At 64.8% G+C, this 49,255-nt stretch carries 52 protein-coding genes and 1 pseudogene (1 of these 53 cut by a window edge); 36 read left to right on the top strand and 17 right to left on the bottom strand.

Annotated features, from left to right (window positions below):
- The 6 genes from MMB92_RS18080 to flhD form a co-directional block, all read right to left on the bottom strand.
- On the bottom strand, window positions 1-842 hold an 842-nt coding region (locus MMB92_RS18080; RefSeq protein ID WP_212197764.1), incomplete at its 3' end, for an Hpt domain-containing protein.
- Window positions 843-875: 33 nt separating this feature from the next.
- On the bottom strand, window positions 876-1,253 hold the full coding sequence (locus tag MMB92_RS18075) for a response regulator (RefSeq protein WP_006482646.1): 378 nt from the start codon (window positions 1,251-1,253) through the stop codon (window positions 876-878).
- A 24-nt stretch (window positions 1,254-1,277) separates the two neighbouring features.
- The gene (motB, locus tag MMB92_RS18070) at window positions 1,278-2,297 is read right to left on the bottom strand and encodes a flagellar motor protein MotB (RefSeq protein ID WP_006482647.1); all 1,020 of its coding nucleotides are present in this window, start codon (window positions 2,295-2,297) and stop codon (window positions 1,278-1,280) included.
- Between the two features lie 13 nt (window positions 2,298-2,310).
- Window positions 2,311-3,171, bottom strand: a complete 861-nt coding sequence (gene motA, locus MMB92_RS18065; protein ID WP_006482649.1) for a flagellar motor stator protein MotA — start codon at window positions 3,169-3,171, stop codon at window positions 2,311-2,313.
- Between the two features lie 180 nt (window positions 3,172-3,351).
- Complete coding sequence (flhC, locus tag MMB92_RS18060; RefSeq protein ID WP_006493184.1) at window positions 3,352-3,906, bottom strand: flagellar transcriptional regulator FlhC; 555 nt, start codon at window positions 3,904-3,906, stop codon at window positions 3,352-3,354.
- Window positions 3,907-3,998: 92 nt separating this feature from the next.
- Window positions 3,999-4,319 carry a flagellar transcriptional regulator FlhD gene (flhD, locus tag MMB92_RS18055; RefSeq protein WP_011350590.1) on the bottom strand — a complete coding sequence of 107 codons (321 nt, stop codon included), beginning with the start codon at window positions 4,317-4,319 and terminating at the stop codon, window positions 3,999-4,001.
- Between the two features lie 699 nt (window positions 4,320-5,018).
- On the opposite strand from flhD, the gene MMB92_RS18050 reads away from it, so the two are divergent.
- Complete coding sequence (locus MMB92_RS18050; RefSeq protein ID WP_006489318.1) at window positions 5,019-6,083, top strand: glycosyltransferase family 4 protein; 1,065 nt, start codon at window positions 5,019-5,021, stop codon at window positions 6,081-6,083.
- Between the two features lie 103 nt (window positions 6,084-6,186).
- On the opposite strand, the gene MMB92_RS18045 is transcribed toward MMB92_RS18050, so the two are convergent.
- Entirely contained in the window at window positions 6,187-6,483 is a 297-nt protein-coding gene (locus tag MMB92_RS18045) for an H-NS histone family protein (RefSeq protein ID WP_006489320.1), read from the bottom strand.
- A gap of 299 nt (window positions 6,484-6,782) precedes the next feature.
- Here MMB92_RS18045 and aqpZ point away from each other — a divergent pair, with 299 nt between their 5' ends.
- Window positions 6,783-7,526: an aquaporin Z gene (aqpZ, locus tag MMB92_RS18040; RefSeq protein ID WP_006489324.1), complete on the top strand. Its 744-nt coding sequence runs from the start codon at window positions 6,783-6,785 to the stop codon at window positions 7,524-7,526.
- 139 nt (window positions 7,527-7,665) lie between these two features.
- On the opposite strand, the gene MMB92_RS18035 is transcribed toward aqpZ, so the two are convergent.
- Both MMB92_RS18035 and MMB92_RS18030 read right to left on the bottom strand, forming a co-directional pair.
- Window positions 7,666-8,490: a Cof-type HAD-IIB family hydrolase gene (locus MMB92_RS18035; RefSeq protein ID WP_006489316.1), complete on the bottom strand. Its 825-nt coding sequence runs from the start codon at window positions 8,488-8,490 to the stop codon at window positions 7,666-7,668.
- Between the two features lie 161 nt (window positions 8,491-8,651).
- A complete protein-coding gene (locus tag MMB92_RS18030) occupies window positions 8,652-9,533 on the bottom strand; it encodes a BadF/BadG/BcrA/BcrD ATPase family protein (protein WP_034201115.1) in 882 nt (293 codons plus the stop codon).
- 141 nt (window positions 9,534-9,674) lie between these two features.
- On the opposite strand from MMB92_RS18030, the gene MMB92_RS18025 reads away from it, so the two are divergent.
- Complete coding sequence (locus tag MMB92_RS18025) at window positions 9,675-10,277, top strand: DNA-3-methyladenine glycosylase I (protein ID WP_034201116.1); 603 nt, start codon at window positions 9,675-9,677, stop codon at window positions 10,275-10,277.
- 84 nt (window positions 10,278-10,361) lie between these two features.
- Here MMB92_RS18025 and MMB92_RS18020 read toward each other — a convergent pair whose 3' ends face one another.
- Complete coding sequence (locus MMB92_RS18020) at window positions 10,362-11,597, bottom strand: PepSY-associated TM helix domain-containing protein (protein WP_034201876.1); 1,236 nt, start codon at window positions 11,595-11,597, stop codon at window positions 10,362-10,364.
- Window positions 11,598-11,826: 229 nt separating this feature from the next.
- Here MMB92_RS18020 and MMB92_RS18015 point away from each other — a divergent pair, with 229 nt between their 5' ends.
- Window positions 11,827-13,950: a TonB-dependent receptor gene (locus MMB92_RS18015; RefSeq protein ID WP_060213053.1), complete on the top strand. Its 2,124-nt coding sequence runs from the start codon at window positions 11,827-11,829 to the stop codon at window positions 13,948-13,950.
- Between the two features lie 166 nt (window positions 13,951-14,116).
- On the opposite strand, the gene rpsU is transcribed toward MMB92_RS18015, so the two are convergent.
- Window positions 14,117-14,329: a 30S ribosomal protein S21 gene (rpsU, locus tag MMB92_RS18010; protein ID WP_006401410.1), complete on the bottom strand. Its 213-nt coding sequence runs from the start codon at window positions 14,327-14,329 to the stop codon at window positions 14,117-14,119.
- A 530-nt stretch (window positions 14,330-14,859) separates the two neighbouring features.
- On the opposite strand from rpsU, the gene MMB92_RS18005 reads away from it, so the two are divergent.
- The 8 genes from MMB92_RS18005 (at window position 14,860) to MMB92_RS17970 (ending at window position 24,047) form a co-directional block, all read left to right on the top strand.
- Window positions 14,860-16,014: a flagellin gene (locus tag MMB92_RS18005; RefSeq protein WP_059721093.1), complete on the top strand. Its 1,155-nt coding sequence runs from the start codon at window positions 14,860-14,862 to the stop codon at window positions 16,012-16,014.
- A gap of 132 nt (window positions 16,015-16,146) precedes the next feature.
- The gene (gene fliD / locus MMB92_RS18000; RefSeq protein ID WP_006484094.1) at window positions 16,147-17,655 is read left to right on the top strand and encodes a flagellar filament capping protein FliD; all 1,509 of its coding nucleotides are present in this window, start codon (window positions 16,147-16,149) and stop codon (window positions 17,653-17,655) included.
- Between the two features lie 25 nt (window positions 17,656-17,680).
- A complete protein-coding gene (locus tag MMB92_RS17995) occupies window positions 17,681-17,980 on the top strand; it encodes a flagellar protein FliT (RefSeq protein WP_059721094.1) in 300 nt (99 codons plus the stop codon).
- Window positions 17,981-18,237: 257 nt separating this feature from the next.
- Window positions 18,238-20,580 (top strand): tetratricopeptide repeat protein, encoded by a 2,343-nt coding sequence (locus MMB92_RS17990; protein WP_277562839.1) that lies wholly within the window; start codon window positions 18,238-18,240, stop codon window positions 20,578-20,580.
- A 24-nt stretch (window positions 20,581-20,604) separates the two neighbouring features.
- Window positions 20,605-21,753, top strand: a complete 1,149-nt coding sequence (locus MMB92_RS17985; RefSeq protein WP_077021585.1) for a DegT/DnrJ/EryC1/StrS family aminotransferase — start codon at window positions 20,605-20,607, stop codon at window positions 21,751-21,753.
- Window positions 21,750-22,214 carry a GNAT family N-acetyltransferase gene (locus tag MMB92_RS17980; protein ID WP_077056040.1) on the top strand — a complete coding sequence of 155 codons (465 nt, stop codon included), beginning with the start codon at window positions 21,750-21,752 and terminating at the stop codon, window positions 22,212-22,214. Before MMB92_RS17985 ends, MMB92_RS17980 begins: the two co-directional genes overlap by 4 nt.
- 103 nt (window positions 22,215-22,317) lie before the next feature.
- On the top strand, window positions 22,318-23,139 hold the full coding sequence (locus tag MMB92_RS17975; protein ID WP_077056039.1) for a methyltransferase domain-containing protein: 822 nt from the start codon (window positions 22,318-22,320) through the stop codon (window positions 23,137-23,139).
- 494 nt (window positions 23,140-23,633) lie between these two features.
- Window positions 23,634-24,047 (top strand): hypothetical protein, encoded by a 414-nt coding sequence (locus MMB92_RS17970; protein ID WP_058901992.1) that lies wholly within the window; start codon window positions 23,634-23,636, stop codon window positions 24,045-24,047.
- Window positions 24,048-24,154: 107 nt separating this feature from the next.
- Here the strand turns inward: MMB92_RS17970 and MMB92_RS17965 are convergent, their stop codons facing one another.
- From MMB92_RS17965 to MMB92_RS17955, 3 genes are all read right to left on the bottom strand, one after another.
- Window positions 24,155-24,907 (bottom strand): WbqC family protein, encoded by a 753-nt coding sequence (locus MMB92_RS17965; RefSeq protein WP_058901993.1) that lies wholly within the window; start codon window positions 24,905-24,907, stop codon window positions 24,155-24,157.
- Between the two features lie 66 nt (window positions 24,908-24,973).
- On the bottom strand, window positions 24,974-26,893 hold the full coding sequence (locus MMB92_RS17960; protein ID WP_277562838.1) for a tetratricopeptide repeat-containing glycosyltransferase family protein: 1,920 nt from the start codon (window positions 26,891-26,893) through the stop codon (window positions 24,974-24,976).
- A gap of 239 nt (window positions 26,894-27,132) precedes the next feature.
- On the bottom strand, window positions 27,133-28,752 hold the full coding sequence (locus MMB92_RS17955) for a TIGR04222 domain-containing membrane protein (protein ID WP_277562837.1): 1,620 nt from the start codon (window positions 28,750-28,752) through the stop codon (window positions 27,133-27,135).
- Between the two features lie 503 nt (window positions 28,753-29,255).
- Between MMB92_RS17955 and MMB92_RS17950 the strand changes: the two are divergent.
- From MMB92_RS17950 to MMB92_RS17935, 4 genes and pseudogenes are all read left to right on the top strand, one after another.
- Window positions 29,256-29,395 (top strand): annotated as a pseudogene (locus MMB92_RS17950) (PAAR domain-containing protein); the annotation flags it as partial.
- Between the two features lie 349 nt (window positions 29,396-29,744).
- Window positions 29,745-30,491: a TIGR04255 family protein gene (locus MMB92_RS17945; RefSeq protein ID WP_277562836.1), complete on the top strand. Its 747-nt coding sequence runs from the start codon at window positions 29,745-29,747 to the stop codon at window positions 30,489-30,491.
- Window positions 30,466-30,993, top strand: a complete 528-nt coding sequence (locus MMB92_RS17940; RefSeq protein ID WP_277562835.1) for a hypothetical protein — start codon at window positions 30,466-30,468, stop codon at window positions 30,991-30,993. Before MMB92_RS17945 ends, MMB92_RS17940 begins: the two co-directional genes overlap by 26 nt.
- Before the next feature lie 5 nt (window positions 30,994-30,998).
- Window positions 30,999-31,709 (top strand): hypothetical protein, encoded by a 711-nt coding sequence (locus MMB92_RS17935; RefSeq protein ID WP_277562834.1) that lies wholly within the window; start codon window positions 30,999-31,001, stop codon window positions 31,707-31,709.
- A 460-nt stretch (window positions 31,710-32,169) separates the two neighbouring features.
- On the opposite strand, the gene MMB92_RS17930 is transcribed toward MMB92_RS17935, so the two are convergent.
- Window positions 32,170-32,301, bottom strand: a complete 132-nt coding sequence (locus MMB92_RS17930; RefSeq protein ID WP_006496008.1) for a hypothetical protein — start codon at window positions 32,299-32,301, stop codon at window positions 32,170-32,172.
- 244 nt (window positions 32,302-32,545) lie between these two features.
- On the opposite strand from MMB92_RS17930, the gene MMB92_RS17925 reads away from it, so the two are divergent.
- Entirely contained in the window at window positions 32,546-33,262 is a 717-nt protein-coding gene (locus MMB92_RS17925; RefSeq protein WP_124637148.1) for an SOS response-associated peptidase family protein, read from the top strand.
- Window positions 33,263-33,289: 27 nt separating this feature from the next.
- Here MMB92_RS17925 and MMB92_RS17920 read toward each other — a convergent pair whose 3' ends face one another.
- Together MMB92_RS17920 and MMB92_RS17915 are read right to left on the bottom strand one after the other, a co-directional pair.
- Entirely contained in the window at window positions 33,290-34,345 is a 1,056-nt protein-coding gene (locus MMB92_RS17920) for a phage portal protein (RefSeq protein WP_085539725.1), read from the bottom strand.
- On the bottom strand, window positions 34,332-36,095 hold the full coding sequence (locus MMB92_RS17915) for a terminase ATPase subunit family protein (RefSeq protein WP_277562833.1): 1,764 nt from the start codon (window positions 36,093-36,095) through the stop codon (window positions 34,332-34,334). Before MMB92_RS17915 ends, MMB92_RS17920 begins: the two co-directional genes overlap by 14 nt.
- A 144-nt stretch (window positions 36,096-36,239) precedes the next feature.
- Between MMB92_RS17915 and MMB92_RS17910 the strand changes: the two genes are divergently transcribed.
- The 19 genes from MMB92_RS17910 to MMB92_RS35285 form a co-directional block, all read left to right on the top strand.
- Entirely contained in the window at window positions 36,240-37,058 is an 819-nt protein-coding gene (locus MMB92_RS17910) for a GPO family capsid scaffolding protein (protein WP_124637154.1), read from the top strand.
- A gap of 36 nt (window positions 37,059-37,094) precedes the next feature.
- A complete protein-coding gene (locus MMB92_RS17905) occupies window positions 37,095-38,114 on the top strand; it encodes a phage major capsid protein, P2 family (RefSeq protein ID WP_105866103.1) in 1,020 nt (339 codons plus the stop codon).
- Window positions 38,111-38,797 carry a terminase endonuclease subunit gene (locus MMB92_RS17900; protein WP_124637157.1) on the top strand — a complete coding sequence of 229 codons (687 nt, stop codon included), beginning with the start codon at window positions 38,111-38,113 and terminating at the stop codon, window positions 38,795-38,797. The genes MMB92_RS17905 and MMB92_RS17900 overlap by 4 nt, the downstream gene beginning before the upstream one ends.
- Window positions 38,798-38,902: 105 nt before the next feature.
- Window positions 38,903-39,385 carry a head completion/stabilization protein gene (locus MMB92_RS17895; RefSeq protein ID WP_124637159.1) on the top strand — a complete coding sequence of 161 codons (483 nt, stop codon included), beginning with the start codon at window positions 38,903-38,905 and terminating at the stop codon, window positions 39,383-39,385.
- Window positions 39,385-39,597 carry a tail protein X gene (locus MMB92_RS17890; protein WP_012327677.1) on the top strand — a complete coding sequence of 71 codons (213 nt, stop codon included), beginning with the start codon at window positions 39,385-39,387 and terminating at the stop codon, window positions 39,595-39,597. Before MMB92_RS17895 ends, MMB92_RS17890 begins: the two co-directional genes overlap by 1 nt.
- A 2-nt stretch (window positions 39,598-39,599) precedes the next feature.
- Window positions 39,600-39,974, top strand: coding sequence for a putative holin (locus MMB92_RS17885; protein WP_012327676.1), 375 nt, complete (start codon window positions 39,600-39,602; stop codon window positions 39,972-39,974).
- The gene (locus tag MMB92_RS17880) at window positions 39,974-40,294 is read left to right on the top strand and encodes a phage holin family protein (protein WP_277562832.1); all 321 of its coding nucleotides are present in this window, start codon (window positions 39,974-39,976) and stop codon (window positions 40,292-40,294) included. The genes MMB92_RS17885 and MMB92_RS17880 overlap by 1 nt, the downstream gene beginning before the upstream one ends.
- Entirely contained in the window at window positions 40,287-41,087 is an 801-nt protein-coding gene (locus MMB92_RS17875; protein ID WP_124637161.1) for an N-acetylmuramidase domain-containing protein, read from the top strand. Before MMB92_RS17880 ends, MMB92_RS17875 begins: the two co-directional genes overlap by 8 nt.
- Window positions 41,084-41,575 (top strand): hypothetical protein, encoded by a 492-nt coding sequence (locus tag MMB92_RS17870; protein WP_124637163.1) that lies wholly within the window; start codon window positions 41,084-41,086, stop codon window positions 41,573-41,575. Before MMB92_RS17875 ends, MMB92_RS17870 begins: the two co-directional genes overlap by 4 nt.
- The gene (locus tag MMB92_RS17865) at window positions 41,572-41,982 is read left to right on the top strand and encodes a phage tail protein (protein WP_124637165.1); all 411 of its coding nucleotides are present in this window, start codon (window positions 41,572-41,574) and stop codon (window positions 41,980-41,982) included. Before MMB92_RS17870 ends, MMB92_RS17865 begins: the two co-directional genes overlap by 4 nt.
- Window positions 41,982-42,431: a phage virion morphogenesis protein gene (locus tag MMB92_RS17860; protein ID WP_277562831.1), complete on the top strand. Its 450-nt coding sequence runs from the start codon at window positions 41,982-41,984 to the stop codon at window positions 42,429-42,431. Before MMB92_RS17865 ends, MMB92_RS17860 begins: the two co-directional genes overlap by 1 nt.
- A 99-nt stretch (window positions 42,432-42,530) precedes the next feature.
- Window positions 42,531-43,235, top strand: coding sequence for a phage baseplate assembly protein V (locus tag MMB92_RS17855; RefSeq protein ID WP_277562840.1), 705 nt, complete (start codon window positions 42,531-42,533; stop codon window positions 43,233-43,235).
- Window positions 43,232-43,597, top strand: coding sequence for a GPW/gp25 family protein (locus tag MMB92_RS17850; protein WP_124637169.1), 366 nt, complete (start codon window positions 43,232-43,234; stop codon window positions 43,595-43,597). The genes MMB92_RS17855 and MMB92_RS17850 overlap by 4 nt, the downstream gene beginning before the upstream one ends.
- Window positions 43,594-44,499 (top strand): baseplate J/gp47 family protein, encoded by a 906-nt coding sequence (locus MMB92_RS17845; protein WP_124637171.1) that lies wholly within the window; start codon window positions 43,594-43,596, stop codon window positions 44,497-44,499. Before MMB92_RS17850 ends, MMB92_RS17845 begins: the two co-directional genes overlap by 4 nt.
- Complete coding sequence (locus tag MMB92_RS17840; RefSeq protein WP_124637173.1) at window positions 44,492-45,043, top strand: phage tail protein I; 552 nt, start codon at window positions 44,492-44,494, stop codon at window positions 45,041-45,043. Before MMB92_RS17845 ends, MMB92_RS17840 begins: the two co-directional genes overlap by 8 nt.
- A gap of 5 nt (window positions 45,044-45,048) precedes the next feature.
- The gene (locus MMB92_RS17835) at window positions 45,049-48,414 is read left to right on the top strand and encodes a phage tail protein (protein ID WP_277562830.1); all 3,366 of its coding nucleotides are present in this window, start codon (window positions 45,049-45,051) and stop codon (window positions 48,412-48,414) included.
- A gap of 8 nt (window positions 48,415-48,422) precedes the next feature.
- Entirely contained in the window at window positions 48,423-48,833 is a 411-nt protein-coding gene (locus tag MMB92_RS17830; protein ID WP_221623829.1) for a tail fiber assembly protein, read from the top strand.
- A gap of 22 nt (window positions 48,834-48,855) precedes the next feature.
- Window positions 48,856-49,194 carry a hypothetical protein gene (locus MMB92_RS17825; RefSeq protein WP_124637175.1) on the top strand — a complete coding sequence of 113 codons (339 nt, stop codon included), beginning with the start codon at window positions 48,856-48,858 and terminating at the stop codon, window positions 49,192-49,194.
- A gap of 60 nt (window positions 49,195-49,254) precedes the next feature.
- Window position 49,255 carries a 1-nt sliver of a Com family DNA-binding transcriptional regulator gene (locus MMB92_RS35285; RefSeq protein WP_346828520.1) on the top strand. It continues 281 nt past the right edge of the window, so only 1 of the gene's 282 nt is visible here; its start codon straddles the right edge of the window (only 1 of its three bases is visible, at window position 49,255); its stop codon lies off the right edge, out of view.

The following is a 49,255-nucleotide window of genomic DNA, read 5'->3' as shown; positions in this document are numbered from 1 at the left end:
GCGGCGGCCGGTTCGGCGGCCACCGCGGCGGCCGCGTCCTGCGCGGCGGCCGGTGCCGCCTGCGCGGCCGGCGCCGTGCCGTGCGCGACGCGGATCTGGCTTTCGTCGATCACGAAGCAGCACACGGCGACGATGTCGTCCGACGGGACGTCCGATTCGACCCACAGCGACAGGTCCGCGCCCGCTTCCTCGCGACCGACGATCCGGCCGAGGTTGCCGAGTTCTTCGGTGAGCAGCGCCTGGTCCTTCGCATCGACGCCGACCAGCGTGATCTTCAGGTGCGGGCCGCCGGCGCCGGCGTCGGCCGCCGGATGCGCGGCCGCGACGGCCTGTTCGACCACGTGATCGGGCGCACGGTCGCCGGCAGCGGCGGGTTCGGCAGCCGGCGCGACGGCCGCGGCGGCGACCGGCGCAACCGGCACGGCCTCGGCGGCGGCAGGCGCACCCGCGCCGCTTTCGGCCTTCAGCCGTTCGAGCTTCGCGCAGATCGCCGCGGCGGCGGCCGCGTCCGGTTCGGCGCTCGCGCGGTAGTCGACGAGCTGGTCGGACAGCACGTCCTTGGTTTCCAGGAACGCGTCGACCATGTCCTTGGTCAGCGTCAGCTCATGGTTGCGCGCGCGGTCGAGCAGCGATTCGAGGATGTGCGTCGTATCGGTCAGCGCGGAAAAGCCGAACGTCGCCGCGCCGCCCTTGATCGAGTGCGCGGCGCGGAAGATCGCCGCCAGATCCTCGGGATCGGGCGCATCGACGTCGAGGTTCAGCAGCAGCTGCTCCATCTGCGCGAGCAGCTCGTCGGCTTCGTCGAAAAAGGTCTGGTAGAACTGAGTGATGTCGAGAGTCATGCCCGGTCACCGGTTGAATTCGTCGCGTTCATGTCAGGAGGCAGCCGGTTCGGACAGCGTCGCGACCAGCTCGACCAGCACGCCCGGATCGATCGGCTTTTCGATCCAGCCGGTCGCGCCGGCGTCGCGTGCGGCGTCCTTGAAGGCATCGCTGCCCTCGGTCGTCAGCACGAGGATCGGCGTGTCCGCGTACGCGGTCAGCTTGCGCAGCGCCGCGATCACCTCGAGCCCGTTCTTGCGCGGCATGTTCTGGTCGGTCAGCACCAGGTCGTACGGCGCCGTCGCGGCCATGTCGAAGCCGGCTTCGCCGTCCGGCGCCACCGTCACGTCGTAGCCGGCCTGCGCAAGCGTGGCCTGCAGCAGCGCACGCATGGTCGCGGAGTCGTCGATGGCGAGAATGGTTCGGATCATGTCTGTCTCGGAATCTTGGAAACGTCAGGGTTTCGGCGCCACGGCGACGGCGCTCGCCACGACCGGACGCACCGCCGGCGTCGGGCCGCCGAGCTGCTGCGCGAGCAGCTTCGAACCGGCCGCGTCGGCGGACAACGTCGTCGTCGTCGCATCGTCGCGCATCAGCGCTTCTTCGGATTTGCGATTCAGCACGATCACGCTGATCCGGCGGTTTTCCGGATCGAGCGGATCGGCCTTGTTCAGGTTCTGCGTCGACGCGAGGCCCAGCACGCGCAGCACTTTCGCCTCGTCCATGCCGCCGGAGATCAGCTCGCGGCGCGACGCGTTCGCGCGGTCGGCCGACAGCTCCCAGTTGCTGTAGCCGCCCTCGCCGCCCGCGTACGGCACGGCGTCGGTGTGGCCCTGGACGATGATCCGGTTCGGCACGTCGTTCAGCGTCTTGCCGATCTCGCGCAGGATGTCGCGCATGTACGGCTCGACGCGATCGCTCGACATCGCGAACATCGGCCGCTTCTGCGTATCGACGATCTCGATGCGCAGCCCCATCAGCGTCGAATCGATGCGGATCTGCTGCTTGAACTGGCGCAGCGTCGGATTGGCCTCGATCGCGGCCATCAGTTTGATCTGCAGATCGTGCAGGCGCGTCTGCTCGAGCCGGTCCTGCGCGCCCTGGGCCTGCGACCGGGAATTTTCGTCGCCCGCCTTCGCGAGGCGCTCGGCGAGCGAGGTCGTGCCGTCGGTGCGGCGCAGCGTGCCGGCGTCGACGCTCGACAGGTCGCGGCCGCCGCCGTTGATGATGCTCGAATCCTGCGAGCTGCGATCGCCGCTGCCGAGAATCGCGGCCTTCAGCGGCATGTTGAAGTATTCGGCGATCCCCTTCAGTTGCACCGGCGTGACCGAACTCAGCAGCCACATCAGCAGGAAGAACGCCATCATCGCGGTCATGAAGTCCGCGTACGCGAGCTTCCATGCGCCGCCGTGGTGGCCCTTCTTCGCCGGGGCCACCCGCTTGACGACGATCGCGCGATCCTTGCTCTTGCTCATCGGTCGCTCCGCGTCACTTCGCCTTCACGCGGCGCACGTGCTCTTCGAGCTCGGAGAACGACGGGCGCTCGGTCGAGAACAGCACCTTGCGGCCGAACTCGACCGCGATCGCCGGCGCATAGCCGTTCAGCGTCGCGAGGATCGTCACCTTGATGCACTGGAACATCTTGGTCGACTCGGCGACGCGTTGCTCCGCGAGGCTCGCGAGCGGCCCGATCAGCCCGTACGACAGCAGGATGCCGAGGAACGTGCCGACCAGCGCCTGCGCGATCATCGCGCCGAGCACCGCCGGCGGCTTGTCGGCCGAGGCCATCGTGTGCACGACGCCCATCACGGCCGCGACGATCCCGAACGCCGGCATCGCGTCGCCGACGCGCATCAGCGCGTGCGCCGGGCCTTCGCCTTCCGCGTGGTGCGTCTCGATCTCCTCGTCCATCAGGCTTTCGATCTCGAACGCGTTCATGTTGCCGCCCACCATCAGGCGCAGGTAGTCGGTCAGGAATTCGACGATGTGGTGATCGGCGAGGATCTTCGGGTATTGCGTGAAGATCGGGCTCTTTTGCGGATCGTCGATGTCGGCCTCGAGCGTCAGCGTGCCTTCCTTGCGTGCCTTCGCGAGCAGCACGTAAAGAAGCGCCATCAGCTCCATATAGACATCCTTCGTGTATTTCGAGCCCTTGAAGAGCGTCGGCAGCACGCGCAGCGTGGCCTTGATGGTCTTGCCGCCGTTGCCGAGGATGAACGCGCCGACGCCGGCGCCCGCGATCATCAGGATCTCGACGGGCTGGATCAAGGCGCCCAGATGCCCGCCTGCCAGCGCATAACCGCCGAAGACGGACAACAGCGTCACGAGTGTTCCCACGATAATCAGCACTGCCTGTCCCTCACGAAAGACCGGCGGGGAGACCGCCGTTAAACAGGTTTACGGCAGTCGGCAGGAAAACTTTCGCGGCCGCCCGGCGGCGGCCCGACGGTGTTTACCAGCAATGCGCAGACGATTCGTGCGGCCCCGGGGGCGCCGCTCGCGCCCCGTCCGGCCCTGCCCGGCGGGCGCTCAGGCCACGGCGGCAGCCAGTTCGGCGCGCGCGGCGGCGGCCTTGCGGGTCTTGCCGGCGCGCGACGGCGGCTGGCACAGGCCGCACACGAAACCTTGATGCGGATCATGCGCATGCGCGACGAAATGGCCGCCGCAGCGCGTGCACGGGGTCATCTGCAGCATCCCCGAATCGAAGAAGCGCACCAGCGTCCATGCCCGCGTGAGGCTCAGCGCAGCCTCGTCGCCGGACAGGTTCACGTGCTCCAGATAGAGCCGGTACGCCTTCACGATCGACTGGATCGGCTCGCAGCGGCCGTGGTCCTGCATGAACCGGTAGATGTTGTAGAACAGCGACGAGTGGATGTTCGGCTGCCACGTCATGAACCAGTCGGTCGAGAACGGCAGCATCCCCTTCGGCGGCGACACGCCCTTCAGTTCCTTGTACAGCTTGATCAGACGGTCCCGCGACAGGCTCGTCTCCGCCTCCAGCAGCTGCAGCCGGGCGCCCAGTTCGATCAGTTCGATGGCGAGGGTGATTTCCTTCACCTCGATCACGACGCTTTTGCTTGCCATGGTGATAACCGTCCGCTTGACGTTATTCGAATGAATGGCCAATACGCTGCCGGCCGGCGCGACACGCCGGGACAGACGCAAGGCGGGATGGATCAGCGGACGCCTTCGACCTGCTGCCCGGCCATCAGGATGGCCGAGTGGGCGTGCGCGACGACGTCGCTGCGGCCCTTGTCGGCGAGCGACGACAGCAGCGCGTGATCATCGAAGCGGAAGCGGCACAGCATCTGGTTGGACGCGGCCAGCTTCACGGTCTGAGCGAGCGTGAGGTTGGCGAGCACGTCGGCGAGTTCCTGGGAAATGCCCATGCGGAACATACCCATCGCCTTGTCTTCCCGCAGCAGTCGTTGCGCGAGGAGGAGGTACGACAGGTTGACCTCTTTGATCTCACTGAGCATTTCGCTGGTAGCGCTCATGATTCCCCCGTTAAAGAGCTTTGCTTTGGCCATTCATGTTATGAAAACGTTTGCTCGGTCAGTGCGCACTGGACGCTCAGCCGGCTCGTTTATAGTCTTACAGGGCGAATTTTGGCCAAACGGCATTTATGCCGGTATCAGCGAAGTGGCGTATGCCGTGCAGGATTTGTCTGTAAACCGTGTAGGAATTTTTCCGACAAGGCGGATTGAAAGGGGATTCGAAAAAACGGGTTGCAACGCGGATTCGGTTGCGAGACGCCCGACGGCCGTCGCACCAGGCGTGGAAGGCTTGCCGGCAAGGCTGCCGGCAAGGCTGCCGGCAAGGCTGCCGGCAAGGCTGCCGGCAATCGGATCGGTAAAAATTATAGTGCTTTTTCACGATAGCGCAACAATAGTTGTTGCCATCTCGATTCACGATTCCGCGCCCTTTTTCTCGGGGTTTTTGCGTATTTCATCGTGTAACAAGCCTTAAGTGTTTGAAAAAACACTCGAACCCCTCAGGGCGATATCGATAATGGACTCCAATGGGCTGCGGCGCGAGCCGTGCCGGCCCGCCCCGCAGCTTGCCGTCCGGCGCTCCGCGCATCCGCCCAGGGCCCGGCCACGTACCGCCAACCGCGTGTGTCGGCAAGTTCCGCAACCTTGTACGGGATCCGCATCGGCGCCGTCGCGCCCATGGATCGACACAGGAGAACACCCATGCGAATTGCCCAGATCGCGCCGCTTTACGAAGCCGTCCCGCCGAAACTCTACGGCGGCACCGAGCGTGTCGTGTCCTACCTCACCGAGGCGCTCGTCGAACTCGGCCATGACGTGACGCTGTTCGCCAGCGGCGACTCCGTCACGTCGGCCCGTCTCGAGGCGGCCTGGCCGCGCGCACTGCGGCTTGACCCGTCGGTCCGCGATTCGATGGCGCCCCATATGCGGCTCCTCGAACAGGTCGCGCGGGTCGCGCACGAATTCGACGTGCTGCACTTCCACCTCGACTACCTGCCGTTCCCGCTGATGTCGCGCCTCGACACGCCGTACGTGACGACGCTGCACGGCCGCCTCGACCTGCCGGAACTGCAGCCCGTGTTCGACGCGTTCCCCGATTCGCCGGTCGTGTCGATCTCGAACAACCAGCGCAAGCCGCTGCCGCAGGCCGCGTGGGCCGGCACCGTGTACCACGGCCTGCCCGACACGCTGCTCACGCCGCAGCCGGACGTGAAGCCCGAATACCTTGCGTTCCTCGGCCGGATCTGTCCCGAAAAGCGTGTCGACACCGCGATCCGGATCGCCGCGCAAAGCGGGCTGCCGCTGAAGATCGCCGCGAAGGTCGACAAGGCCGACGCCGACTACTTCAAGGAAGTGATCGAGCCGCTGCTCGACCAGGCGCATGTCGAATTCATCGGCGAGATCAACGAAGCGCAAAAACCCGCGTTCCTGTCCGGCGCGAAGGCGCTGCTGTTCCCGATCGACTGGCCGGAGCCGTTCGGCCTGGTGATGATCGAGGCGATGGCCTGCGGCACGCCGGTCGTCGCGTTCAACCGCGGCTCGGTGCCGGAAGTGATCGAGGACGGCGTGACCGGCTTCATCGTCGAAGACGTGCAGGGCGCGGTCGGCGCGCTGCACCGGATCGACAGCCTGTCGCGCCCCGCGATCCGCGAACGTTTCGACACGCGTTTCAGCTCGAAGGCAATGGCGCGGCGTTACGTCGAAACTTACGAATCGCTTTGCGCGGCAACCAAGCAACCGGCATTGCGCCGGGTCGCGGGCGCCTGACACGGAAATCCGCGCCGAAATAGACCGTAAAATCCGCGTCGAAATCGGCGCGTAAAACGAAAGAGCCGCATCGACGATGCGGCTCTTGCTATTCGGCTTTCGGTCATTCGATCAGGAAACGATCGCGGTTTTTGCCGACGATCCAATTCGGCGGCTTGCCACGCCCGCTCCAGGTTGCACCCGACTTCGGATCGCGGTATTTCGGCGGCAACGGCGCCTTCTTCGGCGGACGCCCGCGCCGTGCCCGTTCCGCGAAGCCCAGGTCCTGGGCCGTCAGGCCATATTCGGCAATCATTCGTTGGACATCGGCGATCACCGCTGCCACTTCCTGGCGGCGCACGTCGTCCGCCTGGGCCTGCAGATCGGCGATCTGCGCCTTGAGTTTCGCGTATTGAGACATTTTTCGACTCCCCTTTTCGATGATGCGGCCCCGGCGAATCCGGCCGGGACACCAACATCCGTTACGTCGTCTGCACTGCCGCCCTGCCCTTCGAAATTAATGCTGCCATCTTTAACCGAATCGTCTATATCGAGAATGCGGACTTATTCTAATAAAAGGCATTCGTCAGCCATTCAAATTTAACAATCGTTTACCCTCCCGGACCCGATTCATTTCCTATAATCCAGACCAATTCCGGACGACGAAATAAATCCGTTGCGTCGGCCGGGGTCTTCAACCCACTTGGACGAGGTCCTTACATGAATCTTTCTCAGCGTCTCGCTGCAGAGGTATTCGGCACGTTCTGGCTGGTGCTCGGCGGGTGCGGAAGCGCCGTGCTGGCCGCCGCCTTTCCGGGCCTCGGCATCGGCTTTGCCGGCGTCGCACTCGCCTTCGGCCTGACCGTGCTGACGATGGCATTCGCAATCGGCCACATCTCGGGTTGCCACCTGAATCCGGCGGTGAGCGTCGGCCTGACGGTTGCCGGCCGCTTCCCGGCACGCGACCTCGCGCCGTACATCGTCGCGCAGGTCGTCGGCGCCACGCTCGGCGCATTCGTGCTGTACCTGATCGCAACCGGCAAGCCGGGTTTCGACGTCGTCGGCAGCGGCTTTGCGACGAACGGCTTCGGCGATCGCTCGCCCGGCCACTACTCGCTCGCCGCGTCGTTCATCTGCGAAGTCGTGATGACGGGCTTCTTCCTGTTCGTGATCCTCGGTGCGACCGACAAGCGCGGGGTGCCCGCCGGCTTCGCGCCGATCGCGATCGGGCTGTGCCTGACGCTGATCCACCTGATCTCGATTCCGGTCACCAACACGTCGGTGAACCCGGCGCGCTCGACCGGCCCGGCGCTGTTCGTGGGCGGCGACGCGATCGGCCAGCTCTGGCTGTTCTGGGTCGCGCCGCTGATCGGCGCGGTACTCGCGGGGATCATCTACCCGCTGGTCGCCGGGCGTGACGACGCCGTCGACCTGCTGCCGGCATCCGCTCGCACAAGCGAATAAAACACTACGGGGTCAAGCGAGCAGAGCAGCGAGCCTCACGCTGTCGAAGAACATCGAGGCAGGCAATTTCGACGGGCGCCCCTGGCGCCCGTTTTTCATTTCCGCGCGGAATACGCGCCCGGGCGGGCGCTCAGGACGCTCAGGACGCGACGACGTCGTCTTCCAGCGAGAACAGCGTGCGCAGGTGGCGGGCGACGCCCGCGTCGAAGTTGTTGCCGATCCGCGGGACGTGCGGCAGCCGCGCGATCAGGTCGGGGTTCGCGTTGTTCATCATGAATGCATGGCCGGCCGTTTCGAGCAGGTCGATGTCGTTCATGTTGTCGCCGAACGCGATGCAGTGACCGGTGTCGACGCCGAGCCGCGCGAGCACCGTGCGCAGCGCGCGGCCCTTCGACACGTTCGCGGTCATCACTTCGAGGCAGTCGGGCAGCGAGTACGTGACGTACAGCGTATCGCCGAACTGCACGCGCATCTGCTCGGCGACGACCGCCAGATCGGCCGGCTCGCCGATATACAGCACCTTCGCGATATCGGCGCCGTCGTGCGCGGCCATGTCGATCACCTCGTACCGGAAGCCCGAATCCTGGTGGAATTCGAGCAGGTGCGGCGCTTCGCGGTCGATCAGCCAGCCGTCGTTGGTAAACAGGTTGACGATCACGCGGCCGTGCGCGCCGACGACTTCCGGCTGCACGAGGCTGCGCACGATCGCTGCGTCGATGTCCTGCCCGTGGATCTTCGTGTCGTCCGGCGCATGCACGCGTGCGCCGTTCGACGTGATCAGGTACGGCCGGATGCCGAGCACGTCGCGAATGCCGGCGACGTCCGCATAGTGGCGCCCCGTGGCGATCACGAACTGCACGCCGTCGCGGTCGAGCCGGCGAACGGTGTCGATCGTGTACGGGTCGAGCTGGTGGTCGCTGTTCAGCAGCGTACCGTCGAGATCGGTGGCGATGACTTTGTACATGGGACGGGAGAGTGGCGCTCGGGGCACGGAGGAAGCGTCATTTTAACGTCGGGCCCGGCAGCGCGCCGGGCGGTTGCCGGGTGGTTGCCTCGCGGTTACCGGCCGGGCGCCGCCTGCGGCGCTGCTGCGATGCGGCATTCGCCGCGCGCGCTCCGCTCGGCTTAGGCTCCCTCCGCCGCCCGCAACGCCTGGAGCGCGAGCCGCAGCGCACCATGCGCCGAATCGTCGAGCGGCGCGCGCAGCCGCGCGGCATGCCGCGCCGGCACGGCCGGCGCGAGCGCATCCGCCAGCCCGCCGCACAGCGCGACCGGCAGCGCGTGCTGCGGATCGAGCGCGTCGATCATCTTGCCGATCTCGTCGCCAGCCTGCGCGATCAGCGCGCGCGCAACCGGATGCGTGCGGTGCGCGAACACGATCGGCGCGAGACGCGCGTAGATCGTCTGGTTCGCGTCGCACGACCACTGGACGAGCGCATCGCGATCGCGCGCGCCGGTTTCCGCGAGCAGCGCCGTGGCGAACGCGTCGCGCGGCACGCGGCCGTCGAGCGCCTGTTGCGCATACGCGAGCGCGCGCACGCCGAGCCATGCGCCGCTCGCCTCGTCGCCGGACGGAAAGCCGAAGCCGCCCGCGATCCGGCACGCGCCGGCCGCGTCGAGCGCCGCCGCGATGCTGCCGGTGCCGAGCGCGACGATGAGCCCCGGCGCGCCGCCGTGCGCGCCGACGACGGTCGTATACGCGTCGCTTTCGATCGCCAGCGCGCCGAGCGGCGCCTGCGCGCGGAATGCGGCGAGCCACGCCGCGTTGTTGACGCCGGCCAGCCCGCAGCCGAGCGCGCACTGCGACCAGTCGAACGCGAGACCGGCCTGCGTGAACGCATCCGCGCACGCCGCGCCGATCGACGCCCATGCCCGCTCGATGCCGAGACCGAGCCCCGACGGGCCGCCGCGCCCCTGCGCCAGCTCGCGCCCGTCCCGGTCGGCCAGTACCGCGCGCGTGCCCGTGCCGCCGCCGTCGATGCCGATCGCAAAAAGTAATGCCGCCATGCTTCATCCCGCTGATTCGAACAGGCGCCAAGCTTAACCGGATCGGCGCCGCGCGCCCATCTGCCGTTCGGCCGGCTATCCCGCCAAAAGGGCTTCCGCTATGCTGGCGCGATCGAATCGACACTGAAAACGAGGCAGACGATGTCGCAGCGGTGCAACTGGGTGAAGACGGAAGCGGACGCTCACTATCACGATACCGAGTGGGGCGTGCCGTCGCACGACGATCGCCACCTGTTCGAAATGCTGATTCTGGAAGGCGCGCAGGCCGGGCTGTCGTGGTCGACGATCCTGAACAAGCGCGCGGGCTATCGCGAAGCGTTCGCCGATTTCGACGTCGATGCCGTCGCGCGCTTCACGCCCACGCGCATCGAGAAATTGCTGGAGAACCCGGGCATCGTGCGCAACCGTGCGAAGGTCGAATCGGCGGTGACCAACGCGCGCGCCGTGCAGCGCATCCGCGAAGAGCACGGGTCGCTCGCCGCGTTCCTGTGGTCGTTCGTCGGCGACACGCCGGTCCAGAACGCGTGGCAGTCGTACCGCGACGCGCCCGCCTCGACCGAGCAGTCCGACGCGCTCAGCAAGGCGCTGAAGGCGTACGGCTGCAAGTTCGTCGGCTCGACGATCTGCTATGCGCTGATGCAGGCAACCGGCATGGTCAACGATCACGAAGCCGGCTGCCCGTGCCACGCGCGATGCGCGGCGCTCGGCGGCAAGCAGCCGGCCCGCCGGCGCAAGGCGGGCTGACGGCGCGGGCGCACACCCGGCGCGGGTGCCGCGCCGCTGCCCGGCGGCGGTTGCGCCGTCCGCCTGCTGCTTGCCCCGCGGTCCTTATCGCGCGGCGCGCGACGATGCCGGCACGGCCGGTCGCGCGCTCCGCGCAGCCCGCCCGCGTGCGCCGCGCTTCTTCACCCAGATGCACACGCCCGTCACGCTCAGCATCGCGATCACGATGCCGAGCACGCTCACGGCGACACGTCCGGCGACACCGGCGATTCGCCCCGAGTGCAGCGGAAACTGCGCCTGCATGAACAGGTCGCCGGCCGAACCGCGGCCCGGCACCTGAGCCGCGACGGGCTTGCCGGTCACCGCATTCCAGTACAGCCACGCATTGCCGAGTCCGACGTCGCCATGGTCGTTGCCCGGCGTGAAGAACCCGACCGCATACGCGTTCATCCCCGGCGCGAACAGCAGCGCGCCCGGCGGCGCGGCGATCCCTGCGTCGCGGCCGGCCGAGCGCGCGATCTCGACGATCCGCTCGCGCGGCAGGATCTGGCTGCCCGGCGGGGCCGGCGGGAAATGCTCCGGATTCGTATACGGCGTTTCGGCAAGCGGCGACACCAGCGAGACCAGCGGGCGCACGACCGGAACGGCGAGGTTCATCGAGATCGATGTGATCGCAACGACGAGCAACAGCCCCCACACCCACACGCCGCCCGAGCGGTGCAGGTCGAACACGAGCGGGTAGCCGCCGCGCCGCACGCGGAACGCGAACGACTTGCGCCAGCTTTTCAGGTTCGGAAACGCCAGCACCAGCGCGATCAGGCTGTCGATCGCCCACACGATGCCGACGACGCCCATCACCCAGAACCCGAAGTTGACCCCGCCGTACACGGGCAGGAACAGCGAGTAATGCAGCCGGTAGATGAACGGCATCAGGTCGAGCCGCGCGAGCGACGGCGCGCCCCATTCGCGGCGGCCCTGCACCGCGCCGGTCGCGGGATCGACGGCGATCTGGCTGAAACCGAGTGCGTACGGCTGGCCGGTCGCCGGATCGGTACGCGGCATCACGCCCGCCTGCAGCGTGTGTCCCGGTTCGATCGCGAGCGGCAGATAGGTCACCTGCACGCGCGGATCGGCGGCCTCGATGCGCGCCGCGAGTTCGAGCGGCGCCAGCGGCGCCGCGCCGCTGCGCGCGGTGTAGAAATCCGGGTTCAGCGCCGCGTCGAGCTCATGGTCCCACGCAATCAATGCGCCGGTGAGCCCCGCGACGAACAGGAACAGCGCGATGGCGAGCCCGAACCAGCGGTGCAGGCGCACGAGAAACGGTCGCAGGAACGCATTCATCGCGTGCGCAGCGAAAGGAAGGCGGGCCGGCACGAGCGGCGGCCCCGATTCGACGGGATGCAGTTCATTTGATGTCGAGCGCCGCGCAACGGTCATCCGGTCGGGCCCGGCGAGGCCGGATGCCCTTGTACGCGGCATGGAATTGTTGCGCGGTTGGCGGGTTTTGATACGATGCGCGACATTTTAACTCAATGCGAATGATTCTTACTCGCATTTTTACCCGCTCGCCATGACCGTCTGCCTCGCCCGCCCGCCTGTCCGTCCACGCCGCGTGGCCGCCGCCCTCGCCTGCCTTGCCGCGTCGCTCGCGCATGCGGACGATTCGCCCGGCGACGCCGCGGTACTGCCCGCCCTCAACATCACGGCCGCGCATGATTCGCCGCAACACTTGACCGACACGATCTCGACGGGTGCGCTCGGCACCCGCCGCCAGCTCGACACGCCGTTCTCGACGACCATCGTCACGTCGGAAGAGCTCGAGGCCCGCCAGCCGTACAAGCTCGGCGACGTCTTCGCGAACGATGCGTCGGTGTCGGACAACAGCGGCGCCTACAGCGCCTGGGCCAGCTACATGACGGTGCGCGGCATGCAGCTCGACTGGCAGAACGGCTACAAGATCGACGGACTGCCGTTCGTCACGTACGGCATCACGATGCCGTACGAGCAGCTCGATCGCGTCGAACTGCTGAAGGGGCTCGGCGGCTTCCTGTACGGCTTCGTGACGCCGGGCGGCGTCGTCAACTACGTGACGAAGCAGCCGGGCGCCGAACCGGTGCGCAGCGTCGACATCGGCTACCGGAGCACCAACGTGTGGACCGAGCATGTCGATCTCGGCCAGCGCTTCGGTCCCGACCACATGTTCGGCGCGCGGCTGAATGCGACGCACGAGGAAGGCAAGACGTACAACGACGGCAACATCCGCCGCGACAGCGTGTCGCTCGCGCTGCAGGCGAACCTGACGCGCGATCTGTCCGTGTCGTTCGGCGCGCTGTACCAGGACCGCCGCACGACCGGCCAGACGCCGTCGATCTTCACCGGCAGCTATCCGGGCGGCGCGCTACCCGCGACGATCAGCGGCGGATCGACGAACCTGGGCGGCAAGGACCAGTACCTGAACACGAACCTGCAGCTCTATACGGCCGGGCTGCAATACCAGCTCGCGCCCGACTGGCAGCTCGACGTCGCGTACAGCTACAGCAAGGCGACGCGCCGGCGTAACGAAAGCACGCTCTACCTGCAGGACGCGGCCGGCAACTACACCGACAGCCGCTACGTCGGCATGGAGGATCACCGCTTCAGCCAGTGGCGCGCGATGGTCGAGGGGAAGGTGCGCACGGGCCCGTTCAGCCACCAGATCGTGCTCGGCGCGTCGTGGCAGAAGCAGGCGAACGACTATTCGGCGAACAGCGTGTTCGTGCCGCTCGGCGCCGGCAACCTCTATGCGCCGAATCCGTACCGCTACGAGAGTCCGCACGGCTTCATCCAGTACCGCACGAGCGAGATCGTGCAGAAATCGCTGTTCGCGAGCGACACCGTGCAGTTGACCGAGCGCTGGTCGGTGCTGGCCGGCGTGCGCTACATGAACTACGCGCAGCGCGCGTTCCAGGCGAGCGGCGCCGAGGACCCCGGCTATCGCCAGAACGGCGTGGTGACGCCGACCTTCGCGGTGATGTTCAAGCTCGCGCCGACGACCACCGCGTACGCGAGCTACGCCGAGTCGCTCGAGCCCGGCAGCCGCGTGAACGATGTCTACGCGAACGCGGGCCAGGTGCTCAAGCCGCTGCGCAGCAAGCAGTACGAGCTGGGGATCAAGAGCGAGCGCGCGCGCTGGAGCGCGACGGCCGCGCTGTTCCGCATCGAGCGCAGCGCCGAATACGCGAACGCAGCGAACGTCTACGTGCAGGATGGCGAATCGATCATTCAGGGGATCGAGGTCGGCGCGCGCGCGAAATTCGGCGCGCACTGGAACGCGGGCGTCGACGCGATGCTGCTCGACGCGTGGTACGCGAACGGGATCGGCAACCACGGCAACCGCGTGGCCGGCGCGCCGCGCTTCGTGCTCGCCGGCGACCTCGGCTATGCGGTGCCGGGCGTGCCGGGGCTGACGCTCGGCGTCGACGCGAAATTCACCGGCGCGACGCCGCTGCGCGCGGCCGGCGGCCTCGACGCACCGGGCTTTCTCGTCGTCAACGCGGGCGCGCGTTACCTGACGCGAGTCGGACGGCACGACGTGACGCTGCGCGCATCGATCGACAACGTGTTGAACCGCCGTTACTGGGAATACCAGTACGCGGACTACGTGAAGCCGGGCGACCCGCGCACGGTGAGCCTGAGCGCGAAGATCGATTTCTGAACGCCGCGGCCGGCGGCCGCAACCCGCTGGCCGCCGGGTCTCGCCAGCTGGCGGGAACACCCGCGCCGCAATGGCCTCGGGATTTTCCCGGCCCGCCAAAGCAAAACGGCGGAGCGGCCTCTTTCGAGGCACACTCCGCCGTTTCGCGGCGAACCGTCAGACGCGCTTAGTGAAGCTTCTTCGGCAGCATCTGGCTGCGCAGGCGCTTGTGCAGGCGCTTGACGGCTGCTGCCTTCTTGCGCTTGCGGACTGCGGTCGGCTTTTCGTAAGACTGGCGCTCACGCAGTTCAGCGATCAGGCCATTTTTTTCGATAGCGCGACGAAAGCGGCGAATCGCCACTTCGAACGGCTCGTTTTCTTTCAGAAGAATCGTCGTCATGTCGTTCCTAAATTGCTTAAACGGTCAAAAACGTAGCGGCCAAGCGCCACGCACCGGCCATCCGAGCGTCCCCACAACAGGCGAAACGAGCGGAAATACGGCCTCGGAGGCCGGAAAAGAGAGGCGGAAAGCACCGCGAGTACGCTTCACAACCGCGTGCAGCGCCGCGTTTGACTGCCAGCAGACATGCCGAAACCGGCAAAGGCGTGACAGAAAATCTCAATTCAGCCCGCCATCATAGCAGGGAATCACAGACAAAACCACCCTTTTGTCGGTCGTGTGTGCACAGCGTCACGACTGAGTGCCGGAGCCGCATCGGGCCGGTTTCTGCCCCCGTTTAATCCGGCGCCGTGCCGGGCCGGTCCGAAATGACAAAGAAGGATAAAAAATCGGGCCGAATCTCCACGTGCCCCTCAAGTTTTGTTTTGGTGCGCCGAAATCCTGCTCTGAGGCGGCCAGCAATGAACGAGTGCTTCCGCCGACGCCAAAACGGCTTTCCAGGGCTTTCGGCTTATACAGGAGATTTTTCCATGCTCGGAATTAACAGCAACATCAACTCGCTGGTTGCACAGCAGAACCTCAACGGCTCGCAAAACGCCCTGTCCCAGGCCATCACGCGCCTGTCGTCGGGCAAGCGCATCAACAGCGCAGCGGACGACGCAGCAGGCCTCGCGATCTCGACCCGGATGCAGACCCAGATCAACGGTCTGAACCAGGGCGTGTCGAACGCCAACGACGGCGTGTCGATGATTCAAACGGCATCGAGCGCACTGTCGTCGCTGACGAACAGCCTGCAGCGTATCCGCCAGCTGGCCGTCCAGGCGTCGACGGGCACGATGTCCACGACCGACCAGGCCGCACTGCAGCAGGAAGTTTCGCAGCAGATCCAGGAAGTGAACCGTATCGCGTCGCAAACGACGTACAACGGCACGAACATTCTCGACGGCTCGGCAGGCATCGTGTCGTTCCAGGTCGGCGCGAACGTCGGCCAGACGATTTCGCTGGACCTGAGCCAAAGCATGTCGGCCGCGAAGATCGGCGGCGGCCTGGTGCAGAAGGGCCAGACGGTCGGTACGGTGACGGGTCTGTCGCTCGACAACAACGGCGCGTACACCGGTTCGGGCGCAACGATCACCGCGATCAACGTGCTGTCCGACGGTAAGGGTGGCTACACGTTCACCGACCAGAACGGCGGCGCCATCTCGCAAACCGTTGCCCAGTCCGTGTTCGGCGCAAACGCAACCACCGGCACCGGCACGGCAGTCGGCAACCTGACGCTGCAGTCGGGCGCAACCGGCGCAGGTACGTCCGCGGCACAACAGACCGCAATCACCAACGCAATCGCTCAGATCAACGCCGTCAACAAGCCGGCTACCGTGTCGAACCTCGACATCAGCACGGTCAGCGGGGCGAACGTCGCGATGGTGTCGATCGACAACGCGCTGCAGACGGTGAACAACGTGCAGGCGGCACTCGGCGCGGCACAAAACCGCTTCACGGCAATCGCCACGGCGCAGCAGGCAGAATCGACCGACCTGTCGTCGGCACAGTCGCAGATCACCGACGCGAACTTCGCGCAGGAAACCGCGAACATGTCGAAGAACCAAGTGCTGCAGCAAGCAGGCATCTCGGTGCTCGCACAGGCGAACTCGCTGCCGCAGCAGGTCCTGAAGCTCCTGCAGTAATCGCGTAGCAACCGACGGCCGGGCCCCGCGTAACGCGCGGCCCGGCCGCAGTCACTTGGCGCGCGGGGCGTTGCTCCGCCGCCAGGTCTTCATCCAGAACTTCCCGGATCACCCGCCGCACGGAGCAACACGATGTCGACGATCAATCCCGCCGTCACCGCCGCCAACAACTCGGCCAACAGCGCGCTGCAGCAAGCCGCCCAATCGATCATCAGCGGTTCGACCGGCAACTCGTCGATGGACGTCAACTCGCTCGTGACGGCACTCGTCAATGCGAAAACCGCCGGCCAGGCCGCCGCGCTCAACGCGCAGCAAAGCAGCGACAACACCCAGATTTCCGCGTACGGCGCGCTGTCGGCCGCGCTGAGCGCACTGCAGGCCAGCCTCACCACGCTGTCGAACGGCTCGCTGCAGAACACCTTCACCGCGACCGCGAGCGGCACCGGCCTCACCGCGACCGCGGGTGCCGGCGCAGTAGCCGGCAGCTATTCGGTCGGCGTCACGCAGATCGCGACGTCGCAGTCGCTGTCGTCGGCCGCGTTCGGCGCGTCGACCGCGCTCGGCACCGGCACGATGACGCTGTCGCTCGGCAGCCAGTCGTTCACCGTCGACGTGAACGGCACCAACAACACGCTGTCCGGCATCGCCGCCGCGATCAATACCGCGACCGGCAACCCGGGCATCGTCGCATCGGTCGTCAACGGCAGCGACGGCGCGCACCTCGTGCTCAGCTCGACGCCGACCGGCGCGGCGAACACGATCGGCGTCGCGCTCAGCAACGTCGCCGGCGACAACGGCCTGTCCAGCCTCGGCGTCACGTCGACGCCCAGCACGACGGGCGGCCAGTCGACGATCACGTCCGCGAACGGCAGCGCCGCGTGGAAGCAGAGCACCGCCGCGCAGGACGCCGCGTTCACGATCAACGGAATCGCCGGCACCAGCGCGAGCAACACCGTGACGAGCGCGATCACCGGCGTCACGCTGAACCTGACCAGCGCCGCCGTCGGCGCCACGCAGCCGCAAACGTTGACGGTCGCGACCGACACGAAATCCCAGGCCGCCGCGATCAACAACTTCGCGACGCTCTACAACACGCTGGTCACGACGATGGGCTCGCTGTCGAGCTTCACGTCGGGAGCGTCGTCGCAAGGCCCGCTGCTCGGCGACTCGACGCTGAACACGATCAAGAACGCACTCGCATCGATCGTCGCGAGCGGCGTGAACAGCAACGGCTCGACGGTCAACCTCGCGTCGATCGGCGTCACGCTGCAGGCCGACGGCACGCTGAAGGTCGACAGCACGGCGCTCAACGGCGCACTGCAGAACAACCCGACGGGCGTCGCGTCCCTGTTCAACTCGAAGAACGGGATCGGCGAGCAGTTGACGACGAACATCACGAACTACACGAAGACGAACGGACTGATCGCCGCGCGCACGACCGCGCTCAGCAACGATCTGAAAAACGTCGCGCAGCAGCAGACGACGCTGTCCAACTACGCAGCCCAGCTGACGAGCCAGTACCAGGCGCAGTTCACCGCGCTCAACACGCTGATGGCGACGATGAACAGCAACTCGCAATACCTGACCCAGTTGTTCGGCGGCGCGAACAGCGCCGGCGCGATGTCGAACAACAAGGGCTGATCGCTGGCCGGACCGGAGAGCACCGATGGAACAGACCGAACTGATTGCGCAGATCGATGCGCTCACCGACGGGATCGAACATGCGGCCGCGATGGCCGACTGGGCCGAGGCCGTACGCCTGGTCGATGCGCGCTGGTCGCTCGTCGCACTGCTCTCGACCGACCAGCCGCCCGTCGGCATCGCGGCGATCCGCCGCATGCAGGCCAGCAACGACCGTATCTTCGCCGACGCGCAACGCGCGCAGCAGGAGCTGACCGACGAATACCAGGCGGCAATGAGCCGCGTGCAGGCCGTCGGCCAGTACCAGAGCATCGCGAACCGCTGATCCGCATCCGGCCGCGCGCGGCAATGCGCGCCGCCAACCCGACAACAAGAACTACACGCTGATGTGAGGGCGTGCTCGTTCGCCTCCCCGCCCGCCTCGTGCGGGCGTTTTTTTTGGGGTGTCGCCAGCCGCACCGCCCCTCCGTCGGCCGACCGGTCAATCGACCAAACTGACCGGGCTTTTCACGTCACCTCGCGGCATCGGCGCGACGGCCCGCTACCCATAATGGTATCGACCGACTTTCCGCAGATTTCATCATGTTCTCGACCGAACTGCCCGCCACCGCCGCGCTCACGCCCGAACAGCAGCTTGCGCAGGACATCGCGCTCGTCATGGAGAACGCGCTCGAGCGCCAGCGCAGCGGTGCGTTCGACGACGCCCGGGCGCTGTACGAGGCCATCCTCGACGCGGTGCCCGCGCATGGCGATGCGCATTACAACCTCGCGGTGCTGATGGTCGATACGGGCCAGGCGGCTGATGCGGTGCCGCATTTCGAAGCCGCCATCGGCGCGAACCCGGACAACGGCTACTACTGGGTCAGCTACATTCATGCGCTGCATCGCACCGGGCAAACGGCCGCCGCGTGGATCGCCGTCGAAATCGCGCAGCAGCGCGGCGTGCACGGCCCGGCGCTCGACGGGCTGATCGCGCAACTGGCGTCGCCCGAGGTCGTGCTCGCGACTGCCGCGGTTGCCCCGAGCGGCATCGACGCGGCGATCGTCCTGGAAACCGCGACCGGCCACGCAGGGAGGAGCGACTCCGGCAAGCCGGTCCGGCGTCCCAATCAGACGCTGCTGCAAAAGCACGCGGCGCTGTTCGACAAGAACAAGCACGCGGAAGCCACCGCGCTTGCGCGGCAACTGGTCGCCGACTACCCGCAAGACGGCGCATGCTGGCGCGCGCTGTCCGCATCGCTTCACCGGGAAGGCCGCTTCGCGGAGATGATCGAGGCCGGCTTTCGCACGATCGAATTGCTGCCGGACGAATTACTCGTGCGCATGCTGCTCGCCGATACGCTGCGGGTGATGAACCGTCTCGAGGAAGCCGACGAGCAGTGCACGCGCCTGATCCAGCTTCAGCCCGATCATCCGGAGGCCTTCCGGATTCGCGGTCTCGTGCTGTTCGCGCTGCGCCGCATGGATGAAGCGATCGCGGCCTGCCGACGTGCGGTCGAGCTTGCGCCCGGCGCCGCTGCACCGTGCGGCACCCTCGGCTTCGTGCTGCTCGAGCAGGGCGCAACGCAGGAAGCGATAGGCTGGCTGAGGCGCTCGATCGAAATCAATCCGACCGACAGCGTCACCCACAGCAGCATGCTGTTCTGTATCACGCACAGCAGCGACTTCGATCCGCGGGCGCTCGTCGCGGAACACCGCAAGTTCGGCGAGCGCTACGGCAATCACAAGCGCAAGCGCGCGGCCGTGTTCTCGAACTCGCGGGACCCGGCGCGCAAGCTGCAGGTCGGCTTCGTGTCGGGCGACCTGTTCAGCCACGCGGTCGCGTCCTACGCGGTGCCCGTGATCGAGCATCTCGCCGCCGATCCCGGCATTGCGATGCACTTCTATCACAATCACTTCGAGGAAGATCACGTGTCCGAGCGTTTCAAGGCCCACGCCACGACGTGGCGCACCGTCGCCGGCATGAGCGACACGGCCTTCCTCGAGCGTGTGCGCAACGATCGCATCGACATCGTGATCGACCTGTCGGGGCACACCGGTCGTAACCGGCTGGTCGCGCTGGCGCAGCGTGCGGCGCCCGTGCAGGCGTCGTGGATCGGCTATCCGGCCACGACGGGGCTTGCCGCGATGGACTACTTCATTGCGGATCGCTTTGTCGCGCCGCACGGCGAATTCGACGATCAGTTCGTCGAGCAGATCGTGCGGCTGCCGGCCATCTCGTCGTTCATGCCGCCGCCCAATTGCCCACCCGTCAACGTCTTGCCCGCGCTACGGAATGGCTATACGACGTACGGCAGCTTCAACCGCCTGAACAAACTCAGCCCCCACGTCATCGGCGTCTGGGCGCGCGTGCTGCATGCGGATCCGACCGCGCGCATGGCGCTCGGCGCAATCGGCAACGAAGGGGACCAGCGGGTGCTGACCGAATGGTTTGCCGCGGCCGGCATCGACGCCGGCCGTCTGTCGTTCCACCGGCGTTCGAACATTCCTGTCTACCTGCAACAGCATCATGGCGTCGACCTCTGTCTGGACACGTTTCCTTACACAGGTTCAACCACGACGCTAAATGCCCTATGGATGGGCGTGCCAACACTGACCATCGCTGGCGTGACGCTGGCCGGCCGGGGCAGTGCGAACTGGTTGATGCACGTAGGGCTCGACACATACATAGCGAAAAACGAGGACGAGTTCGTCGCCAAAGCACTCGCTCTCGGCAAAGACACTGCGTCGCTTCAGGCGCTTCGCACCGGCCTGCGCGCGCGCTGTGCCGAGTCGGCCGCATTCCGCCCGGAGATCGTCGCGGCCGGACTGTCGTCGGCGCTGCGCACGATGTGGGCACGCTGGTGCGCGGGCGAGTCCGCGATCGCATTCGACACGCCGCTTTTCGACGATACGGCGATCGCACGGGCCACGACCGAGGCCTGACCTCCACGCAACAGAGGGACCACCATGACTGCCAGCCTGCCTGCGTCGTCCGTCGCACAACTGCCTCGCGACAGCATCTACGTCACGCAGCCGTACTTGCCGCCACTCGACGAATTCATACCGTACCTCCAGCAGATCTGGGACAGCCGGGTCCTCACCAACGGCGGCCCGTTTCACCAGCAATTCGAGCGCGCACTATGCGACTACCTCGACGTGCCTCACCTGTCGCTTTTCGCGAACGGTACGCTCGCACTCGTCACCGCGCTGCAGGCGCTTCGAATCACCGGCGAAGTGATCACGACGCCATACTCGTTCGTCGCGACGGCGCACTCGCTGCTGTGGAACGGCATCAAGCCCGTATTCGTCGACGTGGACCCCGATTCGCTGAATCTGGACCCTGCGAAGATCGAAGCCGCCATCACGCCGCAGACAAGCGCGATCATGCCGGTGCACTGCTATGGCCGACCGTGCGACGTCGAGGCGATCCAAAAAATCGCGGACAACTACAACCTGCGTGTCATTTATGACGCAGCACACGCGTTCGGCGTTCACACGCCGACGGGCAGTCTGTTGCGGCACGGCGACCTGTCAATACTGAGTTTTCACGCGACCAAGGTATTCAATACCTTTGAAGGCGGCGCGATCATCTGTCCCGATGCGAAAACGAAGCAACGCATCGATCACCTGAAGAATTTCGGGTTCGTCGACGAAGTCACGGTCGTTGCGCCCGGCATCAACGGCAAGATGAGCGAGATCAACGCGGCGTTCGGATTGCTGCAGCTTCAGCATGTCGATGCGGCAATCGCGCGCCGTGCCCATATCGATGCCCTGTATCGCGAGCAGCTGAGCGGGTTGCGTGGACTGCGATGCCTCGAGCACGGCGACGGCGTACGACACAACTACTCGTACTTTCCGATTCTCGTCGACGACGAATATCCGGTCAGCCGCGACGCGCTCTACAGCAAGTTACGCGCACACGAAATTTATGTGCGCCGTTACTTCTACCCGCTCATCTCGGAATTTCCGATGTATCGCGGGCTGCCGTCGGCGCACAAGTCGCTGCTGCCAGCCGCCGCACACGCGTCCGAGCGCGTGCTGTGCCTTCCGATCTATCCAGCACTGCGCGACGAAGACGTCGAACGAATCGTGAAGATCATCAAGGGGCGCGCGTGACGCCGCCGGCAACCAGTGACCTGCCGCGGTCGTCCTCATGCCCCCCCAGCGCCATCGCATTCAGCGCGATTCGCGACCTGATCGAGCAGGAACAGGTGCGAAACGCGGACTTCATCCGTACCACGCTACCCGCTTATCTCGACAAGCTGGAGGCGCGCGCCGAGTTCGTCGCCGAAGCAGTGGACGGCATCTGTCACGGTTTCGTCGCTTTCTACTGTAACGACTACGCGACGCGAATACTGTACGTAACGCTGATCCTGGTAGCGCCGACGCATCGGCGGACCGGTCTTGGCGAACGCCTGCTCACCAGAACCTTCGAGCTGGCCCATGCACGAGGTTTCCTGCGATGCCGCCTCGAGGTGCATCCGGACAATCCCGGCGCCCGCGACTTTTACGCGCGGATGGGCTTCAAACCGATCGATGCGCGATCGGACGCCATCGTGCTCGAACGCACGTTGTGACATCGCTCAAACCCGGTACGTTCGAAGCCCGGTGTCACTGAACACGGCTCCGCGACCACGCGGCCGCCTATCGCATCACTCAGCAGAAAGAGAGCGCGACAAAATGAAGTGCATGATTTGCGACGCCGACGGCGACTACTATTTCTCGAAGACCTATACCGAGCGACCTTTTTCCGACTTCATGAGTTCGATCGGCAAGGTCGACTATTACAAATGTCGGCAGTGCGGCTTCGTCTGGTCCGGCACACATCAATCGCTACCGGTGGAGAAATGGAGTGAACTGAATCGGCAGTTTCATCACTACATCGAGAATCCCGCCAACGAAACGAAGGGCAACCAGCCGCCGTACGCCGAACAGGCCATGATGCTCGCCCTGCTCGGAAAGAATGGTGTGATTCGCCTGGACAACATGGTCGACTATGCTGCCGGGTACGGTACGTTGAGTCATGTCCTGGCGAAGTACTACGATCTTGAACTGCCGATCTTCGATCTCTACGTGAAAAACGACGGCTCGGGGAGATATATCGATCCATCCAACCTTGGTCGCTACAAGACCGTGATCAATTCGGCGATGTTCGAGCACGTCCTGCGCCGCAGCGATCTCGATTTCGTGCATGACATGGTCGATCACGACGGTGCATTGGTCATCCACACGGTTGTCTGTGAACGCGTGCCGAACGACCCGGAATGGTTCTACTTGCGCCCCCCCGTCCATACCGCCTTTCATACCAATCGAAGCATGACCATCCTGATGGAGCAATGGGGCTATCGGGCATCGCTCTACTGTCCGCAGGCGAAGTGCTGGGTGCTGCTTCGCGACAAGTGCGCACATATCGGCGAAACGGTCGCATCCATCAATCGCGAACTCCAGACCACGTGGTTCCACTACAAAGAAGGATTCGTCGACTACTGGAAGGGATTCTAGATCCGCCTGCATGTGACGAAATGCATCGATGCCCCGTCCTTCACGTGAGCTGACAGGACGGCCCGCGCATACCGGCCGGCAATGCGTGGCCGCGAGTCGAATGCCGTTTCCGAAGCAGGTAACGCAGTCGACGTCGAATGGGGACCGACGCTCCCCGGTTTATCCGCGCAATGACGGGCAAAACCTAAATTCCGGGACAGACCTGACGTTATAGCAAAAGTAAGCATGGCGCCATGCAACAAATGCCATTCCGACAGGAATCGACGTTTGTGCATTTCGCCGACACTTACGCCACGGGCCTGAATCGCTGCCGGAGCGAGGCAACTGTATCCCGCGTCAATCAAGCATCGGGTGCGACGCATACCACCGGATTCCCCTTCTCCTATCGCGCTTCGCCACGAAGTGCAATCCAGGCAAGAGAAACCGGTTTTCCGGTGCACGCTTGGTAACGCCAGGCACATACCAACTAATTGAATATTGAGAGAACTCGACTGATGCGTACCAAACTGATCGCCGCCGCGCTCGCGGCCATGGTTTCCTTGACGTGCAGCGCAGCCACCAGCGTCGTGATCGATGCAAAAGCCAATTGCCTTTCCAGCTTCGTCGGCACCGTCTCCGGCGGCACGTCGGCAAAATTCAGGCTCGCAAGGGGCCAATACGCCGTCTCTCTTGTGTCGAACACGATGAGTTGCGGTGGCGGCTCACTCGATAATGGCTGCAACATCGATACCGTGATGATGCAAGGCGGCTACGGCTACGGAAGCATCCGATGGGGTACCGCAATCACGGCCAAACCCTCCGTCATCCTGATGACCAGCGACCTCAACGATGTTTTCGCCTACGTCAGCGATGACTACTGTGGCGACAACGTCGGACAGGCGACGCTGCTGATTCAGCCGGTAAACTAAGCGCAATTTGCACGGTGCACGCAGCGCGCGTGCGTATCGCCCTACCTGCACAAGCAAGGCCAGCAGCTCGAACGGCCGCGTCCCCGACAGGACACGGCCGTGACCGGTCACCCCGATACCTGCTGCACCGTATCGGGCATCGCGACCCCGTCCGCAGGGACTGCCTGAATCAAATCGTATTCCGTCAGCATGTCCCTTACTTCCGCAACGGAGTTGAACATCAGCAGGTCCACGATCGACAGCCAGGGAACGAACGGCGCCCCGAATTGAACGTATTCGATCGGCTTCGACCGGAGAAACCGCAGATCGATGCCGCGCGCCGCAAAGTCTTCGTGCGAGTACAAATCAACACCGCCGATCGCATTGACATACGTCGTCGCCCCCAGCGACTCGCAGATCGCGAGTACGCGACTCTGCCCCTTCAATGACGGATCAACGTCGATCGACGACGACACATCGATACGCGTGTCGATGCCGAGCCGATCCACGACGACATCAATCGATCGCTTGATGAACCGGAACAGGTTCGGCTCATCTGCGTCGATCACGGCGCTCACGAGGTTGAATCCCTGCTCAAAGAACGGCGCACGAACATAGGCTCCCTTCAACTGGGCGGCAAGTTTCACGGGATCGTAATCGGACGACACCTCTCGATCACGAACATCGAGCGAATCGGCATCTCGTTTCAGCGGAATACTGAACAGCGCATCACTGCCGTTGAGCAGGAAGCGGTTCCGGTTGAACCAACCCTTCTTCGTGTACTTGATGTTGTCGTATACGACAAACCGGTCAACCGCTTCGATCAGTTGAAAGTAGCCGATATACGGCAGGAAATACGGTTGCATGATCGCGACTTTCATCGCCTCACCCCTGACGGACAAGCAGCACAAAAAATGGATGGCGAGCGGCGCGGCATGCCAGACAGGCTACGCATCGACGCATTCTCTGAAATGCGCCGCGCACGCCAGCCGCATACGCTCGATCACTCTGATCCAGGCTTCGCCGCGCCCGCGCCGGAACAACCGCACCGTGCCCGGATACCAGGGCGAATCCTCACGGTCGTGCATCCATCGCCAGTCCACGTCCTGATTCGGCAGCAGCACCCAGCAGGGCTTGCCGAGCGATGCGGCCAGATGCGCGGTCGACGTGTCGACGCACACCACGAGATCGAGTTGCGCGACGATCGCGGCCGTATCGGCGAAATCGTCGAGTTCCGAGCCCAGGTGCAGCAACGGCAGCCCGCCCGGCGGCTGGCGCGCTTCGTCCTCGCCCTGCCCTTTCTGCAGACTCACGAAATTCACGCCCGGCACGCTCCACAGCGGCGTCAGTAATGCCAGTGACGGCAGCGAACGGTGCGCGTCGTTGTGGTGCTTCGGATTGCCTTTCCACACGAGGCCTACACGCGGGCCGGGCGGCAACGCATCGAGGCGCGCGCCCCAGTGCGCGACACGCGCCGGATCGGGTACGAACCGCACCGGCGGCGGGATCGTCTCGAGTGTCGTGCCCGCGTGCATCGGCGCGCTCAACAGACTCGTCCAGTAATCGAATTGCGCGGCCTGCGCGGTAGCCGTCTCGTGATCGACCACCGCGTCGACGCCGTCGACCGTCTCCATCAGCCGATGCAACGCCGGCTGGCACGCAAACACCACCCGCGCCGCCTGCCGTGCGCGAAATTCCGCGAAATAGCGGCTGAACTGCAGCATGTCGCCGAGGCCATCCTCCTGCCACACGAGCAGCGTCTTGCCGGCCAGCGGCTCGCCTTGCCACTGCGCGCACCGCAGTACCTCGCGGGTCCGGCGGTGCACGAACGTCGACTGCTCATAGCGCGATTCGTAGCGGCGCCAGCCTTCCTCGAACCGACCGACGCCGAGCAGCAGCGTCGCCAGCCCGAAGCGCGCGTCGTCATAATCGGCACGCAGTTCGAGCGCACGGCGGTATGCGCGCTCGGCTTCGTCGAGGCGGCCCGCATGCGCGAACGTCGTGCCGAGGTTGTAGTGCACCTCGGCCATCTGCGGCGCGAGTGCCAGCGCGTCGGTGAACGCGACGGCCGCTTCGTCGTGGCGGCCCTGCGCACGCAGGACGCAGCCGAGATTATTGTGCGCCTGCGGCAGGCCGGGCCGGCAGCGGATCGCGTCGCGATAGGCCGCTTCCGCTTCGGGCAAGCGATCGAGGTTCTGCAGCGCGACGCCGAGGTTGTAATGCGCTTCCGGATGATCGGGACACAATGCGATGGTCTGCCGGCTCGCCGCCTCCGCTTCCGGCAACCGCCGCATGTCGACGAGGATCGCGCCGAGATTCGCGTGCGCGAGTACGTGGTCGGCGCGAACCGCGATCGCGAGCCGGTACGCGAGTTCCGCCTCCGCCGACCGGGCAAGGACGCGAAGCAGGTTGCCGAAATCGGTCAGCACGTCGGGCGACCGCGGCTCGATCGACAGGGCCTGCCCGAACGCCTGCTCGGCTTCGTCGAGCCGGCCGAGCGCTTCGAGTACCTTGCCGAGCCGGTGATGGTGCGACGCGCGCAACGGCGCGACGCAGGCAAGCTGCCGGCGCAGGATCACTTCGGCGTCGGGCAAGCGACCCTGCGACATCAGCAGCGCGTGAAGGCCGTCGTAGGGGGGCTCGAACGCCGGCATCGCATCGATCGCGCGCCGCCACGAGGCTTCTGCGTCCGCCAGATGGTTCAGGCCGAGCGCGCAGACGGCCGCGACGTGCAGCGCCGCGACGTCCACCGCTGGCGCGTCGAGCTGCGGCGCGACAAGCGACAGTGCGTCGGCAAACTGTCCGTTCTGGCACAAGGTCGCGGCGTGTCGAACGCACGCGGAAACGTCGGAAGCTGGCGTCGTCATGGAGGGCTGGGCAAAGCGGCGGACAGTCATCGCGTCCGGCCGCCACGGCGGCAGCCCGGCATGCGCGACGCGTGTCGCGCCCGGGCGACCGTTTCGGCACGGAGAGCGTCGATTGACAGGTTACCGAAGCATGCACGCACGCGATGCGACGATCTGAGCCCATTCCATGCGGTTGTTCGGGCGATGGCCCCGTCACCCCGTGCGTGGCGGGGCCTCGCTGAACGACACCGGCCGGCCGCTCAGCTCGACGAACACCCGCCACAACTGCTCGAACTGCACGAGCTGGAACTGCACGAACTCGACGAACTGCAGCTCGACGACGCGCCGCCGCCGTCGGACGAGTCGAACGAAGTGCCACCGCCCGCTTTCGCCGCGGCGACCGACGGCATCCGCGACGCGGCCAGCACCGGGCCTGCATACGCCGACCATACGGTACCGGCCAGCGCGCCTGCGCCAAACAGCGCTGCGGTCCACAGCAACGGGCCCGGATCGTCACGTTCGGCGTCGCGTATCCCGGACGCTCCCTGCGCGCTGCGTACGTGCCGCGCGTCGCGCGCAGCCCGCGGATCGTGCGCGTTCCTGCGCTCGAGCAACGCGGCGCGCCCGGCCGCCGTTGGGCCGCCGCGCCGGAAGCCGGTCAGCCTTCCAGCGACGATCCGGTACGCGATCGCGAACACCGCCATGCAGATGCACAGCAGCAGCACGGGCCGCCCGCGGCTCAAACCGACCGCAAGCTTCGCGGCGCCCGTGCCGAACACGAGCAGCGCGATCGCGCGCGCGGCCGTCCGGGACGCGCGCAACTCGCCGGGCGCCCAGAACCAGCCCTGCGCACGCATCCCGTCGACGACCTCCTGCGCATACCTCGCGAGCCGCTCGCGAAACGCGCCGTAGCGCACGGTGCCGGACGGTTGCTCGTTGAGCCACGCGCAGTAGTCGTCGTACCGACCCGCGCGTTCCAGATCCGCGATCTTCACGTAGCTGCCTTGCAGGTGAACGCTCCACAGATCGACCGCGCCCGCATGCGCGAGCGACATCGTCACGACCTGCGCGACCCGTGCTTCGCCGCCGGTGAGATAGGCGACTTCGTCGGCGCTCAGCCCGGACGAAGCCTTGCGCGTGCGCCGGCCCCAGCGCCGGATGCGAAATTCGATGGCATGCAACGCGACGATCAACGACAACGCGACAACGCAGGCCGGGACGTAAAACGCGAGAAACTGCGGCCCGGTGTAGTCGAGCACGTCGAGATCCTGCGCCGATGCGCAGGTCGCGGCGACACTGGCGGCGGCCGCCGGCCACACGAGTTTCGGCAGACGGTCGCGCCACGCACCGCGCGGCGCCACGGCGGCCATGCGCTCGGGCTGCTGCGCCTCGACCCCCGCTTCTCGCTCGACTGCCCGGTCGACGGGACGCGGCCAGATCGATGCCGGCGGCTCGCAGCCGAACAGCCGGCGATAGCTGACGAGCGTGTCGCGATAGCGCTGCGCGTACACGGCGGCCTCGTCCGGCGCGCCGGTGCCGGGCATGTGGTGCAGCCGCGCGCGCAGCACGCCGGCGCAGAACACGTCCCAGTATTCGAGCGTGTATTGCAGATGGAAATGCCACGCGGCATCGACCGCGACCGACGGCGTGACCGGATGCCCGGCCACCTGTGCGAGAAACGCGAAGCGCTTGTATTCGTCGATCACGGCCAGCGCGTGGTCGTGCGACCAGCCTTCGGCGTCGGCGAGGCGCCGGCTGTACGGCAGCGGCGCGTCGGGATCGTCGGGGGAATACGCGTGCAGACGCGCGAGCAGCGCCTGCTGCGCATCGGTCAGCGGGCATGCAGCGACTGCGGTCGAGGTAGACGGAATGGCAGCCATCGGGAGTCGGCGCGATGCGCGGACGGCCGCCGCGATCGACGCTTGGAGTGGTCGTTGTGGGCGATTCTCGCACACCGGAAAGGCGGCGGAATAGCGTGAGAACGGCCCGGCCGATGACGATGCGACGCCGTGCGGTGACGTTACGCCTGGACGACTTCAGGAAAACGGATCGGGAAATTCAACGCCTGGAATCAGGCTATTTGGCGCGCCCGGCTGGGATCGAACCAGCAACCCCTGCCTTCGGAGTTTTACCAGCGCACCACATTCCCTTATAAATCAATGCCTTGCATGACTCGCAATCTGCAAAACCAAGGCGAATCAAGGTCAATCAGGGCTGTCCAAGCTCGTCCAAACTGTAATTTCACTGTAGTTCGCGCCAAGCTCGGTGAAACAGTTCAATTCCTCCCCCCCTCTCTGCCGTTACATATTCAGCCGGTCGCCCGTCAACTAGTTGCGCCTCACGGTGCGGCTACATTCCCCACGGATTTCTATGAGGATTTGGCATGAGTTCGGCATTCATCCGCGATGGCGACACCACCGACCATGGCGGCCGCGTGCTCGCGTGCACATCAACCAACATCATTTTCGGAAGCCGCTCGCCCTCGAAGGCGACATGGTGTCGTGCCCGAAATGCAGTGGCGTCTAGCCGTCTACTCAAACATCCCGTAACTGCTTACTAGATAGGGCGGGCGGCTCCCGGCAAGTCCACTTACGGACTTTTTCGAGAATTAGTCCATGTTAAGCACACTGTCAGGCTTCATTTGCCCAAAATCGACCGCAATCCAGTGAAATGGAGGGAAGAACCGCCCGATATCGCACCAAAAAAACCGTGAACTTGTGCTACATTTTTCGGAAATTTAGTTGCTGTATGCGGAAACGATCACGGTCCGCGCACCTTCCCGCCCCTTGGTTTCGCATATTCAAGAATGAAAATAGCTCGATCCGATAGGGTTCGGTATGCCAACAACCCCCTCGCGGAGGTTGTATGCCAGTTGAGATTCGATCGCCTCACCGACTTGGAGTCTCATGAGCCGGTTGGATTTCAAAATGCCCTGTCCAACAGCTCGTACCCGGTGCGAAGCATCGAGCAGGCGCTCACATTGACGCTGCATGCATCCGGTCCGGTGAACATGCCGGCGTTGCCTTCGCAGCCATCGAAGCTCTACCATTTCACGTCTGCTGACAACTCCACGCGGGTGACGCTGTGCTCGGACTTTTTGGCGCTGACGACCTCGAGTTATGAGAGTTGGGAAGACTTTCTTCCGCGCCTCCTCGAGATAGTCGAGATCCTGGCAAAGTGCTACCCCGACGCCGTTCCGAAGCGACTCGGACTGCGTTACAAGGATGTGATCGAAAGGGAAAGTCTGAAGCTCGACGGCGTTGCGTGGCATGAGCTGGTGAAGCCATTCTTGCTGGGACCGCTCGCCCCCAATGCATTGGCTGATGATTTCACACCCGAGGATAGTGATGTCAGCAACATGATGTCCCAGTCAATACTGCGGCTGGAAGACTGTATGCTGCTGCTCCAAAGTTCGATGCTCTGGTCGCTTGATCGTCAGCGTCGCGCGTTTTTGATCGATGCCGACTTTTTTACAGAAGACGCGGTTTGCACCGAAATGGTACGCGACTCCTCGGTGATTCGCGAAACGCTAGAGAAACTACATAACAACGCAGGCGCCTTGTTCCGGCGCTGCATCACGGGGAGGCTGCACGATGCTCTTGGCCCGCAACTTAAGTGACCGCCAGCCGATTCAGTATGTACGTTCGCGGCATACCGACAATCTCTACAGTCCGAACATGTCGCTGCGACAGTTCGTTACGGCGCCATTAGGTCTGGACTACCGTATCGATTGGATGGTGACCTTCGAACAAGGAACGTCGGACTCGCTCGACGAATCAATCGTGGCGGAGGTCGTTGAGGTTCCCGCTCGCCTCTCCGCGACTCAGAAGTGGCAACGTCTCGTCTTTGACCCGAGTGCTTCGGTCGATGTCGATGACCTGTCGGAAACTGTCGGCGCGGTGTACGAAGCGATTGATACGTTCGGCCCATCGGTTGTCTCATTCGAGCATATCGAAGCAGCGGCGGTCCAAGGCGAACACCTCGCCGTTGCTTTGCGTGCAACGTCGCCATGGCGCGATGAGATTGCCGGTTGGCATGCGGCACTTCAAACCGCTCGCATGGCACTTGAGAATTCGGGTGTACCACCCGAAGATGCGTTGTACGGTCTGATCGACATCTAATCCGCATGCCATTTGAGAACTTAGAGGCTGCAACCTTTACAAGGGATCAAGTCGCGATTGCTTTTACTCGGGGCAGGTACGGCTCCGGGCATATCGGGATCGCGTTTCATACCCCGAAGGACGGCGCCCAAGTCACGCACTTGGCGTGGCACAAGCAGTTCAAGGTCGACGCGATTCCGAGCGAGGTGAGCGGTTGTTGGGCGTGCGCGACCGTCGCCTTACCGCCGAGCGCATCCAAGCAACTGGTTGCCGTCGTGCGTGGCGTGTCGAAAAAAAAACCGCAGATAAATTACGGTTTAGGCGCAATCGCGGCGAAAGGATCGTTTTCCGCGAATGGTTCTTACCAACCACCCCGAGGCAGTGATGGCTTGACCTGTACGACCTTCGTCGTGGAGGTTTTTCGAGCCGCTTCAATCCCTCTCGTCGACTACGACAATTGGCCGGCCCTGCCGGATAACGTGGCTTGGGGCGAGTCCGTGTGTCAGGCTTTGGCAGGTAGCGGAGCCACCGATGACCACGTCAATGCCGTGCGTAGAAATATCGGCGGGCTGCGAGTACGACCGTATGAGGCTGTGGGCGCAGCACTGCTCCCTCCAAATCAGCGCCCTGCGAACCATGCCGCCGTCCAAGCCGGTGCTGCATCTGCGGACACGGCACTGGGCACAATCTGCCCCCGGAAAATACCGATCGCCATCACCCAGCTGGGCGTAGGCTAATAAAGCCACGAGCTGCACGCTTGCATAACCACGGCGCATAAAACCGCACAATGAAAACGAGCCGGCAATGGCCGTGCGCCCCGCCGTGGGCGGGGCTCAGCTGCCCGCGGATGAGCGCATAAAAACCATTCGTTTTTGCGGGCAGGTGGGGCGGGGTCACAACTGCGCGCGCTCGGTCCGCGTCGGCCTCATCCCGGATCGATCCGCCCCCCAGAGACGGCATCCAGCACGCGTTAGCAGGCTCGCCAGAGGCTTGCCGCGTGCTGGCGCACCTGCGGGGCGCCATCCGGCGGCCGGCCGCTCCAAGGGCGTCTGAGGCCGCCGACATCGCGCACGGCCATGGCCGAAAAAAAGCCGCCGGCACCGAAGTGCCCGGCGGCTTTTTGCTGTTGGTCGGCTGCTCGTCAAACGTCGAGCTGCGGGTCCGTGATGCCGCGCGCGGCGGCGATCGTCTCGCACATCATTTTTGCGGCGCGCGCCGGCGCTTCTTGTACGGGAATTGCGGCTGGTAGTCCTGCACGAACGCGTCGCATTGCGCGTTGGTCAGTTCGTCGAGCCCGGTCGCGCGGACCCAGAAGGCGCAGCCCGACACAGCGATCGCACGGACATGCTCCGCTCCAGGTAGGAAGCACACGGCCGACCTGTCGCTGCCTGCGATGTATCCGCTCCAGTGCTCGCATGTCCAGCACGGTCGCGTCACTTGCGGCGTGAATAGGCCGTGGCCTGATCGTTCCGTATCCATCACAAACACCTGTATATTTATACAGTGTAGCTGAGGGTAACGATTCCGGATACGGTGAAACAGACCGGGGCCACCAGTCAAAAAAGGGGACAGGATGTGCACGAACTACTACGCGCCGGGCGACGATCCGGGCCTCAACGAACTCAAGATCGACAACTTCTTCGATCTGTACCGGTGGACGCCGTGGAAACCCGAGATATATGAGGATTACGACGCGCCGATCGTCGGCAACGTCGACGGCGTGTTCAAGCCGCTGATCGCGGGCTTCGGCTTCTGGCCGCGCGCCGACCAGAAAGCAAAGCAAGAGGAAGATAAGAAGGCGGGGCGCCCGGTTCGGAAAATCCTGAGAACGATGAACGCTCGCGACGACAACCTTGGGAAGTCTCCGCTTTATGGCCCGGCGTGGCGCAAGGGCAGGCGTTGCTTGATTCCGGCGCGCTTCATCGTCGAGCCGTCGTATCCGGATGCACGCCAAGAAGCGAACGGCGACTGGGTGCTCGGGCCGTGCGTGTGGCAACGGATCGGCGTGGTCGATCGCCCGACGATGTGTGTCGCCGGCATCTGGCGCACGCTCACGAACCAGGACGGCACTGAACGCCATGTGATGTCGATGATCACGGTCAACGCCGACGGCCACCCGCTGATGTCGCGCATGCACAAGCCATTCGACGAAAAGCGCTCGGTCGTGATCCTGCGGCCGGACGATTGGGACGAGTGGTTGACGACGTCGAACGTCGAAGCAGCACGCGCGATGCTGCAGCTCTACCCGGCCGACGAAATGACCGCCGAACCTGATCGGCCGGCGGAGTAGCTCGCACTATCGACGCGTTGCGCTACGTCACTGCGCCGGCGGCACGTAGGGGCGGAAGCGCACAACCTCGATCCCGATCCAGTCGTTCAGCTCCCGCAGCCGCGCTTTCAGCGGCTCGATCTCGAGGTCGTTGAACACCCCGGCCGCCTTCTCCACGTCACCGAACCCGCCGGCATTCGACGGGATGATCCCCATCAGTTGCGGCGGCACGCGGTGTGCCGCGAGTTGGTCCTCGACCGTCACCTTTTTGATGTTCCAGAACTCATCCTTCGCCGCGACCTCGCCGATCGGTAGGAGCTGGATGCCGTCCTTCTTCCCCTTCGGCGCATACATGAACAGGTTTCGGAAATTGCCCGGCCCCTTCGCGTTCTTCAGCGCCGAGCGCAGGTTATCGACATCCTCCTGCTTCTCGGCCGCGTCGGTCATGTACAGGATGAAGCCGGCGTGGCTTCCGTTCTTGTAGTAGCGCCGGCGAAACAGCGTCGCGCTTTCGTTCAGCCAGGTCGAGTTCAACGCCGACAGATATTCGGGTAGCCCGTAGATCTCCTGGTTCAGGTCCGGCTCGTACAGGTGATAGACCGAGCCCTTCGGGAACTCGTACGGCTCGCGCACGTTCGTCACGAACCAGTATTGACCCGGCTCGACGCCGACCCGCGTGTACTTTGCGAGCGACGACTTCAGCGCCATCGGCGCGCCGAGCTGGTTCGTGCGCAGCTCGAGGTAGCTGTTCGCGAAGACCAGGTACTCGAGCACGTATCGGCTGAAGTCGGCGCGCGGCAGCAGCGGATGCTCGATGTACGACTGCACGAGAATGTTGCGCTTCACGTAGATGGCCGAGCTGTGGTGTGGCGCGGCCCGAAACGAGCGCGCTAGGCCGTCCAGTGGCAGCGGCGGCTCGTACCAATTCCCCATCCGCATGCACTCAACGTACTCGAGTAGCTCGCGCCGATCCATCACTTCGATCGGATCGCCGAACGAAAACACCTCCGTGCGCGGCGTCGGCGCGGCCGCGGCCCCGGCGGCCTGCTCGGCACGGCCATGCGTGCGGCGCTCGGCGCCGCGTCGATGCTTACTGCGTGACATCAAAAATCTCCATGAATCCGGTATTGGTGCTCGTCGCGCCCTCGAGCGGCTCGTTCGCGAGCGCGTGCATGCACGCCCAGGCCAGGTCGCCGTGGCTGGCCTCTTCGGATCGGCTCGCCTTGTACGTGACCTGCAGCCCGCTGGGCGTGATCGTTTTCTTGATCGCCATGAACGCGGCAGCGAGATCCTTCCAGCCCGTGTCGAACTCGAGCCGGCCTTTGCGGATCACGTTCTGCGCCTTCATCACGAGCGCGGTCTTGATCTCGACCGAGTAGTGGAACGGCGTCGCGGCCGGGAAAAACTTCGTGACGAGCTGGTAGACGCCCTGCCCGATCCCGGTCGTGTCGATGCCGATGTAGGTGACGCGGTAGCGCCTGGTCAGCGCTTCGATCTGCGCGGCCTGAGCTTCGAAGTCGAGACCGTGCCACTGGAACCGCTCGAGCACGCGGAATTTCCCGCCGGGATACTTCGGCGGCGCCAGCACGACGCAGCCCGCACTGTCGCCCGTGTGCGACGGGTCGTAACCGATCCACACCTCTTCGTCGCCGAACGGGCGCAGGTATAGCGGCTTGAAGTCGTCCCACACCTCCCAGGTGTCGACCATGCACGTCTGCAGCGTCGCCAGAGGGAAGACCGACAGCGAATCGTCGATGAATTGGCACAGCAGCAGGTTCGCGTATTCATCCGCGCTGTATTCGAGCTTCAGGCGCTCGAGGTCGAACAGGTTGCAACCGCCGCGCACGGCATCCTCGACGGTCACGATCTGCCGATACTGGCCGTCAGCGCATGTACGGCCGGCCGCGAGCGCCGCGTTCGAGATGTCGATCGAAACGCGCTGATCCTTCGGTCGGCCGCGGTTGAACAGCGCACCGGACCAGAACGGGTACGCGTCGTGCGCGAGGCTCGATGGTGTCGAGAAATACGTCTGTCGCCACTGCGAATGGATCGCCATGCCTGACGCGACCTTGCGCAGGTCCTGGAAGCGCGGCACCCAGAAGTATTCGTCGAAATACAGGTTGCCGTGGTAGCTCTGCGCAGTGCGCGCATTCGTGCCGAGGAAGTACAACGTCGCGCCGTTCGGCAGCACCATCGGGTCACCCTTCAGCTCCACGCCGACCGCATCTTTCGCGAACTGGACGATGTACTGGCGGAACACGTGCGCCTGCGCCTTGCTGGCCGACAGGAAGATTTGGTTGCGGCCGGTGTTCAGCGCATCGAGCAGCGCTTCGCGCGCGAAGTACCAGGTCGCGCCAATCTGCCGGCTCTTCAGGATGTTGCGAATCCGCTCTTTGAAGCCCGCTCGATACCAGGTGCGCTGATAGTCGAAGATCGATTCGAGGAACGCATCGTTCAGCTTCTCGATCTGCTCTTCGCTGAAGGCATTCCGGTCGTCGGAGCTGCGCGACCGGCGCGTTCCGCCAGCGCCCCCTGTTTCGCCCACCTTCGCGTCGTTCGCTGGGCGCTTACGCAGTCGATCCAACTGCCGCGTCAGCAGGTCGATATCTCTGCAGTCGCGCCCTTCCTTCTTCTCCTTCATCACGAGCCGGATCAACTGCGCTTCCATCGACAGTGCTACCCGGTCGACTGGCTCCGTTTCGTCCCATCGGTCCCGACGCTTCCAGCTATAGAGCGTGGCCGGCTTCTCGCCAAGCATCTCGGCAATGCGCGCGATGCGATACCCCTGCCAGTACAGGCCGCGTGCGCGTCGGCGTGGATCAACGTCGGATGAATCGATGGGAAGTGCAGTCATGTAGCAAGGCTACCGACGCGCGCGCGAAGACCCTACTGCATACGGTTGTATCGGTTGCGCGCACAACCAACATTCATTGCGACGTCGGTTCGAACTGCCGACACTGGAATCCCTGAACACAGCCCCCTCTCAGCGGATTCGCACATGGCACAGGACGCAAAGAAGACGAAGTTTTTCCGGATCGCGACCGAAGGCGCGACGACGGACGGCCGCACGATCGATCGCGCGATGCTCGAACAGATGGCGAGCAGCTACGACCCGAAAACGTACGGCGCACGCATCAACATGGAACACATTCGCGGCTACACCCCGGATAGCACGTTCCGCGCGTATGGCGACGTGATCGCGCTCAAGGCAGAAGAGCAGGACGGAAAGATGCGCCTGCTCGCGCAACTGTCGCCGACCAAAGACCTGGTCGCGCTGACCAACGAGCAGCGGCAGAAGGTCTACACGTCGATGGAAGTCGATCCCGATTTTGCCGGCACGGGAGAGGCGTACCTGGTCGGTCTCGCCGTCACCGACAACCCGGCAAGCCTCGGCACGGAAATGTTGCAGTTCAGTGCGAAGCACAAAGCGTACGACGCCCGGAAGCAACGCCCGGAAAACCTCTTCAGCGCTGCGGTCGAAGCCGAGATCGAGTTCGAGGAGGAGATCCCGCGCACCGGCGACGCCGGCAAGTCGCTGTTCTCGAAGGTTCGCGATCTGCTGAATCGCAAGGGAGCCACCGACGACCAACGCTTCTCTGACCTCTCGCAATCGGTCGTCGCGCTCGCGGAAAGCCAGAGCCAGGTGCTCGAGCAGCTCGAGAAGTTCAACACGAACGTCGACGAGCTGAAGCGCGCGCAGAAGGACGGCGAAAAGCGACACAGCGAGCTGGTCCAGAAACTTTCGCGCACCGACAGCAGCCCGCAACAGCGACCGACGTCGACGGGCAACGACAACGGCGCGCAGACCGACTGCTAACCCGCCCTCATCCCTATTCCCAGAGACAACGCACCCATGCTGAACACTACCCGCGAGCAGTACAACCGGTTCCTGGCCCGCATCCAGGAACTCAACGGCATCAGCGATGCCACGAAGAAATTTTCGGTGGCGCCGAGCGTGCAGCAAACGCTCGAAACCAAGATGCAGCAATCGAGCGAATTCCTTGGCCTGATCAACATTATCGGCGTCGAGGAAATGGAAGGCGAAAAGGTCGGCCTCGGCGTATCCGGCCCGATCGCGAGCCGGACGGACACGACCAAACGCGAGCGACAGACGCGCGATGTGTCGGCTCTCGACAACCAGAAATACCGCTGCGAGAAAACGGACTATGACACCCATTCCCGTTACCAGCAGCTCGACGCGTGGGCGAAATTCCCCGATTTCCAGGCGCGTCTGCGCGACTCCATCGTCAAGCGCCAGGCACTCGATCGCATCATGATTGGCTGGAACGGCGAGAAGGTCGCGGCCGACACCGACCTCGCCGCGAATCCGCTGCTGCAGGACGTCAACATCGGCTGGCTGCAGCAGTACCGCAACAACGCGAAACAACGCGTGTTCTCTGGCGTGAAGATCGGCAAGGGCGAACAGTTCAAGAATCTCGATGCGGTCGTTTCGCTCGCGCGCAACGAATTCCTCGACCCGTGGTACACCGAAGACCCGAAACTCGTCGTGATCTGCGGCCGCGAGCTGCTCCAGGACAAGTATTTTCCGCTCATCAACCAGGCGCAGCCGTCGACCGAAACGCTGGCAACCGACATCGTTGTGTCGCAGAAGCGCATCGGCAATCTGCCGGCCGTCAGCGTTCCGTTCTTCCCGGCTCATGCGCTCATGATCACGCGCCTGGACAACCTGTCGATCTACTGGCAAATCGGCGCGCGCCGGCGCTCGCTCGTGGACAAGCCGGAACGCGATCGCATCGAGAACTATGAAAGCTCGAACGATGCGTACGTGATCGAGCAGTACGGCGCCGGTTGCGTCGTCGAGGACATCCAGCTCGTTGACGCTGCCCCGGCCGCTCCGCAGGGTGGCGCATGACGAACCCGTTCCGCCAACACTTCCAGCGCACCGTCGCGGCCACGGCCGCGCGCGGCACGCCGACGAATGCCGGCGGGCTGCGCGACGACTCGGCGTACACGCTGATGCTCGCGCAGCTCGACGAACACCGCCGCGCGCTGAAGGCCGTCGAGTCGCTCGAGCGCAAGGCCGACCTGAAGCGGCAGTTTCTGCCCGCCTACGACGCGTGGGTCGACGGCGTGCTCGACGGCGCGGCCGGCGCGCAGGACGACGTGCTGATGACGATCATGGTCTGGCGCGTCGACGTCGGCGACTACCAGGGCGCGCTCGAGATCGGCGCGTATGCCCTGCAGCACGCTCTCCCGCTGCCGGACCAGTACAAGCGCAGCACGCCGTGTCTGCTCGTCGAGGAATTCGCCGAGGCCGCGCTGCGCGCCCATCGCGCCGGCGATGCGATCCAGGTCGAGCCGCTCGTCGAGATCGAGCAGCTCACGGCAACGGCCGACATGCCCGACGAAGTTCGCGCGAAGCTGCACAAGGCGATCGGCTACGGCCTCTCCGCTTCCGATCCCGCGCGCGCCCTCGACCATCTGCGCCGCGCGCTGCAGCTCTTCGCGAACGTGGGCGTGAAGAAGGACATCGAGCGACTCGAGCGCGAACTGAAGAATTCCGCCAACGGGGGCCAGTCCGGCCCCGGTGGCTGACACCGAGCGTACCCCGCGCACCAGGCGGCACGGGGCCGTAGCCGGCACTGTCCGCGCGAAAAGCCCCGTCCACCGCCTCTACCGACCAACCTGACGAACCCGACCATGTCCTTTGTCTCGACCCCGCCGCTGCCGCGTGCGCCGGCGGATGCGGAACCCGCAAAGCCGATCAAGAACGATCCGTTCTATCCGGATGTGTCGCTCGAGCACGCGCGCGACACGATGCGCCTCGACGGGTCAATCACCGACGCCCGTCTGCGGCACGAGCTGCTCGCCGCGATCGCCGAGGTAAACGACGAGCTGCGCGGCGCACGCGCGGCGTGGCGCGATGCCGCCATCACCTGCCTGGCCGACGCGCCGGCCGACCAGCTCGACGGCGAAAGCGTACGGCTGCAGCACTACCGGCGCGCGGTGTATTGCCTGGCGAAGGCAACGCTCATCGAGCGGTACCGCGACTACGACACGACAGGCGACGGCGCACGCCGCGCAGACGAGCTCGAGCCCCAGAGCGACGAGCTGCGCCGTGATGCCCGCTGGGCCATCAGCGACATCATCGGCCGCCCTCGCGTGACGGTGGAGCTGATCTGATGGAAGTGCGGGCGCTCCAGGGGGAAACGATCGACGCACTTTGCTGGCGCGTGCTCGGCCGCACGCGCGGCGTCGTCGAAGCGGTGCTCGACCTCAACCGGGACCTGGCGCAGTACGGCCCGATCCTGCCTCACGGGCTGCTCGTCGAGCTGCCCGACGAAGTACCGCAAGCGGCGCAATCCGGCGCCGAGCGGCTCCAGTTATGGGACTGAGAATGGCTGAACCTATTTCCACGTCGTCCGCGACGGTCGCCGCGCTCGGCGTCGCCACGCTGTCGCTGTTTCCCGGCGTCGACGCCAACGTCGTCATGGGCGCGTTCGCCGGCTCGCTGCTGTTTGTGATGACGGCCGCCGATCCGTCGATTCCGAAGCGCATCGCGTTCTTCGTGATCTCGTTCGTCGCCGGGTGCCTCACGGCCGAGCTGTTCGCCGCCGCTCTCGACGCGGTGCTGCCGGCCCGCGTCGAGGTGCACGCCGGCATCGGCGCGCTGATCGCGTCCGCGCTCGTCGTGAAACTGCTGCTTTGGCTGATCGCCCAGGCCGATGCGCCCGATCGGCTGCTGAACGTGTTCAAGGGGAGGGAAAAGTGATGCTCACGACTGTCTACGTGACGCTGTGCGCGGCGCTCGCGCTGCGCCTTGTGACCTTCCGCCGTGGCACGAGCGCCCACCGGCCGCTCGCGGCATGCCTGGCGTACACGATCGCGGTCGCCGCCGGCGCCGCGCCGATCCGCGCCGCGTTTGGCATGCTGCCGCCCGCAAATTTGGCCGACACGGTGTTGGTCGGCGTCCTGTGCCTCGCCGTGTACGGTGTTCGCGGCAACGTCGTCGAGCTGTTCCACCGTGGCAACCCGCGCGACTCCCTGATCGCGCGCGTGCTGCAATTCAAGGTATGGGGGAGCCATGTATAAGACCCTGCGCCTCGGCGACCGCGGTGCCGACGTCAGTTACCTGCAGCGTCAGCTCATTGCAGCCGGCGCGCGCCTCGACATCGACGCGATCTACGGCAGCGCGACCCGTGACGCCGTGATGGCGTTCCAGGCCACGCACGGGCTGGTCGCAGACGGCATCGCCGGCCCGAAGACCTGGTCGACGCTCTCGGCCGGTCGGCGCGATCCGCGCCATCTCACCGACGCCGACCTGCAGCGTGCGGCCGATCGACTGCAGGTCGATCTCGCAGCTGTGCGTGCCGTCAATGAGGTTGAATCGAAAGGTGCCGGGTTCCTGCCTGACGGTCGGCCCGTGATCCTGTACGAACGGCACATCATGTACCGCCAGCTCGCGGCGGCCGGCCTGGACGCAGATGCGCTGGCGGCGAAGTATCCGGCCCTGGTCAACTCGAAGCGTGGCGGCTACGCAGGCGACGCGGCCGAATATGCGCGCCTGGCGAGCGCGTCGCAAATTTCGGCCGCTTGCGCGCTCGAGGCGACGAGCTGGGGGGCGTTTCAAATCATGGGCTTTCACTGGAAGGCGCTCGGCTACCCGGACGTGTTCGCGTTCGTGGACGCGATGAAGGTCAGCGAGGCCGAGCAGCTCGAGGCATTCGTCCGGTTCGTCCTGGCTGACAAGGTGATGCTCGCCGCGCTGCGCGGTAAGAAGTGGGCGAAGTTCGCCGAGCTGTACAACGGCAAGGCGTACGCGGAGAACCTGTACGACGTGAAACTCGAACGGGCCTTCGACCGCTACAGCCGGGCGGCCGCGTGACGACCGGCGCCCGTATCTTCGTCGCCGGCGCGATCGCGCTCGCCGTAGCTGCCGTCGTCATCGCGATCCAGCATGCGCGCCTGGTCGACGCCGGCCAGCGCGTCGACGGTCTTGCGCGCGACGTGCGCGATCGGACGGCCGAGCGCGACGCGGCACGCCGCGACGTGAAGGTTGTCACGCAGTACGTCGACCGCGTTCAGGTCGTCCGCGAGAAAGGCGACACCATCATCAAGGAGGTTCCCGTTTATGTGGCTCGCGAAGCTGATCGCGCCTGCGTTGTTCCTGTCGGGTTTGTGCGCGTGCACGACAGCGCCGCCGCAAACGTGCCGGTGGGCGATCCCGGAAGCGCTGATGCGGCCCCCTCGGGCGTTGCGCTCTCTGCAGTCGCCGCAACCGTCGCCGGCAACTACACCACCTGTCACGAAAACGCCGAGCAACTGATCGCGCTTCAGGCGCGCGTGCGCGACACGGAGGAACCGAACCCATGAACAAGCCTGACAGCCTGCGTGCGGCGCTCACGGCGGCGCTGCCCGAACTCGCGCGCGACCCCGAGAACCTGCACGTCTTCATCGAACACGGATCGATCGCCGTCACCGCCGCAAAATCGCTGTCGTTTGAATACGCGTATACGCTCGACATTGTCATTACCAACTACACCGGTCACTCGGATCACCTGATGGTGCCGATCATCGCCTGGCTGAAGATCCACCAGCCCGAGCTGCTGCTCAACCGCGATCTCTGTCGCGAGGGATTCAAGTTCCAGGCGGAGCTGATCGATAACAGCAAATCCGACGTCGAGATTCTGCTCAAGCTGACCGAGCGCGTCGGGGTCACGGAGCGCCCGGACGGCTACGAAATTCGCCACTTCGGCGAGCCGCCGATCGCGGGGACCTGATGGCCGATCGACTGTCCCGCGCCGAGGATTGGGCGGCCGGCCTGCTCGGCCAGCTCGCGCCCGCGCAGCGTGCGGTCCTGGCGAACGGGCTGGCCGCCGAGCTGCGCCGACGCCATTCACGGCGCATCGCCGAAGCCCGCAACCCAGACGGCAGCCGGTACGCGCCGCGCAAGCCGCAGGCTCGGCGCAAGAAGGGCCGCATCCGGCGTGCGATGTTCGCGAAGCTGCGCACCGCGCGCTTCCTCAAAACCGCGTCGACCGCCGACGCGTCGGTGCTGCATTTCACGCGCCAGGTCGAACGCATCGCACGCGTGCACCAGGAGGGTCTGCGCGATCGCGTCGAGCGCAACGGGCCGGTTGTCCAGTATCCCGCGCGCGAGCTGCTCGGCCTGGCCGACGCCGACGTCGCCCGGATCGCCGACGTCGTTCTCGACTTCCTGTCGCGATAGCGCGACGCTCCATCCATTCCTTCTGGGTCACGGTTGTTAGCCAGCCGTGTACAACCATTTTCGCGTGACCCTCTCCCGCGCGCGCGGCATCCTCGGTGCATGGATGATTTTGCTGACCTGAACCGCCGCATCGAGAGCCTGCTTCGCGAAGGCACCGTGATCGAAGTCGACCACGGCGCACGCCGCGTACGCGTGGAATCCGGCGGCCTGCAAACCGACTGGATTCGCTGGCTCGCGCAGCGCACCGGCGACAGCATCACGTGGGACCCGCCGTCGATCGGCGAGCCGGGCCTACTCTTCTGCCCGTCCGGCGAACCGACTACGGGCCTCTTCCTCGCTGGCGTGTATTGCGACGGCCACGACTCGCCCAGCTCGAGCCCGACGCATCACGTGCGCGTCTACCGCGACGGCGCACGCGTCGAGTACGACTTCGCCGCGCACGCACTCACCGCCACACTTCCGGCCGGTGCCACCGTGCACGTCGTCGCACCGGGCAGCGTCACCGTCGAAACGAATACCGCGACCGTCAAGGCTCAATCCGTGACGCTCGACGCCAACGATACGACTGTGACGGGCTCGCTGCTCGTGAAGGGGCCGCTCACGTTCGAATCCGGCGCGACCGGAAAAAATGGAGCTGGGACGGGCGGCGGCTCGGTCATTGAAATTCAGGGAAGCGCACACTTCACCGGCACCGTGACCGCTGATGCCGACGTGCAGTCGCTCGGCGTCAGCCTCGTGGGACATGCGCACCAGGCGCAAGGCGAGTTTGCGCCTACCTCGAAGCCGATTTCGGGTGGCGCATGATCGGCATGAACGCACGAACCGGCCGCGCGATCACCGGCCAGGCCCACATCGAGCAGTCGGTCGCGAACATCCTGTTCACGCCGCTCGGCACGCGCCTGGCGCGCCGTGAGTACGGTTCGCTGCTGCCCGAGCTGATCGACGGCCCGGTCAATCCAGTGATGCGCATGCGTGTGATGGCGGCGTCCGTCATGGCGCTCGCACGGTGGGAGCCGCGCATCCAGGTCAACCAGGTGGACTTCGGTAGCACGGGCATCGACGGCGGCGCCGTGCTCGAGCTGCACGGCGAGCGCACAGACGGCCCGCGCGCGGGCACCGCCTTCTCCATGCGCCTACCGGCGACGAACGGGCGAGGTGCTGCATGAGAACCACGCCGATCGATCTGTCGCAGCTCCCGGCACCGGACATCGTCGAGGAACTCGACTACGAAACGATCCTGGCCGAGAAGAAAGCGCGCCTGGTCTCGCTGTATCCGAAGGAACAGCAGGACGAGATCGCGGCCACGCTCGAGCTCGAATCCGAGCCGATGGTGAAGCTGCTGCAGGAAGGCGCGTACGAAAAAATGCTGATGCTCGCGCTCCTGAACGAGAAGGCCCGCGGCATCCTGCTCGCGTACGCGAAGCGCACCACGCTCGAGCACATCGGCGCCCTCTTCGACGTTGACCGCCTGCTGATCTCGCCGGGGGACCCCGACCAGGGTATCGATCCAGTCTACGAGGACGACGACAGCCTGCGCGAGCGTATCCAGCTCGCGCCGCGTGGTTTCTCGGTCGCCGGCCCTGATGACGCGTATGTGTTCCATGCGCGTGCCGCTGATGGGCGCGTGAAAGCAGCGACCGCCTACAGCCCGTCGCCATGCGTGATGATCGTCACGATCCTGTCGCGCGAAGGTGACGGCACGGCGAGCCAGGAGCTGATCGACATCGTGAAGAAGGCGCTTGAGAAGAAACGCCCGCAGGCGGACGAGGTCATTGTGCAGAGCGCGAAAATCGTCCGGTACGCGATCCGCGCGACGCTGCGATTCTTCAACGGCCCGGATCGTGCGGTCGCGCTCGCGGAAGCGCGGAAGAAAACGCAACTGTTCGCCGACTCGATGCACCGGCCGGGTTCCGAGGTCACGAAGGACGGCTTGTACGCGTCGATGCGCGTTGCCGGCGTCCAGAAGGTGTTGCTCGACACGCCGGCCGAAGGCGTGCCGATTGCCATCGACCAGGCGCCGTATTGCACGGGTGTCGAGCTGACGGACGGTGGGGTGGCCGATGAATAAGCCGGCCGTCTCCCTGCTGCCGCCGAACGCGACCGTGCTCGAGCGGCGCCTGGCCGAAGCCAACGCGGACGTGCTCGACATTCCGGTCGAGATCGACACGCTGATGGACCCGGATCGAATCCCGCTGCGCTTCCTGCCCTGGCTCGCATGGCACATGGGCGTCGATACCTGGCGCGATGAATGGCCCGAGCAGGTGAAGCGCGCACGCGTGAAATCCGCGATCCGGATCGCCCGCAAAAAGGGCACGGCCGATGCCGTGCGCGATGTGTGCGCGTCGTTCGGTGCGAACGTGGTGATGCGTGAGTGGTTCGAGAAAACGCCGCGCGGCGTGCCGGGCACGTTCGAGATCGTGATGACGGTCGGCGCGCGTGACGGCGTGCCGGCCACCGCGCAGTACGTCAACGACATTCGCGCCGAGGTCGATCGCGCGAAGCGCGGCACCGCCCACTACACCTTCACGCAGGGCTTCAGCATGCACGGCTCGATCGGCGTCGCTTGTGGCGTGCGCGCGGCCGTCTATCGCCGCCTTTCTCTCACGGATTAACGAACATGGCTGGAAACCTCATCTACATCACGGACGCCGGCCGCGCCGCACTGGTGGCGCCGGGCAACACGGGGACCACCGCGCACCAGGTCGCGCAGATTGGCCTTGCCACGGCGGCCTTCGTGTTCAAGCCGGACATGACCGCACTGCCGAACGAGTTGAAGCGCATCACGACGTTCGGCGGCGACACAGTCGCGAAGGACACGATCCACATCGTGATCCAGGACGACAGCGCGGACCAGTACAAGCTGTACGGGTTCGGCCTGTATCTGGACAACGGCGTGTTGTTCGGCGTCTACGTGCAGAACGATCCGATCCTCGAAAAGGCGGCGGCCTCGATGCTGCTGCTGGCCGCCGATACCGTGTTCGCCTCGATCGACGTGACGAAACTGGTTTTCGGGCCGACGTCGTTCCTCAATCCGCCGGCAACCACCGAACGCAAGGGCGTCGTCGAACTGGCGACACAGGCCGAGGTCGACGACGGCACGGACGACTCGCGCGCCGTAACCCCGAAGACTGCAGCCGCGCGATATGCGCCGCTCGTGCGGCCGCAGCTCACCGGCCCCGTCACGATCACGTCGACGTCGACCGACCAGGACGGGCAGCTCTCCGTAGCCGCGGCGTCCGGCGCGTTGAATCGCGGCGCGAAGATCCGCTTCCATGGAACGTTCGCTGCTGGCACGACAGATACCAATGCCCGCCTCATCGCATCGATCCGCGCCGGCTACGACGGCGGCACGTGGGGCCGGGAATACCTCGATTTCTGGATCAACCGCACGCCGAACGATGCGAACAGCGACGCGAACCAGATTCGCGCAATGCGGATCACTTACGGCGGCAGGATCGTCGTCGGCAATCGCGAAGACGACGGAAAAACCGCGCTTCAGGTTGGAGGCGACAGCGCGTTCACGGGTGGCATTTCGTCGTCCGGGCTCGACGCGGGCGGCGCCAACATCCGACTGCGCAACGGCCGCGACGTGCTGCTGCGCAACGACGGCTCGAATTTCTATCTGCTGCTGACCAACAACAGCGATCCGGGCGCATCGTGGAACGGCTACCGACCGTTCACCATCAACATGGCAACGGGTGTCTTGTCACTCGATGATACGGGTGCCGGGACGTATATCGGTGGCCAGTTGAACGTCAAGGGCATGCTGAACGTCGGCAGTGGCAACAACGAGGGGCGTGCGCTCATCGGTGCGAGCGGCGGGTATTTCTTCGGCAATGCAACGGAGGCCGGGTTCTACCTCCCTTCGAATGGTGCGATGTTCGCGCTCAACTTCACGCGGAAAAACCTACACGTCAATGGGAAGGACGTGTGGCACGCGGGCAATCTCCCAAGCCCCGCGCAGACGACCGGTATCACCATGTCTGGACAAATATTGGCGGCCGAAGGCAGCGTGACGGCCCCCGGCATCTCGTTCGTGAACGACGGCGCACCGGACACGGGCTTCTTCCATGTCGCTGACGGGGCGTTTGCCGTTACGAACAACGGTCGGGAAACAATGCGGTTTCTCGCCGGCGAGCCGAATCGCGTCCTCATCGGCACGACCGTCGACGATGGGCACATGCTCCAAGTTGGCGGTAACGCGATCACGCGCGGGCTGCATCGATTCGGCACCGGCTCGACGACCGCATGGGCTAACTGTAGTGGCGCTTGGGGCTACTTCCGCTCGAACGGAAATGTGTCGGTCGGCAGTGAAGGCGCGACGGGCGTCTTGCAACTGATTGCCGGCAACTCCGAGATCGCGAAGCTCGTGCCGGGCGGTCGGATGACGATCGGCGGGACTGCCGACGATGGTGTGAACGTGGCGCAGGTAGCCGGCAGCATGCGCGCGGCGAACTACTTCATCGCCAGTCAGGGCACTGGCGACTCGGGCTTGATCGGGATTTACAAGGGAGCCAACGGGCCGAACATCGGCTTCTATGGCTCCGCCACCATCGGCGCAGGAGCAATTACGTTCAGCGCTGGCGGCACCGAGCGTGCTCGTGTAACCGACAACGGAAAATTCGTGGTCGGCAAGACTGGCGACGACGGTAGCGGCGCGATCATTCAAGCAAACGGCGGCGTAAAGGGTGTGAGCGGCGTCGGTGCGCTGGTCGCATCCAACGGTTCCGGCACGGGCCAGACTTCGATCATCATGCGGCGTGAAGGCGGCCCGGTAGATCAAAAGCAATGGGAAGTGCTTCACGGTGGGGATGGCGCGTTCACCATTCGCACCGTGAACGATGGATACAGCCTGTCGCGGGACGTGTTTTACGTTACTCGCGGGAGCGGCATTGCGGCCGGCAACATGGGGCTGATGCCGAACGGCGGGCGCGTACTGATCGGCGGCGCCGTTGACGATGGATCGATCCTCAATGCGGAAGGGCTCGTGCGCGGACGCGGATATGCGGTCGATGGTGGAGCCTCGTGGGCGACGATCTACTTCAAGAATGGCGCGAAGACCCGCTTCGCGATTGGCAAGTCGGATACCGACGACTTTGCGATGACCGCGTGGGCCGACGATGGCATCGCGCAGTCCAAGGTACTTGATATCGCCCGTGGCACGCAGGTTGTTGCGTTCTCGAAACGTCCAACGTGGGCGGGCGGTGCTGTTCCATACGACACCGGCAACTTCGACCCGAATTCGAAGGTGAACAAGGCCGGTGACACGATGACCGGCGATATCCGCATCAAGCAGCCGAACAACACAGAGGCGCGCGGCCTCGTGCTCGCTCGCGCCGATGGTACTGCGCAGGCGTGGTTTCACGCGACGGCCAACGGCAACTATTCGGCGTGGGCGACCATGAATCCGGATGGGTCGTGGAAGTCGAACCCGATCACCGTCTATAACGCGGACAACCGGGTGCAGTTCAATTCCGATATCCATGTCACGGCACTTTCGCGCTTTTACAACAGGCCGACTGTGAACCGCGACGGTTGGCAGGCCGATATCGGTCTGCGGAACAACCTGCCGGGTTACGACTCGTGGACGTTCCTTCGTGCGCGCGCCGGCGGCGGCATGGAAATCATCAACAACGCGTACGACGCGATCACGTGGGCCGTTGATGACTGGGGAACGATGTACATGCGGGGACAGGAAACTCTCCGCACTGACGGAAACCTGCGCCTCGGGTGGCGTGGCCGCTGGCTCGGCGACGAAATCGATGACATCTGGAAAAACATCGGGGGCAAGGCCAACGCCGGAGCCACCTGTCAGCCGACCGGCGAGCAGGCCGAGTTCGGGCCGATCAGTCAGAGGGCCGGCACATGGAGTGTGGATTGCCCCGACTCGTGGGTAATGATGGGTTTGCGCACCGACGACTGGGGTGTCGACGCGACCCCGAGAACGCTATATATCCGTGCAAAGCGAATGAAGAATCAGTGAGTCTAGAAATGATTGAACACGTACTGCTCATGATGGCAATCGAGGAACGTTGGCCGAATCTCGTGCATGGGCGCGACTATTGGGTACGCCATCCACTTGATCCGAAAACCGGACTTCAAAGCGGCGACGCACTCATTGACACATGGAATTCCTCGATCCCGTGTCCGGACGACATTACTGAGCTGCTCAAGCGCGCCGAAGAACTGCGACCGGTTCTGGCCGCTAAAAAGGCGGAGCAGCAGGTACGCGACAAGCGGGATTCGCTTCTGCGGGCCTCCGATTGGACGCAGGCATCCGATGCGCCGCCCGATACCCGTGAGAGGTGGGCGGAGTATCGGAGCGCGCTGCGCGACGTACCGCAGCAGGCCGGATTTCCGCTGAATGTTGTTTGGCCGCAGGCCCCCACCCCCCAAAACTGACACACACCACCAGGAGTTTGAAATGGCAATCAAGAAAAACGTTGTTCTCGCACTGACCGGCGCGACGGCCGGCTACCACGTCATCGGCAACGTGACGCTCGACGTGTTGAGCCGGACCACGGTTGCATCGATCAACAGCTACGTGTCGGAGGACACGTACAAGGCGGGCAAGCAGCCGCTGCAGCTCTCGTCGACCATTTCCGTCGAAGGTGTACCGGAAGAGAACGAGGGGGCGGTGCCGTACATTCACCGTCGCTTGATCGAAGCGAAGCCGGACGACGAGAAACCGGCGGCTGATCGACCGATTATGTACAACGCGCTCGACCGCTACATGCTGGCCGGTGGCGAGATCGTCGCCTAAGTAACGTATCGGCGACATAGGTAGGAAAGGACGCGGCGACGTGCACGATGCTGGAACATCA

Origin of the sequence: Burkholderia sp. IO2, from assembly GCF_029522185.1 — a bacterium.
In the GTDB taxonomy this organism is placed as follows: domain Bacteria; phylum Pseudomonadota; class Gammaproteobacteria; order Burkholderiales; family Burkholderiaceae; genus Burkholderia; species Burkholderia cenocepacia.
The sequence above is the reverse complement of the archived record's forward strand: the minus strand, read 5'-3'. Positions and strand labels throughout refer to the sequence as shown.

Coding starts and splice junctions, on each gene's coding strand:
- MMB92_RS17910 (WP_124637154.1), top strand. CDS start 36,240: ATGGCACAGGACGCAAAGAAGACGAAGTTTTTCCGGATCGCGACCGAA.
- MMB92_RS17995 (WP_059721094.1), top strand. CDS start 17,681: ATGGAACAGACCGAACTGATTGCGCAGATCGATGCGCTCACCGACGGG.
- MMB92_RS18025 (WP_034201116.1), top strand. CDS start 9,675: ATGTCGCAGCGGTGCAACTGGGTGAAGACGGAAGCGGACGCTCACTAT.
- MMB92_RS17890 (WP_012327677.1), top strand. CDS start 39,385: ATGGAAGTGCGGGCGCTCCAGGGGGAAACGATCGACGCACTTTGCTGG.
- MMB92_RS17955 (WP_277562837.1), bottom strand. CDS start 28,752: ATGGCTGCCATTCCGTCTACCTCGACCGCAGTCGCTGCATGCCCGCTG.
- MMB92_RS18075 (WP_006482646.1), bottom strand. CDS start 1,253: ATGATCCGAACCATTCTCGCCATCGACGACTCCGCGACCATGCGTGCG.
- flhC (WP_006493184.1), bottom strand. CDS start 3,906: ATGGCAAGCAAAAGCGTCGTGATCGAGGTGAAGGAAATCACCCTCGCC.
- MMB92_RS17940 (WP_277562835.1), top strand. CDS start 30,466: ATGCTCTTGGCCCGCAACTTAAGTGACCGCCAGCCGATTCAGTATGTA.
- MMB92_RS17975 (WP_077056039.1), top strand. CDS start 22,318: ATGAAGTGCATGATTTGCGACGCCGACGGCGACTACTATTTCTCGAAG.
- MMB92_RS18015 (WP_060213053.1), top strand. CDS start 11,827: ATGACCGTCTGCCTCGCCCGCCCGCCTGTCCGTCCACGCCGCGTGGCC.
- MMB92_RS17960 (WP_277562838.1), bottom strand. CDS start 26,893: ATGACGACGCCAGCTTCCGACGTTTCCGCGTGCGTTCGACACGCCGCG.
- MMB92_RS18020 (WP_034201876.1), bottom strand. CDS start 11,597: ATGAATGCGTTCCTGCGACCGTTTCTCGTGCGCCTGCACCGCTGGTTC.
- aqpZ (WP_006489324.1), top strand. CDS start 6,783: ATGAATCTTTCTCAGCGTCTCGCTGCAGAGGTATTCGGCACGTTCTGG.
- MMB92_RS17885 (WP_012327676.1), top strand. CDS start 39,600: ATGGCTGAACCTATTTCCACGTCGTCCGCGACGGTCGCCGCGCTCGGC.
- MMB92_RS18035 (WP_006489316.1), bottom strand. CDS start 8,490: ATGTACAAAGTCATCGCCACCGATCTCGACGGTACGCTGCTGAACAGC.
- MMB92_RS17855 (WP_277562840.1), top strand. CDS start 42,531: ATGGATGATTTTGCTGACCTGAACCGCCGCATCGAGAGCCTGCTTCGC.
- MMB92_RS17905 (WP_105866103.1), top strand. CDS start 37,095: ATGCTGAACACTACCCGCGAGCAGTACAACCGGTTCCTGGCCCGCATC.
- motB (WP_006482647.1), bottom strand. CDS start 2,297: ATGAGCAAGAGCAAGGATCGCGCGATCGTCGTCAAGCGGGTGGCCCCG.
- MMB92_RS18030 (WP_034201115.1), bottom strand. CDS start 9,533: ATGGCGGCATTACTTTTTGCGATCGGCATCGACGGCGGCGGCACGGGC.
- rpsU (WP_006401410.1), bottom strand. CDS start 14,329: ATGACGACGATTCTTCTGAAAGAAAACGAGCCGTTCGAAGTGGCGATT.
- MMB92_RS17900 (WP_124637157.1), top strand. CDS start 38,111: ATGACGAACCCGTTCCGCCAACACTTCCAGCGCACCGTCGCGGCCACG.
- MMB92_RS17895 (WP_124637159.1), top strand. CDS start 38,903: ATGTCCTTTGTCTCGACCCCGCCGCTGCCGCGTGCGCCGGCGGATGCG.
- MMB92_RS17970 (WP_058901992.1), top strand. CDS start 23,634: ATGCGTACCAAACTGATCGCCGCCGCGCTCGCGGCCATGGTTTCCTTG.
- MMB92_RS17875 (WP_124637161.1), top strand. CDS start 40,287: ATGTATAAGACCCTGCGCCTCGGCGACCGCGGTGCCGACGTCAGTTAC.
- flhD (WP_011350590.1), bottom strand. CDS start 4,319: ATGAGCGCTACCAGCGAAATGCTCAGTGAGATCAAAGAGGTCAACCTG.
- MMB92_RS17965 (WP_058901993.1), bottom strand. CDS start 24,907: ATGAAAGTCGCGATCATGCAACCGTATTTCCTGCCGTATATCGGCTAC.
- MMB92_RS17915 (WP_277562833.1), bottom strand. CDS start 36,095: ATGACTGCACTTCCCATCGATTCATCCGACGTTGATCCACGCCGACGC.
- MMB92_RS17840 (WP_124637173.1), top strand. CDS start 44,492: ATGAATAAGCCGGCCGTCTCCCTGCTGCCGCCGAACGCGACCGTGCTC.
- MMB92_RS18050 (WP_006489318.1), top strand. CDS start 5,019: ATGCGAATTGCCCAGATCGCGCCGCTTTACGAAGCCGTCCCGCCGAAA.
- MMB92_RS17845 (WP_124637171.1), top strand. CDS start 43,594: ATGAGAACCACGCCGATCGATCTGTCGCAGCTCCCGGCACCGGACATC.
- MMB92_RS17985 (WP_077021585.1), top strand. CDS start 20,605: ATGACTGCCAGCCTGCCTGCGTCGTCCGTCGCACAACTGCCTCGCGAC.
- MMB92_RS17925 (WP_124637148.1), top strand. CDS start 32,546: ATGTGCACGAACTACTACGCGCCGGGCGACGATCCGGGCCTCAACGAA.
- MMB92_RS17920 (WP_085539725.1), bottom strand. CDS start 34,345: ATGTCACGCAGTAAGCATCGACGCGGCGCCGAGCGCCGCACGCATGGC.
- MMB92_RS17825 (WP_124637175.1), top strand. CDS start 48,856: ATGGCAATCAAGAAAAACGTTGTTCTCGCACTGACCGGCGCGACGGCC.
- MMB92_RS17835 (WP_277562830.1), top strand. CDS start 45,049: ATGGCTGGAAACCTCATCTACATCACGGACGCCGGCCGCGCCGCACTG.
- MMB92_RS18045 (WP_006489320.1), bottom strand. CDS start 6,483: ATGTCTCAATACGCGAAACTCAAGGCGCAGATCGCCGATCTGCAGGCC.
- MMB92_RS17990 (WP_277562839.1), top strand. CDS start 18,238: ATGTTCTCGACCGAACTGCCCGCCACCGCCGCGCTCACGCCCGAACAG.
- MMB92_RS17865 (WP_124637165.1), top strand. CDS start 41,572: ATGAACAAGCCTGACAGCCTGCGTGCGGCGCTCACGGCGGCGCTGCCC.
- MMB92_RS17860 (WP_277562831.1), top strand. CDS start 41,982: ATGGCCGATCGACTGTCCCGCGCCGAGGATTGGGCGGCCGGCCTGCTC.
- MMB92_RS18005 (WP_059721093.1), top strand. CDS start 14,860: ATGCTCGGAATTAACAGCAACATCAACTCGCTGGTTGCACAGCAGAAC.
- MMB92_RS17880 (WP_277562832.1), top strand. CDS start 39,974: ATGCTCACGACTGTCTACGTGACGCTGTGCGCGGCGCTCGCGCTGCGC.
- MMB92_RS17850 (WP_124637169.1), top strand. CDS start 43,232: ATGATCGGCATGAACGCACGAACCGGCCGCGCGATCACCGGCCAGGCC.
- fliD (WP_006484094.1), top strand. CDS start 16,147: ATGTCGACGATCAATCCCGCCGTCACCGCCGCCAACAACTCGGCCAAC.
- MMB92_RS17935 (WP_277562834.1), top strand. CDS start 30,999: ATGCCATTTGAGAACTTAGAGGCTGCAACCTTTACAAGGGATCAAGTC.
- MMB92_RS17830 (WP_221623829.1), top strand. CDS start 48,423: ATGATTGAACACGTACTGCTCATGATGGCAATCGAGGAACGTTGGCCG.